Origin of the sequence: Ensifer sp. KUDG1 (assembly GCF_050434285.1) — a bacterium.
In the GTDB taxonomy this organism is placed as follows: Bacteria; Pseudomonadota; Alphaproteobacteria; order Rhizobiales; family Rhizobiaceae; genus Ensifer.
In genome coordinates, this window is sequence record NZ_JBNDIG010000005.1 from 112,700 (window position 1) to 165,837 (window position 53,138).

64 protein-coding genes (2 of these 64 running past the window's edge) are annotated in these 53,138 nt (G+C 61.4%); 20 read left to right on the top strand and 44 right to left on the bottom strand.

Going from position 1 to position 53,138, the window contains the following annotated elements; all coding sequences use genetic code 11:
- On the top strand, window positions 1-67 hold the final stretch of the coding sequence (rpsI, locus tag M2267_RS14855; RefSeq protein WP_043611468.1) for a 30S ribosomal protein S9. Its footprint begins 401 nt before the window's first position; 67 of the gene's 468 nt are visible here — the last part of the coding sequence; the start codon falls outside the window, past its left edge; its stop codon occupies window positions 65-67.
- Window positions 68-169: 102 nt separating this feature from the next.
- A complete protein-coding gene (locus M2267_RS14860) occupies window positions 170-508 on the top strand; it encodes an antibiotic biosynthesis monooxygenase family protein (RefSeq protein WP_043611467.1) in 339 nt (112 codons plus the stop codon).
- Window positions 509-544: 36 nt separating this feature from the next.
- Here M2267_RS14860 and M2267_RS14865 read toward each other — a convergent pair whose 3' ends face one another.
- A complete protein-coding gene (locus M2267_RS14865) occupies window positions 545-1,018 on the bottom strand; it encodes an Lrp/AsnC family transcriptional regulator (RefSeq protein ID WP_192448278.1) in 474 nt (157 codons plus the stop codon).
- 113 nt (window positions 1,019-1,131) lie between these two features.
- Here M2267_RS14865 and M2267_RS14870 point away from each other — a divergent pair, with 113 nt between their 5' ends.
- The 3 genes from M2267_RS14870 to argC all read left to right on the top strand — a co-directional run bounded on the left by M2267_RS14870 (window position 1,132) and on the right by argC (window position 4,095).
- Window positions 1,132-1,923 (top strand): phenylalanine 4-monooxygenase, encoded by a 792-nt coding sequence (locus M2267_RS14870; RefSeq protein ID WP_402316517.1) that lies wholly within the window; start codon window positions 1,132-1,134, stop codon window positions 1,921-1,923.
- 126 nt (window positions 1,924-2,049) lie between these two features.
- Entirely contained in the window at window positions 2,050-3,012 is a 963-nt protein-coding gene (speB, locus tag M2267_RS14875) for an agmatinase (protein ID WP_429115164.1), read from the top strand.
- Between the two features lie 150 nt (window positions 3,013-3,162).
- The gene (gene argC, locus M2267_RS14880; RefSeq protein WP_192447293.1) at window positions 3,163-4,095 is read left to right on the top strand and encodes an N-acetyl-gamma-glutamyl-phosphate reductase; all 933 of its coding nucleotides are present in this window, start codon (window positions 3,163-3,165) and stop codon (window positions 4,093-4,095) included.
- A 77-nt stretch (window positions 4,096-4,172) separates the two neighbouring features.
- On the opposite strand, the gene M2267_RS14885 is transcribed toward argC, so the two are convergent.
- The gene (locus tag M2267_RS14885; protein WP_043611463.1) at window positions 4,173-5,276 is read right to left on the bottom strand and encodes a COX15/CtaA family protein; all 1,104 of its coding nucleotides are present in this window, start codon (window positions 5,274-5,276) and stop codon (window positions 4,173-4,175) included.
- A 173-nt stretch (window positions 5,277-5,449) separates the two neighbouring features.
- On the opposite strand from M2267_RS14885, the gene M2267_RS14890 reads away from it, so the two are divergent.
- The 3 genes from M2267_RS14890 (at window position 5,450) to M2267_RS14900 (ending at window position 7,804) form a co-directional block, all read left to right on the top strand.
- Window positions 5,450-5,662, top strand: a complete 213-nt coding sequence (locus M2267_RS14890) for a DUF2842 domain-containing protein (RefSeq protein ID WP_043611500.1) — start codon at window positions 5,450-5,452, stop codon at window positions 5,660-5,662.
- 33 nt (window positions 5,663-5,695) lie between these two features.
- The gene (locus M2267_RS14895; RefSeq protein ID WP_429115165.1) at window positions 5,696-6,436 is read left to right on the top strand and encodes a metallophosphoesterase family protein; all 741 of its coding nucleotides are present in this window, start codon (window positions 5,696-5,698) and stop codon (window positions 6,434-6,436) included.
- A 123-nt stretch (window positions 6,437-6,559) separates the two neighbouring features.
- A complete protein-coding gene (locus tag M2267_RS14900; RefSeq protein WP_429115166.1) occupies window positions 6,560-7,804 on the top strand; it encodes a GNAT family N-acetyltransferase in 1,245 nt (414 codons plus the stop codon).
- Window positions 7,805-7,858: 54 nt separating this feature from the next.
- Here the strand turns inward: M2267_RS14900 and M2267_RS14905 are convergent, their stop codons facing one another.
- Window positions 7,859-10,042: a GumC family protein gene (locus M2267_RS14905; protein WP_429115167.1), complete on the bottom strand. Its 2,184-nt coding sequence runs from the start codon at window positions 10,040-10,042 to the stop codon at window positions 7,859-7,861.
- 203 nt (window positions 10,043-10,245) lie between these two features.
- Here M2267_RS14905 and M2267_RS14910 point away from each other — a divergent pair, with 203 nt between their 5' ends.
- The 5 genes from M2267_RS14910 to M2267_RS14930 all read left to right on the top strand — a co-directional run bounded on the left by M2267_RS14910 (window position 10,246) and on the right by M2267_RS14930 (window position 16,055).
- Window positions 10,246-10,821, top strand: a complete 576-nt coding sequence (locus M2267_RS14910) for a polysaccharide biosynthesis/export family protein (protein ID WP_034804249.1) — start codon at window positions 10,246-10,248, stop codon at window positions 10,819-10,821.
- Between the two features lie 5 nt (window positions 10,822-10,826).
- Entirely contained in the window at window positions 10,827-11,999 is a 1,173-nt protein-coding gene (locus M2267_RS14915) for a glycosyltransferase family 4 protein (RefSeq protein WP_043611460.1), read from the top strand.
- A 248-nt stretch (window positions 12,000-12,247) separates the two neighbouring features.
- On the top strand, window positions 12,248-13,621 hold the full coding sequence (locus M2267_RS14920; RefSeq protein ID WP_429115466.1) for an undecaprenyl-phosphate glucose phosphotransferase: 1,374 nt from the start codon (window positions 12,248-12,250) through the stop codon (window positions 13,619-13,621).
- Window positions 13,618-14,862, top strand: a complete 1,245-nt coding sequence (locus M2267_RS14925) for an O-antigen ligase family protein (protein ID WP_429115168.1) — start codon at window positions 13,618-13,620, stop codon at window positions 14,860-14,862. The genes M2267_RS14920 and M2267_RS14925 overlap by 4 nt, the downstream gene beginning before the upstream one ends.
- A 2-nt stretch (window positions 14,863-14,864) precedes the next feature.
- Complete coding sequence (locus M2267_RS14930) at window positions 14,865-16,055, top strand: glycosyltransferase (protein ID WP_429115169.1); 1,191 nt, start codon at window positions 14,865-14,867, stop codon at window positions 16,053-16,055.
- Window positions 16,056-16,150: 95 nt separating this feature from the next.
- Here M2267_RS14930 and M2267_RS14935 read toward each other — a convergent pair whose 3' ends face one another.
- The 3 genes from M2267_RS14935 to ligD form a co-directional block, all read right to left on the bottom strand.
- Window positions 16,151-16,444 carry a hypothetical protein gene (locus tag M2267_RS14935; RefSeq protein ID WP_043611457.1) on the bottom strand — a complete coding sequence of 98 codons (294 nt, stop codon included), beginning with the start codon at window positions 16,442-16,444 and terminating at the stop codon, window positions 16,151-16,153.
- Window positions 16,445-16,764: 320 nt separating this feature from the next.
- On the bottom strand, window positions 16,765-17,628 hold the full coding sequence (locus M2267_RS14940) for a glycosyltransferase family 8 protein (RefSeq protein WP_429115170.1): 864 nt from the start codon (window positions 17,626-17,628) through the stop codon (window positions 16,765-16,767).
- A gap of 273 nt (window positions 17,629-17,901) precedes the next feature.
- Window positions 17,902-18,912 (bottom strand): non-homologous end-joining DNA ligase, encoded by a 1,011-nt coding sequence (ligD, locus tag M2267_RS14945; RefSeq protein ID WP_429115171.1) that lies wholly within the window; start codon window positions 18,910-18,912, stop codon window positions 17,902-17,904.
- A gap of 756 nt (window positions 18,913-19,668) precedes the next feature.
- Between ligD and M2267_RS14950 the strand changes: the two genes are divergently transcribed.
- Together M2267_RS14950 and M2267_RS14955 are read left to right on the top strand one after the other, a co-directional pair.
- Entirely contained in the window at window positions 19,669-20,175 is a 507-nt protein-coding gene (locus tag M2267_RS14950) for a thermonuclease family protein (protein WP_429115468.1), read from the top strand.
- A gap of 284 nt (window positions 20,176-20,459) precedes the next feature.
- Complete coding sequence (locus M2267_RS14955; RefSeq protein WP_429115172.1) at window positions 20,460-20,627, top strand: hypothetical protein; 168 nt, start codon at window positions 20,460-20,462, stop codon at window positions 20,625-20,627.
- 17 nt (window positions 20,628-20,644) lie between these two features.
- Here M2267_RS14955 and M2267_RS14960 read toward each other — a convergent pair whose 3' ends face one another.
- The 4 genes from M2267_RS14960 to M2267_RS14975 are packed head-to-tail and all read right to left on the bottom strand — an operon-like array spanning window position 20,645 to window position 22,341.
- Window positions 20,645-21,016: a DUF1515 family protein gene (locus M2267_RS14960; RefSeq protein ID WP_429115173.1), complete on the bottom strand. Its 372-nt coding sequence runs from the start codon at window positions 21,014-21,016 to the stop codon at window positions 20,645-20,647.
- The gene (locus M2267_RS14965) at window positions 21,016-21,255 is read right to left on the bottom strand and encodes a hypothetical protein (protein WP_429115174.1); all 240 of its coding nucleotides are present in this window, start codon (window positions 21,253-21,255) and stop codon (window positions 21,016-21,018) included. Before M2267_RS14965 ends, M2267_RS14960 begins: the two co-directional genes overlap by 1 nt.
- A complete protein-coding gene (locus M2267_RS14970) occupies window positions 21,140-21,376 on the bottom strand; it encodes a hypothetical protein (RefSeq protein ID WP_429115175.1) in 237 nt (78 codons plus the stop codon). The genes M2267_RS14965 and M2267_RS14970 overlap by 116 nt, the downstream gene beginning before the upstream one ends.
- The gene (locus M2267_RS14975) at window positions 21,376-22,341 is read right to left on the bottom strand and encodes a peptidoglycan-binding protein (RefSeq protein ID WP_429115176.1); all 966 of its coding nucleotides are present in this window, start codon (window positions 22,339-22,341) and stop codon (window positions 21,376-21,378) included. The genes M2267_RS14970 and M2267_RS14975 overlap by 1 nt, the downstream gene beginning before the upstream one ends.
- A gap of 180 nt (window positions 22,342-22,521) precedes the next feature.
- On the opposite strand from M2267_RS14975, the gene M2267_RS14980 reads away from it, so the two are divergent.
- On the top strand, window positions 22,522-22,986 hold the full coding sequence (locus tag M2267_RS14980) for a hypothetical protein (RefSeq protein ID WP_429115177.1): 465 nt from the start codon (window positions 22,522-22,524) through the stop codon (window positions 22,984-22,986).
- A 122-nt stretch (window positions 22,987-23,108) separates the two neighbouring features.
- Here M2267_RS14980 and M2267_RS14985 read toward each other — a convergent pair whose 3' ends face one another.
- Window positions 23,109-24,083, bottom strand: a complete 975-nt coding sequence (locus M2267_RS14985) for a DUF2806 domain-containing protein (RefSeq protein WP_429115178.1) — start codon at window positions 24,081-24,083, stop codon at window positions 23,109-23,111.
- Between the two features lie 217 nt (window positions 24,084-24,300).
- Here M2267_RS14985 and M2267_RS14990 point away from each other — a divergent pair, with 217 nt between their 5' ends.
- Window positions 24,301-24,672, top strand: a complete 372-nt coding sequence (locus tag M2267_RS14990; RefSeq protein ID WP_429115179.1) for a hypothetical protein — start codon at window positions 24,301-24,303, stop codon at window positions 24,670-24,672.
- Here M2267_RS14990 and M2267_RS14995 read toward each other — a convergent pair.
- Window positions 24,659-24,814: a hypothetical protein gene (locus M2267_RS14995; RefSeq protein WP_429115180.1), complete on the bottom strand. Its 156-nt coding sequence runs from the start codon at window positions 24,812-24,814 to the stop codon at window positions 24,659-24,661. The two genes, M2267_RS14990 and M2267_RS14995, sit on opposite strands and share 14 nt — an antisense overlap.
- Before the next feature lie 237 nt (window positions 24,815-25,051).
- Between M2267_RS14995 and M2267_RS15000 the strand changes: the two genes are divergently transcribed.
- Window positions 25,052-26,167, top strand: coding sequence for a glycosyltransferase family 61 protein (locus M2267_RS15000; RefSeq protein ID WP_429115181.1), 1,116 nt, complete (start codon window positions 25,052-25,054; stop codon window positions 26,165-26,167).
- Here the strand turns inward: M2267_RS15000 and M2267_RS15005 are convergent.
- The 15 genes from M2267_RS15005 to M2267_RS15075 all read right to left on the bottom strand — a co-directional run bounded on the left by M2267_RS15005 (window position 26,164) and on the right by M2267_RS15075 (window position 39,535).
- Window positions 26,164-28,626 (bottom strand): hypothetical protein, encoded by a 2,463-nt coding sequence (locus M2267_RS15005; protein WP_429115182.1) that lies wholly within the window; start codon window positions 28,624-28,626, stop codon window positions 26,164-26,166. The two genes, M2267_RS15000 and M2267_RS15005, sit on opposite strands and share 4 nt — an antisense overlap.
- Window positions 28,627-28,692: 66 nt before the next feature.
- On the bottom strand, window positions 28,693-30,762 hold the full coding sequence (locus tag M2267_RS15010; RefSeq protein WP_429115183.1) for a hypothetical protein: 2,070 nt from the start codon (window positions 30,760-30,762) through the stop codon (window positions 28,693-28,695).
- Window positions 30,762-31,160 (bottom strand): DUF6950 family protein, encoded by a 399-nt coding sequence (locus M2267_RS15015; RefSeq protein WP_429115184.1) that lies wholly within the window; start codon window positions 31,158-31,160, stop codon window positions 30,762-30,764. The genes M2267_RS15010 and M2267_RS15015 overlap by 1 nt, the downstream gene beginning before the upstream one ends.
- A 1-nt stretch (window position 31,161) precedes the next feature.
- Entirely contained in the window at window positions 31,162-31,731 is a 570-nt protein-coding gene (locus tag M2267_RS15020; protein WP_429115185.1) for a hypothetical protein, read from the bottom strand.
- Window positions 31,728-32,435: a hypothetical protein gene (locus M2267_RS15025; RefSeq protein ID WP_429115186.1), complete on the bottom strand. Its 708-nt coding sequence runs from the start codon at window positions 32,433-32,435 to the stop codon at window positions 31,728-31,730. The genes M2267_RS15020 and M2267_RS15025 overlap by 4 nt, the downstream gene beginning before the upstream one ends.
- Window positions 32,436-32,437: 2 nt before the next feature.
- Entirely contained in the window at window positions 32,438-34,744 is a 2,307-nt protein-coding gene (locus M2267_RS15030) for a phage tail length tape measure family protein (protein ID WP_429115187.1), read from the bottom strand.
- Window positions 34,745-34,746: 2 nt separating this feature from the next.
- Complete coding sequence (locus M2267_RS15035; RefSeq protein ID WP_429115469.1) at window positions 34,747-35,115, bottom strand: phage tail assembly chaperone; 369 nt, start codon at window positions 35,113-35,115, stop codon at window positions 34,747-34,749.
- Window positions 35,115-35,531: a hypothetical protein gene (locus tag M2267_RS15040; RefSeq protein ID WP_429115188.1), complete on the bottom strand. Its 417-nt coding sequence runs from the start codon at window positions 35,529-35,531 to the stop codon at window positions 35,115-35,117. Before M2267_RS15040 ends, M2267_RS15035 begins: the two co-directional genes overlap by 1 nt.
- Before the next feature lie 9 nt (window positions 35,532-35,540).
- Window positions 35,541-36,032, bottom strand: a complete 492-nt coding sequence (locus M2267_RS15045) for a phage tail tube protein (protein WP_192370760.1) — start codon at window positions 36,030-36,032, stop codon at window positions 35,541-35,543.
- Between the two features lie 18 nt (window positions 36,033-36,050).
- Window positions 36,051-36,479, bottom strand: a complete 429-nt coding sequence (locus tag M2267_RS15050) for a phage tail terminator-like protein (RefSeq protein WP_429115189.1) — start codon at window positions 36,477-36,479, stop codon at window positions 36,051-36,053.
- A gap of 207 nt (window positions 36,480-36,686) precedes the next feature.
- Window positions 36,687-37,133 carry an HK97 gp10 family phage protein gene (locus tag M2267_RS15055; protein ID WP_429115190.1) on the bottom strand — a complete coding sequence of 149 codons (447 nt, stop codon included), beginning with the start codon at window positions 37,131-37,133 and terminating at the stop codon, window positions 36,687-36,689.
- On the bottom strand, window positions 37,133-38,170 hold the full coding sequence (locus tag M2267_RS15060; protein ID WP_429115191.1) for a phage minor head protein: 1,038 nt from the start codon (window positions 38,168-38,170) through the stop codon (window positions 37,133-37,135). Before M2267_RS15060 ends, M2267_RS15055 begins: the two co-directional genes overlap by 1 nt.
- Window positions 38,170-38,679 (bottom strand): hypothetical protein, encoded by a 510-nt coding sequence (locus M2267_RS15065; protein WP_429115192.1) that lies wholly within the window; start codon window positions 38,677-38,679, stop codon window positions 38,170-38,172. The genes M2267_RS15060 and M2267_RS15065 overlap by 1 nt, the downstream gene beginning before the upstream one ends.
- Window positions 38,676-39,041: a hypothetical protein gene (locus M2267_RS15070; protein ID WP_429115193.1), complete on the bottom strand. Its 366-nt coding sequence runs from the start codon at window positions 39,039-39,041 to the stop codon at window positions 38,676-38,678. The genes M2267_RS15065 and M2267_RS15070 overlap by 4 nt, the downstream gene beginning before the upstream one ends.
- Entirely contained in the window at window positions 39,041-39,535 is a 495-nt protein-coding gene (locus M2267_RS15075) for a DnaT-like ssDNA-binding protein (protein WP_429115471.1), read from the bottom strand. The genes M2267_RS15070 and M2267_RS15075 overlap by 1 nt, the downstream gene beginning before the upstream one ends.
- A 96-nt stretch (window positions 39,536-39,631) precedes the next feature.
- Here M2267_RS15075 and M2267_RS15080 point away from each other — a divergent pair, with 96 nt between their 5' ends.
- Window positions 39,632-40,219 carry a hypothetical protein gene (locus tag M2267_RS15080; RefSeq protein ID WP_429115194.1) on the top strand — a complete coding sequence of 196 codons (588 nt, stop codon included), beginning with the start codon at window positions 39,632-39,634 and terminating at the stop codon, window positions 40,217-40,219.
- Here the strand turns inward: M2267_RS15080 and M2267_RS15085 are convergent.
- Genes M2267_RS15085 through M2267_RS15120 form a run of 8 tightly spaced genes read right to left on the bottom strand, consistent with a single transcriptional unit; the run spans window position 40,210 to window position 47,083 of the window.
- The gene (locus M2267_RS15085) at window positions 40,210-40,539 is read right to left on the bottom strand and encodes a hypothetical protein (protein ID WP_429115195.1); all 330 of its coding nucleotides are present in this window, start codon (window positions 40,537-40,539) and stop codon (window positions 40,210-40,212) included. The genes M2267_RS15080 and M2267_RS15085 overlap by 10 nt on opposite strands.
- 51 nt (window positions 40,540-40,590) lie before the next feature.
- On the bottom strand, window positions 40,591-41,649 hold the full coding sequence (locus M2267_RS15090) for a major capsid protein (protein ID WP_429115196.1): 1,059 nt from the start codon (window positions 41,647-41,649) through the stop codon (window positions 40,591-40,593).
- Window positions 41,650-41,662: 13 nt separating this feature from the next.
- Window positions 41,663-42,124, bottom strand: coding sequence for a hypothetical protein (locus M2267_RS15095; RefSeq protein ID WP_429115197.1), 462 nt, complete (start codon window positions 42,122-42,124; stop codon window positions 41,663-41,665).
- A 3-nt stretch (window positions 42,125-42,127) separates the two neighbouring features.
- Entirely contained in the window at window positions 42,128-43,249 is a 1,122-nt protein-coding gene (locus M2267_RS15100; protein WP_429115198.1) for a hypothetical protein, read from the bottom strand.
- A 6-nt stretch (window positions 43,250-43,255) separates the two neighbouring features.
- Window positions 43,256-44,641: an anti-CBASS protein Acb1 family protein gene (locus tag M2267_RS15105; protein WP_429115199.1), complete on the bottom strand. Its 1,386-nt coding sequence runs from the start codon at window positions 44,639-44,641 to the stop codon at window positions 43,256-43,258.
- Window positions 44,638-46,041, bottom strand: a complete 1,404-nt coding sequence (terL, locus tag M2267_RS15110; protein WP_429115200.1) for a phage terminase large subunit — start codon at window positions 46,039-46,041, stop codon at window positions 44,638-44,640. Before terL ends, M2267_RS15105 begins: the two co-directional genes overlap by 4 nt.
- Window positions 46,028-46,492: a DUF2280 domain-containing protein gene (locus M2267_RS15115; RefSeq protein ID WP_429115201.1), complete on the bottom strand. Its 465-nt coding sequence runs from the start codon at window positions 46,490-46,492 to the stop codon at window positions 46,028-46,030. The genes terL and M2267_RS15115 overlap by 14 nt, the downstream gene beginning before the upstream one ends.
- 24 nt (window positions 46,493-46,516) lie before the next feature.
- Entirely contained in the window at window positions 46,517-47,083 is a 567-nt protein-coding gene (locus M2267_RS15120; RefSeq protein ID WP_429115202.1) for a putative metallopeptidase, read from the bottom strand.
- A 176-nt stretch (window positions 47,084-47,259) separates the two neighbouring features.
- On the opposite strand from M2267_RS15120, the gene M2267_RS15125 reads away from it, so the two are divergent.
- Window positions 47,260-47,928, top strand: coding sequence for a hypothetical protein (locus M2267_RS15125; RefSeq protein ID WP_429115203.1), 669 nt, complete (start codon window positions 47,260-47,262; stop codon window positions 47,926-47,928).
- Window positions 47,929-48,018: 90 nt separating this feature from the next.
- On the opposite strand, the gene M2267_RS15130 is transcribed toward M2267_RS15125, so the two are convergent.
- The 9 genes from M2267_RS15130 to M2267_RS15170 all read right to left on the bottom strand — a co-directional run.
- Window positions 48,019-48,267, bottom strand: a complete 249-nt coding sequence (locus tag M2267_RS15130; RefSeq protein ID WP_429115204.1) for a hypothetical protein — start codon at window positions 48,265-48,267, stop codon at window positions 48,019-48,021.
- The gene (locus tag M2267_RS15135; protein ID WP_429115205.1) at window positions 48,264-48,686 is read right to left on the bottom strand and encodes a hypothetical protein; all 423 of its coding nucleotides are present in this window, start codon (window positions 48,684-48,686) and stop codon (window positions 48,264-48,266) included. Before M2267_RS15135 ends, M2267_RS15130 begins: the two co-directional genes overlap by 4 nt.
- Window positions 48,683-48,871, bottom strand: coding sequence for a hypothetical protein (locus tag M2267_RS15140; RefSeq protein WP_429115206.1), 189 nt, complete (start codon window positions 48,869-48,871; stop codon window positions 48,683-48,685). Before M2267_RS15140 ends, M2267_RS15135 begins: the two co-directional genes overlap by 4 nt.
- Before the next feature lie 677 nt (window positions 48,872-49,548).
- Window positions 49,549-50,229: a transcription termination/antitermination protein NusG gene (gene nusG, locus M2267_RS15145; protein WP_429115207.1), complete on the bottom strand. Its 681-nt coding sequence runs from the start codon at window positions 50,227-50,229 to the stop codon at window positions 49,549-49,551.
- Window positions 50,226-50,540, bottom strand: coding sequence for a helix-turn-helix domain-containing protein (locus M2267_RS15150; RefSeq protein WP_429115208.1), 315 nt, complete (start codon window positions 50,538-50,540; stop codon window positions 50,226-50,228). The genes nusG and M2267_RS15150 overlap by 4 nt, the downstream gene beginning before the upstream one ends.
- Window positions 50,530-51,438, bottom strand: a complete 909-nt coding sequence (locus M2267_RS15155) for a YdaU family protein (RefSeq protein WP_429115209.1) — start codon at window positions 51,436-51,438, stop codon at window positions 50,530-50,532. Before M2267_RS15155 ends, M2267_RS15150 begins: the two co-directional genes overlap by 11 nt.
- Window positions 51,435-52,940, bottom strand: a complete 1,506-nt coding sequence (locus M2267_RS15160) for a replicative DNA helicase (protein WP_429115210.1) — start codon at window positions 52,938-52,940, stop codon at window positions 51,435-51,437. The genes M2267_RS15155 and M2267_RS15160 overlap by 4 nt, the downstream gene beginning before the upstream one ends.
- Complete coding sequence (locus M2267_RS15165; protein WP_089043990.1) at window positions 52,865-53,059, bottom strand: hypothetical protein; 195 nt, start codon at window positions 53,057-53,059, stop codon at window positions 52,865-52,867. The genes M2267_RS15160 and M2267_RS15165 overlap by 76 nt, the downstream gene beginning before the upstream one ends.
- Window positions 53,056-53,138, bottom strand: partial view of a hypothetical protein gene (locus tag M2267_RS15170; protein ID WP_429115211.1) — the 3' end only. The gene runs 217 nt beyond the window's last position; only the last 83 of its 300 coding nucleotides appear in the window; its start codon lies beyond the right edge, outside the window; the stop codon is at window positions 53,056-53,058. The genes M2267_RS15165 and M2267_RS15170 overlap by 4 nt, the downstream gene beginning before the upstream one ends.

Sequence of the window (53,138 nt, forward strand, 5' to 3'; positions counted from 1 at the left end):
CGTGGTCGAGCGTAAGAAGTACGGCCGTGCGAAGGCACGTCGTTCGTTCCAGTTCTCGAAGCGTTAATCGCTTCAACTGCGACACTTGGAAAGGCGGGGCTTTGCTCCGCCTTTTTTTGTTATCATCCGACGCACCATATCCCGCAACGTCGAGCCTTTGAGGCACCGCATGACCCGTTCTCCCGTCGCCAAGACCCCAGAGCCGCCCTATTACATCGTCACCTTCGCCTCGCGGCGCACGGCCGGTGATCACGGCTATGACAACATGGGAGACGAAATGGAGCGGCTTGCACGCGAGCAGCCGGGTTTTCTCGGCCTGGAAAGCGTTCGCGGCGCCGACGGCTTCGGCCTCACCAATTCCTACTGGGCCGATGAAGAAAGCATCGCGGCCTGGAAAAACAATGTCCGCCACCTGACGGCCCAGCGGCTCGGCCGCGAGCGCTGGTACGAGGATTACCAGGTGCGCGTCGGCAAGATCGAACGCCAATACGGATTCGAGCGCTCGTAGTTCTCCCGCGAGATAAGGGCACCACTGGCGACCGGCTTAAATCGGCAGCTCCGTCGTCGACTTGAGTTCGCGCAGGACGAAACTCGACACCACCGTGCGCACATGCGGATTGCGCATCAGGTAGCGCGTCATGAAGGCATCGTAGCTTTCGACGTCATTGGCGCGGATCTTCAGCATATAGTCGAACGTTCCGGATAAAGCGTAGCACTCCATGATCTCCGGCCGCTCGCGCACGACGGCGGAAAAGGCGGCGATCGCCTCATCGTGGTGATCTTCGAGCGTCACATGGGCGATGATGCAGAGTTTCAGATCGAGCTTTGCCGGATCGAGCAGCGCGACGCGCTTGCGGATCACGCCATCCGTCTCCAGTTCCTGCAGCCGCCGCCAGGCCGAGCTTTGCGACATGCCGGCTTTTTCGGCGAGATCGGAGAGAGACTGGCCGCTATCTGCCTGAATCAGCCGCAGCAGCTTTCGAACGGGCTGAAGATTTTCTTTCACATCGGACGGCATTTCGAATTTTCCTCCCGCCATCAGGCCTCCACCTGGCAACTGTGGAACAAATACTCGCTCCATCCGCGATACAATTGCAACAGGAGAGTTCATCTGACGAATGAGGAGACGTCATGACGAAGGAAAGCAGCTACACAGCCAAACTGCCGGAACCGGACGGCACTTATCTCTACACCCCGGAAGAAGATGCGATCTGGGGCGAGCTCTATCAGCGGCAGATGACGCTGCTCGCCGACAAGGCCTGCGACGAATATCTGGAAGGCGCAAAGACGCTCGATCTCGGCCCTGATCACGTGCCGCAGTTGAAGGACGTGAACCGGCGCCTCGCGGAAACCACCGGCTTCGGCGTCGAAGGGGTACCTGCCCTCATTCCGCCGTCCCGCTTCTACGAACTGCTGTCTCAGGGCAAGTTTCCGCTGGCGACCTTCATTCGCCGCCGCGAGCATATCGATTACATCGAAGAGCCCGACATCTTCCACGAGGTCTTCGGCCACTGCCCGCTGCTCACCAACCAGAGCTACGCCAACTTCGTGCGCCGCTTCGGCGAAAAGGCGGTTTCGCTCGGCAAGGGCTATTCCTGGCATATGTTCCGGATCTTCTGGTTCACCGTCGAGTTCGGCCTGATCAACACGCCGAAGGGTCGCCGCTGCTATGGCGCAGGCATCGTGTCTTCGCCCAACGAGACACGCAATGCGATGGGAACCCCAGGTGTCGAGTTTCGGCCCTTCGACCTGATGACCGTGCTGCGGACGCCCTATCGCATCGATATCGTCCAGCCGATCTATTACGTGATCGACAGTTTCGCCCAGCTCGAGACGATCATTGAAGAGGATATCGCCGCGCGCATCACCGAAGCCAAGGCGCTTGGCGACTTCGCCCCGACCTACGAAGCCAAGGCCTCGTAATCGCCGAAGAAACGGCCGGCAGGGCCTTGCCTTGCCGGCAACGATTGTCCAACCTTCCGCCACCACAGGTTTGAGCGGATGCGCGCAGAGGATGCGCGCTGTCCGACTCCGAGGCAGAGGCGGGATATGGCGAACAGGACAATCGATCATGCGCTGACGGCGCGCTCACTGACATCGGCGGCGTCCGATCCGACCCATGCCGGCATTCTCTCCTTCATGCGCCGCAAATATTCGAAGCAGTTGAAGGGCGTCGATGCCGTCGTCTGGGGGATTCCCTTCGACGCCGCCACGTCCAACCGTCCCGGCGCCCGCTTCGGGCCGCAGGCGATCCGCCGCGCCTCGGCCATCTTCGACAACGATCCGCAGTACCCGTTCGACCGCGATCTCTTCGCGGAGATGGCAACGGTCGACTATGGCGACTGCCTGCTCGATTACGGCAACCATTCGAAGACGCCGGCCACCATCGAACGCGAAGCGGCCAAGATCATCAGGAGCGGCGCTTATCTGCAGACGCTCGGCGGCGACCACTTCGTCACCTATCCCATCCTGAAGGCGCAGGCGGCGCTGCACGGTCCCCTCGCCCTCGTCCAGTTCGACGCCCACCAGGATACCTGGTCGGATGAGCGCGGCCGCATCGACCATGGCTCCTTTGTCGGCCGTGCGGCGCGCGAAGGGCTGATCGACACGGACGCCTCGATCCAGATCGGCATCCGCACGCACGCGCCCGAGGATTGCGGCATCCGCATTCTCTATGGCTACGACGTCGAAGAGATGAGTGCCGGCGACATCGCCGAGACGATCATAAGGCAGGTCGGCGAGCGGAAGGCCTATCTCACCTTCGATATCGACTGCCTCGACCCGGCCTATGCGCCCGGCACCGGTACCCCGGTCGCCGGCGGCCCGTCGAGCGCCAAGATCCTGTCCGTCCTGCGCAAGCTCGGCGCGCTGACGGTGATCGGCAGCGACGTGGTCGAAGTGGCGCCAGCCTACGACCATGCCGACATCACGGCGATCGCCGGCGCGACAGTCGCGATGTATATGCTGGGGCTGCATGCGGAGAAGCTTGCCGAGCGCGCGCCGCTTCGCTGAAGACGACCGTTGCCGTTGCGATGGAGGCCGGCTGCTTATATAGAAAAGGCGGGGTTGGCGGCGCTCCGCCGGCCTGTTGAGAAACTGATTCAATTCTATGCCAGAGTGATTCCGGAACGGCTTCTAACTGTCTGGCAGAACGGGAAAATCATGAAACCGAAGATCTTCATCGATGGCGAACACGGCACCACGGGCTTGCAGATCCGCACGCGCATGGCCGGCCGTAGCGATCTCGAACTGCTTTCCATTCCGGAAGCGGAACGACGCAACGCCGCGATGCGCGAAGATCTTCTGAACGACGCCGACATCGCGATCCTCTGCCTGCCGGACGACGCCTCGCGCGAGGCGGTTTCGATGGTCTCGGGCAACAACAAGGTCCGCATCATCGACACCTCGACCGCGCACCGGATTGCGCCCGACTGGGCCTATGGCTTTGCCGAAATGGACAAGGCGCAGCCGGAGAAGATCCGCAGCGCCCGTTGCGTCGCCAATCCCGGCTGCTATCCGACCGGCGCGATCGGCGTGATCCGGCCGCTGCGCCAGGCCGGCATCCTGCCCGACGGCTATCCGGTGACGGTCAATGCGGTTTCCGGTTACACCGGCGGCGGCAAGCAGATGATCGCGCAGATGGAAGACGAGACCAATGCCGACCACATCAGCGCACCGCACTTCCTCTACGGCCTGACGCTCAAGCACAAGCACGTGCCCGAGATGAAGATGCACGGCCTGCTCGACCGCGCACCGGTCTTTGCGCCCTCCGTCGGCAAGTTCGCACAGGGCATGATCGTCCAGGTGCCGCTCTATCTCGAGGACCTCGCCGCCGGTACGACGCTGGAGACGATCCACGCTGCGATCGTCGCGCATTATGCCGACCAATCGATCGTCGAGGTCGTGCCGCTCCAGGAGAGCGAAAAGCTCGCTCGCATCGACGCCACCGAGCTTGCCGGCAAGGACACGATGAAGCTCTTCGTCTTCGGCACCCCCGGCGGCAACCATGTGAACCTCGTCGCCCTGCTCGACAATCTCGGCAAGGGCGCCTCGGGCGCGGCGGTCCAGAACATGGACCTGATGCTGTCGGCCTGATCGGCAATCGGCTGAAAAACAAAAGACCCCGGCGAGCCGCTCGCCGGGGTCTTTCTTTTTCCGGATCTCGCCGGGCGTCAGTCGCGCAGTTCGATCGCCGTCGGCCGCGGGTACTCGCCGTAGAAACCGCGCCAGTGGGCGATGGCAAAGCCAAGCACCACAAGCGCGCCACCCTGGTGCGCCACGCCCCAGCCGACCGGCACCTGCAGCACCAGCGTAGTGACGCCGATCACCGCCTGCACCGAGACGAGCAGGAACAGGAGCACGGCACGGCGCGCATGGGTCGTTTCGGGTGCTGCGCGCAGCGAGGCAATCATATGCATCAGTGCGAAGGCAAAGAGCACATAGGCGCCAATGCGGTGGACGAACTGCACCGTCTTCGGGTTTTCGAACAGGTTGATCCACCAGGGCTGCTGCAGGAACAGGTCTTGCGGGATGATCGCGCCGTCCATCAGCGGCCACGTGTTGTAGCTGAAGCCGGCATCGAGACCGGCGACGAGCGCGCCGAGATAGATCTGGAACAGACTGAAGATGGCGATGATCATGGCCATCTTGCGCGAGCGGTCGGTGGGCGCCGCTTCATTCGAATGCCGACTGAGCCCGCGGAAGATCCACATGCAGGCGGCAAAGATCAGACAGGCGATGACGAGATGCGTCGCCAGCCGGTACTGGCTCACTTCCGTGCGCTCCACCAGGCCCGAGGAAACCATCCACCAGCCGATGAAACCTTGAAAACCGCCAAGCGCAAGGATCCCGAGCAGCGGCATGCGCAGTTTGCGTTCGACCTTTCCGGTGAACCAGAAATAGGCAAGCGGCAGCGCGAAGATCAGGCCGATCGTGCGCGCGAGCAGGCGGTGTGCCCATTCCCACCAGAAGATCGTCTTGAACTCGTCGACCGTCATGCCGCTGTTCATCTGCTGATACTGCGGAATGCGTTGGTAGAGCTGGAACTCCTCTTCCCACTCGGCCACCGTCAGCGGCGGGATCACGCCATGGATCGGCTTCCATTCGGTGATGGAGAGGCCCGATTCGGTAAGGCGCGTCGCGCCGCCGACGAGCACCAGGGCAAAGAGAGTGAACAGCACGACCGCCAGCCAGCCGCGGATCTGCCGGCGGTTGCGGTCGGTCCTGCCGATCTCGTTTCGAAGCATTTGTTCAGTCGCCATTTCGACGCCGGCCATCATGTTCCCTCTGGTGTCGCAGGGTTGTCGGCGGCGCAACCGGACGGATCAACGGTCGCACCTTTCGGAAAGCCGTTGATTTGCACCAGAGCGGCATGCAAAACAAGGCCGAAACCTTTGCGGCATGCGGTCGCGGCCGCTCCGCGCGCATTTGCCCCTGTGAAAGATATGAAATGCCCGTACGCCTCAGAAAGCTGATCGGCACGATCCTGATCATCATCCTCGTCGTCGTCTATGCGCTTGCCGCCGTTACCTTCGCCTCGCTGCTGCTTGGCGCTGCTCCCTGGTACGTGCACCTGGCCTATTTCTTCTTCACCGGCCTGCTCTGGATCTTGCCGGCCATGCTGATCATCAAATGGATGGAAAAGCCCGCTCGGGATCGTTGATCCTCGGTCCGGTAGCCATTCGGGAGGACGCCCATGCGACTTGCGGTCATCGCGGACATCCACGGCAACGATCTTGCGCTCGAAGCGGTGCTCGCAGACATCGATGCACAAGGGATCACCGATATCGTCAATCTTGGCGATCATCTGAGCGGTCCCCTCAACGCAGCGCGCACGGCAGACATCCTGATGGAACGGGCGATCTCCTCGATCCGCGGCAATCACGACCGTTACCTGTTGACGGTCGATCCGCGCGACATGGGGCTCTCCGATCGCGCGGCGTTCGATGAGTTGAAGCTGGAGCACCGCGAGTGGCTGGCCACCCTGCCCGTCGCACACATCCACAGGCAAACGTTCTTCCTCTGCCATGCGACCCCGACCGACGATGAGACCTACTGGCTCGAAGCCCTGACGGCGGACGGTACGGTTCATAGGGCCGCGCGTTCGGCTATCGAGGCCGAAGCTGTCGGGATCGACTATCCGGTAATCCTGTGCGGCCACACCCACATTCCTCGCGTCGTCCGCCTCTCCGACGGACGTCTGGTCGTCAACCCCGGCAGCGTCGGCTGCCCCGGCTACACCGACAGCCGGCCGGTGGCCCACAAGGTCGAGGCCGGATCCCCGCACGCGCGCTACGCCATCGTCGAGCAATCGGGGACGGAATGGGACGTGACCTTTCGCAGCGTGACCTACGACTGGACGGCGATGTCGCAACTTGCGGCCCGCCGCAACCGCCTTGAATGGGCCAGCGTGTTGGCAACCGGCTTCATCGCGTGAGGCGTCAATTTCGTTTCACGCTTTGCTAACCGCGTTCGCCGGTTATTGCCAATCGACCTTCATAAGCACTCCCGAATTAAAGCGGTTCAATCTCTCCGCAACAAGGACCGGACGGCACCTGCGATGACGAACTCGGAACTCACCATGGACGGCTCCGGCGACCGCCGCGCGCATGCGTCCTTGCGTGCAGATCCGACCGATGCCACCGGCCGCTTCGAAATCTCGCTTCACCGCGACCTGGAGACACTCGAAACCGAGTGGCGCATGCTCGACACCCTTCCCGGGAACTCGCTGCACCATGCCTATCATTGGTGCCGCGCCTGGGCTGCGACCCACGCCAGCGACCTGGCTCTCCTACGGATTACGTTCGATGGCGAGCTCCTGCTCATCCTGCCGCTGGAAGTGGCGCGCGGACGCCTGTTTCGAACGGCAAAGCTGATTGGAACCGAGCACAGCAACCTCAACACCGGGCTGTTTGCCCACAACGCCGCGGCCATCATCACCACGCCCGCGCTTGCCGAGGCGCTTGCCCGCGCCATCTGCGACGCACTGCGCGGCCTGGCCGACATCGTCATGCTCGATCGCCTGCCGAACGACTGGCGCGGCGACCCCAGCCCCTTTGCCCTGTTTTCGGGCGTTACCAATCCCAACCCGTCGTTCCAGCTTCCCCTTCTCGGTGGCATTCAGCCCACACTAGCCCAGCTCAACGCCAAGCGGCGGCGCAAGAAGATGCGCATTTCCGAACGGCGGCTGGCTGAAATGGGCGGCTACGACTATGTGGTCGCCCGCACGAGCGACGAGGCCCAAGCCCTGCTCGACACTTTCTTTCGGCAGAAGGCGACGCGCTTTGCCACCCTCGGCTTTCCCGATGTCTTCCAGGATCCGGAAACGCAGGCGTTTTTCCATACGCTCGCCGCCCGCGTGGACGACGACGTTCAGCTCATGGAACTCAATGCCATACGCCTGCGAGGCGAAAATGACGGCCGGATCGTCGCCGTCGCCGGACTGTCGCGCAAGGCAGATCACGTAATCTGCCAGTTCGGGTCGATCGACGAAGCGATGGCCGGCGACGCCAGCCCGGGTGAATTGCTGTTCTACCGCATGATCGAGCGCCTATCAGGCGAAGGCGTGCGCCTGTTCGACTTCGGCGTCGGCGACCAGCCCTACAAGCGCTCCTGGTGCACGATCGAGACGCCGTTGCGCGATATCGTACTGCCGGTGACGCTCGCTGGCCGGCTCGCGGGCCTTCGGCACTACCTCGTCGTGAGGGCAAAAAGGGCGATCAAGGCGAACAAGGCCGTCTATGGCCGCATTCAGCGCACGCGACGGCGCAGGCAAGGCAAGACCTTCGACAACAGTGCCGACTGATCATCCACCCTAGAGCACGGTCCCTGCGCTTTGCGGCAGAGGCCCGCGCCGCCATTACGCCGCGTCGCGATCCGGATATTCGGGGTCCGATTGCACCTGGCCGGTCATCAGCACGATGTCGCGGTAGCCCGCCGCGCCGAAGCCGGTCAGTACCTCGACGATCCGTTCGTCGCTCACCGACGGTGCCGACAGGATGATTTCGGCGCCATCACGACCGGCAATCTTCTCCACGGCCATTTCATCGGCTGGGCCGCATTCGAGCAGGACGAGATCATAGGCGTTGGTCAAGGCGTCGATGATCATCTTCAGCCGGTCGATGCCACGCATCGCCTGGCGCGGATCGGCATCGCCCTGGGGGATGATGTGCGCGTCGGAAAAGCGGTCGGCGTGGATCGTGTCCGTGAAGGGCACCTCCCCCGCCAGGAGATTGGTGATCCCCGGGAGCTGCTGCGAGCGCGCCATCAGCCGTGTCGGGCAGGCAGAGCCCGTCAGGTCGATCAGCACGACCTTCAGTTCTTCTTCGGCGAGCAACCGGGCGAGCATCACGGTCGCGGTGGAGCCCTCGTCTCCGCCGGGCGAAACCGAAATCGCAACGCGCACATTGGTGGCACGCAGATGCTCGGCGACGGCTTCGATCGAGAAATCCGCCTCGGCGGCCTCCTCCTCCGTGTCCGGGGCAAGCGAAAGCTCCGCCGCAGGCAGCAAGTCGACTGCGTCATCGGCTGCGGACGAAATGACGGGCGATGCCTCAGCCATCTGGGCCGGCGGCAAATCGGCAACGCTTGCGGCAAGCGCCGGACGGGGCCGGACCGGTGCCCGTTCGCCCGTAGCTGAAACCGGCCGCAAGGCTCGCCCGCTGAAAAGCTCGCCGAGCATGATGCCAATGCAGGTCAGGAGGAACGTTGCAAGCGCTGCAACGATGGTGATCGGCAGTACTTTCGGGAAGCTCGCGCCGGTCGGAACCACGGCACTCGAAATGACCCGTGCATCGGCCGGCGTCGCATTCTCGACGGTGCGCGATGTCGCCTCGCGATAGCGCGCGAGATAGGTCTCCAGCAATTGGCGCTGCGCGGTCGCTTCGCGCTCGAGCGCGCGCAGCCCCACCTCTTCTTCGCCGGCCTGCGCCGACTGTGCCTTCAGCGCATTCAACTGCTGCCCGAGCTGCTGTTCGCGCAGTTCGCCGACCTTCGCCTCGTTTTCGAGGCTCGTCAGGATCTTGCGTGTCTCGGTGCTGATCTGGCCGCGGATACCTTCGAGCTGCGACTTCAGCGCCTTCAGACGGGGGTGACCGTCAAGCAGGGTGGTCGAGAGGTCCGCCACCTGCGCCTGCAGGTTCGCTTCCGTCTCCTTCAGCCGCTGGATCATCTGCGAACCGACGACATCGGCAATGGTGTCCGGCGCGCGGCCGCTTGCCAGCGCCGAGCGTACGCCGGCGGCACGCGCTTCCGCATTGGCGCGCTCGCCGCGCACCCGCGCCAGTTCCGACGAAATATCCGTAAGCTGCCGGGTCGCGAAGTTGGTGGTTTCACCGGTCGGCAACAGATCGGACGAGGCGCGATAGGCCGCAACCTTCGCTTCGGCGTCGCGCACCTTCTCGCGCAGATTGGCGATCTCGGGTTCGAGCCAGCGTGTCGCCTCGGAATTGGTATCGAGCTTTGCGCCGCTCTGGAGCGCCAGGAAGACCTTCGCCATCTCGTTGGGCACGGCGGCCGCAAGCTGGCGGTCCTTCGAGGTGAAGGCGATCGCGATCACGCGCGACTTCTCCACCTGGTAGACCTGGAGCTTGTCGGAGAATTCCTTGAGCACCCTCTCCTCGGGCGGCATCTCAAGCGGATTCTTCTTCAGGCCGAGCATGACGAGAAGATCGGAAAGCGCTGAGGGCGCCGACGACGGATCAAACTCCTTGAGCTCGTAGAGCTTCATGTTGCGGGCGACCTGCTTGATGAGGTCGGCCGACTTGAGCACCTGTACCTGGCTGAGAATGCCGGATTCGTCGAAGACGCGGTCGGCTCCCGCCTGGGAAGCCTGGTTGGGGCCGCTGAACTCCGGCTCGCGCGATTCGATCAGCACGCGGGTTTCGCTCTGGTAATCCGGCGCGATCATCTTTGCTGCGCCGAAAGCAAGCGCCGCCACAGCGACGGTGGCGAGCAAAACCTTGACGCGCCGATCCCAGACGGCGCGAAACAGGCCGCCGAGGTCGATATCCACATCCTGCTGTGCGCTGCCGCTTCCCGACATGCTCGTCGCTCCGAACTTTCAAATCTCGCCGGACCGTAAAGGAACATGGTAACGCAAGGGTTAATGCGATCAACCTGCGGATGGTAAAGGCCGGGCGGCATCGCCAGGTCTCCGCGAAAATTCTACCGCGAGTTTACCTGCTATTAACCCTAACGGATCGATAACGTCACAAAAGCTGGTCGTTTCCGGAGCCTATGAACCGCATGTCCACTGCAGCTATCAAGACGGGTCTCGCGATCACGGCGGCAGCGCTGTCGATGTTGCTCGGCGGCTGCACGAGCTACCAGCCCGCACCCAAAGCCTTCAGCGAAGCCACGATCCAGCCCTATCGGCTCGACAGCGGCGACCGCCTGCGCATCAACGTTTTCGAACAGGCCGGCCTCAGCGGCACCTACACGGTCGATCAGGCCGGCTACGTCGCCTTCCCCCTGATCGGCACGGTCGCCTCGCGCGGCAGAACCCTGCCCGAACTCGAAGGCATGATCGCCGCCAAGCTGAAGCAAGGCTATCTGCGCGATCCAGACGTCACGATCGAGGTCGATCGCTACCGTTCCGTCTTCATCATGGGCGAAGTCGGTCAGGCCGGCCAGTATGCTTATGTTCCGGGGATGACCGTGCAGAACGCGATCGCGGTTGCCGGCGGCTTCTCGCCGCGCGCCAACCAGTCGAACGCCGACATTACGCGCAAGATCAATGGCCGCATCATCACCGGCCGGGTCCCGATCACCGACGCTGTTCTTGCCGGCGACACGATCTATGTTCGCGAACGCCTGTTCTGATCTCGATGCAACAAGAGCGGCCCTTGCGCATCATCCACTGCTTCAGGTCGCCTGTCGGCGGGATATTCCGCCACGTGCGCGACCTGGCCGAGGCGCATGCCAAGGCCGGCCATGAGGTCGGGATCCTCTGCGACAGCACGACAGGCGGCAGTCACGAGGATCGGCTGTTCGACGAAATTCGCCCCTATCTGGCGCTCGGCCTCATCCGGATGCCGATCCATCGCTCGGTCGGGCCGTCGGATTTTGCCGCGTTGTGGCGCGGCTACAAGGAAATCAGAAGTTTGCGGCCGGATGTGTTGCATGGGCACGGCGCCAAAGGCGGCGTCATTGCCCGGCTCATCGGTTCAGCCCTGCGGGTCAACAAGTATCGCGTAGCCCGCCTCTATTCGCCACATGGCGGCAGCCTGCACTACCGTCCAGGCTCTCTGACCGGGCGCTTGGTCTTCCCGGCCGAGCGGATCCAGCAGCGGATCACCGACGCCCTCGTCTTCGTCTGCGACTTCGAGCGGCAGACCTATTTCGCAAAGGTCGGTGCACCGCGCGAGCGCAACGAGCTGATCTACAATGGCATCGACGACCGGGAATTCGAGGTCGTCCCGCCCCAGCCGGATGCGGTCGATTTTCTCTATATCGGCATGATGCGGGACCTGAAGGGTCCCGATCTGTTTGTGGAGGCTTTCGCCCAGACCGAACGGCTTGTCGGCCGGCCGCTGTCAGCGCTGATGATCGGCGACGGCCCGCAGCAGCAGGAATACAGCGACCTGGTGCTGCAGCAGGGTCTCGGCCGCCGTATCCGCATGCAGCCGGCGATGAAGACGCGCGAGGCCTTTGCGCTGACGCGCAACATCGTCGTTCCCTCGCGCGCCGAATCCATGCCCTATATCGTGCTTGAGGCGCTGGCCGCGCGAAAGCCTGTTATCGCCAGCCGTGTCGGCGGCATCCCGGAAATTCTCGGACGCGACAGCACCGCGCTTGCCGAACCTGCCAATGCCCGGTCGCTTGCCGACATCATGGCCCGCGCAATCACAGAGAAAGACTGGGCGGCACGTGTGATGCCCGACCCGAGCACGTTCAAGTCGCAATTTGCAGCTTCGGTAATGTCGGCGGATATGTTAAGCCTCTATCGGGAATTGTGCCGTTACCAGCCGCCCGCCGATAGCGTGTTGCCCACAACGTAAGCGTTTCTTAGTGGCTTTCTGCTATCCCGGCTGAGGGACTTCAGCGCCGGAAGACAGCCATGAACAAGTTTGACCGCCCGGGTTCGTTCGATCCCGAAGCGCTTCGCAAGAAGATTTCGGAAATCCGCGCCCGCGCGCCTGGCGAAATGCCGGACGAAACGACGACCACGGATCTCAATCCGCTGGCGCGGCAGATCGCCGAGCAGTTCAGCGCCGATACCTATTCGCCAGCGATGATCATGGGGCTGATGCGCCTGTTCGAGTTCAGCGCGCTCTTTGCGATCGGCTATGCCATTAACGCGCTTTATGTCCAGCCGGGCTTCGAGCAGCTGCCGCTCTATCTGGCAATCCTCTTTGGCGGCTCCGCCCTGGCGGTCGCTGCCATGCAGATCGCCGACACCTACCAGATCCCGGCGCTGCGCGCCTGGCTGCGGGTGATGCCGCGCATCCTTGCCTCCTGGGCCATCGCATTCGGCGGCATCGCCATCGCGCTGTTCTTCCTCAAATCCGGCCATCAGTATTCACGTGTCTGGTTCGGTGGCTGGTTCATCGGCGGCGCAATCTTTCTGATCGCCGAGCGCGCCTTCATCGCCTATTCGATCCGCCATTGGGCCCGAAACGGCACGATGGAACGCCGCGCCGTCGTCGTCGGTGGTGGCCAGCCGGCCAAGGACCTGATCCGCACGCTCGAGGACCAACCCGACAACGACATCCGAATCTGCGGTATTTTCGACGACCGCGACGAGCGCCGCTCGCCCAACGTGATCGCCGGCTACCCGAAGCTCGGAACAGTCGACGAACTGGTGGAATTCGCCCGCCTGGCCCGCATCGACATGCTGATCATCTCGCTGCCGCTCACGGCAGAGAAGCGCATTCTCCAGCTTCTGAAGAAGCTCTGGATCCTGCCGGTCGACATCCGGCTCGCCGCCCACGCCAACAATCTGCGCTTCCGCCCGCGCAGCTATTCCCATGTCGGCGACGTCCCGATGCTCGACATCTTCGACAAGCCGATCGCCGATTGGGACTCCGTCGCCAAGCGCGGCTTCGACATCTTCTTCAGCCTGGTCGCCCTCGTGCTTCTGTGGCCGATCATGCTCGGCGCGGCGATTGCGGTCAAAGCAACCTCCCCCGGCCCGATCATCTTCAAGCAGAAGCGGCACGGCTTCAACAACGAGACCATCGAGGTGTACAAGTTCCGTTCGATGTATACGCATATGAGCGACCCGACGGCCCGCAACGCCGTGACCAAGGGCGATCCGCGCGTCACCCCAGTCGGCCGCTTCATCCGCAAGTCCTCGATCGACGAGCTGCCGCAGATCTTCAACGTGCTGAAGGGTGAGCTGTCGCTCGTCGGGCCGCGGCCGCACGCTGTGCTCGCCCAGACCCAGAACCGCACCTATTCCGACGTCGTCGAAGGTTACTTCGCCCGCCACCGCGTCAAGCCCGGCGTCACCGGCTGGGCGCAGATCAACGGCTGGCGTGGCGAGATCGACAACGACGACAAGATCCGCCTGCGCACCGCCTTCGACTTGCACTACATCGAAAACTGGTCGCTGCTCTTCGACCTCAAGATCCTGTTCCTGACGCCGTTCAGGCTGCTCAACACCGAGAATGCCTATTGAGCACCGTCGATACAGGCCGGCTCCCGATCGCTCGTCCCCAGCTTGCGGCGCTCTCGCTGCTCGGCTCCGGGCTCGTCGCCTTTGCGGTGTTTCTCTCCGGCTTCGTCATTTTCGAGCCGGCGCCCTATGAGCTGTTCCTGGTGGCACTCATCGGCCTTTGGGCGCTTGTGGGCCTCAAGATCTCGCGCAGCGTCGCCCCGCTGCTGACGCTTCTGACCCTTTTCATGGTCGGCGGCATGCTGTCCCTAACGGTCATGACCGACCTGACAAAGGGGCCGATGTACATGGCGGTCTCCGGCTTCCTCGCGCTCTCGTCGGTCTTCTTCGCAGCCATCATCGAGGACCGCCACGAACGGCTGCGGCTGATCTTCAACGCCTGGACGGCGGCGGCCATCATCACGGCACTGCTCGGCATCCTCGGCTATTTCGGCGCCGTGCCGGGTGCGGAAAACTTCACGCTCTATGGCCGCGCCAAGGGCGCATTCCAGGATCCGAACGTCTTCGGCCCGTTCCTCTCGGTGCCGGCCATGTACCTGATCCACGGCATCCTCACGCAGCCCATCCAGAAGGCGCCACCCAAGATCGCCGCGCTGCTGGTGCTGGCACTCGGCGTCTTCCTTTCATTTTCCCGCGCAGCCTGGGCCCTCAACCTCTTCTGCGTCGTCGCCTTCGTCTTCGTGATGCTGCTGAAAGAGCGAAACGGCCTCTTTCGCCTGCGTATCCTGGTGCTGGCCCTGGTCGGCGGAATCATGATCGTCGGCGCCCTCCTCGTTGCGCTGCAGTCCGAGCAGGTCGCAACGCTCTTTTCCAGCCGCTCGCAGCTGGTGCAGGACTACGACGGCGGCCACCTCGGGCGCTTCGACCGCCACAGGCTCGGTTTCCTGATGTCGATGGAAAAGCCGCTCGGCATCGGTCCCATGGTCTTCAGCACGATCTTCCCCGAAGACGAGCACAACGTCTGGCTGAAGTCGCTGACCTCCTACGGCTGGCTCGGTTTCATCAGCTACGTGACGCTGATCATCTGGACGCTCTCGCTCGGCTTCCGCTTTCTGCTGCTGAACCGCCCCTGGCAGACCTATCTGATGATCGCCTGGGTCGCCGTTCTCGGCCATGTCGGCGTCGGCAATGTTATCGACACGGACCATTGGCGCCACTTCTACCTGCTCATCGGAATTATCTGGGGTTGCGCCGCCCTTGAATATCGCCATCGCCGGCAGGCGCGCGCCGGCCGGAGCTCCTGACCATGGAACATGTGGTTCCGCGCCGGTCGCCGGCCCCTTCCCTCAAGCTCCTAGAAGTACTGGAGCCGAGCGGTGGCGGCTCGGGCCGGCACTTCCTCGATCTCTGCCGCGGCATGCACAAGCGCGGGCATCACGTCGAGGCCGTCTATTCGCCGGTGCGCGCCGAGGAAGGTTTCGTTCGTGAACTGAAAGCAATCGGCCTGCCGGCGGTACACGCCGTCGCGATGAGACGCGCGCCCGGGCCGTCTGACGTCGGCTGCTTTCTCGAACTCCGGCGCATCATCCAGAACAACGGTTTCGACATCGTCCATGGCCACAGTTCCAAGGCCGGTGCGCTGACGCGCCTGCGGCTGCCCGGTTCTCATGTGCCGCGCATCTACACGCCACACGCCTTTCGCACGCTCGACCCGACGCTCGGCCGCGGCGGACGGCTGATCTATGGCACGATCGAATGGGCTCTGGCCCGCTTCTTTACCGATCACCTGATCTGCGTCTCCGACGACGAGTTTCATCACGCGCTGTCCTTGCACATGCCGGAGAAGCGCATGTCGGTGATCGTCAATGGCGTGGCACCACCCTCGGGCGAAATGGCGCAGACGCTGCGCGCCAGCTTCGGGATCGCGCCGGACGCTTTCGTTTTCGGCTTCGTTGGACGATTGTCCGCCCAGAAGGCGCCGGAACGGCTGATCGCCGCTTTCAAGAGTGTGGCCGCCTCGGTCAGAAACAGCCACCTGGTCATGGTCGGCAGCGGCGAGCTCGAGGGCAGCCTTCGCAAAGCGATTGCCGAAAGCGGGCTGCAGAACCGGATGCATCTGACCTCCGCCTTCACCGGCCCGCAGGCCGTGCCGGCCTTCGACCTCCTGGTGATGCCGAGCCGCTACGAGGCGATGTCCTATGTGATGCTTGAAGGGGCTGCGGCCGGCAAGGTGATCATCGCCACCGATATCGGTGGCGCGCGCACGGTGATCGAGGACGGGCGGAACGGTTATATCCTTCCCAATAGCGACGACACATCAGCACTCGCCAAGAGCATGATCAGTGCCGCGGAGCCCGAAACCTTCAAGGCCCTGTCGGCCAGCGCGGTAAGCCTGAAGGACCGCTTTACGCTTGCCGTCATGCTCGACCGTACGGAGGCCCTTTACCGGAACGCGGCTTCAAAGCTGCAGACGGCCGCCCCTCAGCCAGTCACCTAGGACGGACAGCGGCGGCGTGATTGCCGCAGCGCGCCTACAGAAAGCAAAAAAGAGGCCCTGTCGAAGGACCTCTTTTGCTGCATTTGCAGGATCGCTTAAGGCGTTGATCCTTCCGCGCCCGAACCACCGCCGGTATCGGGGTTCGAACTCGGCGCCCCCGTATCGCCGTTGGAATTGGCGGTACCGGTATCCGGGTTGGAGCTCGCAGCACCGGTATCCGGGTTGGAACTCGCCGTGCCGGTATCACCCGATGAGCCGGTAGGCTGGCCCGGAACGAGGATGACGGCGTCGTCGGCACGGGCGGTGCCGGACGTCGAAATGACCGGCATTGCCGTCAGGGCCGAAAGCCCGAGCAACGACACGGCAAAAATCTTCGAAAGCGTCTTCATTCCATTCCTCCTTTGGCAGGCAGGCGCCCGCCATAAGGCCATTCCATCACTTTCGCGAGGACGGCGATCGGCCCCAGCCGCGTGGACCATCGCACCGGAACGAGGCATTTTAGCGATTTCGGATGAGCGATAAATTTTATCCAACGCAACCAACGGGGGTCCGTGCGGTTTCGTGTGCCGATCACAGCCAAGTGCGACCGGGGCCGGGGCGATGCTGAGATAGCCCGTTACAAGGCCAAACCGAAGCTTGGAGCACCGGAGCCGGCAAGGCAGGCATCACGATTGCGGACGCAGCCGACCGAACTCCGGCTGGCCGAGTTTCAGCGCTCGAAAAGTCTTCGGACGGAGTGCGTCAGCCGACTGATCCGCTTGTGCCAGCGCGACTTGAGACGCTTGCTCGCCCAAGGCGTCGCTTGCCGGTACTGCAAATACAGGGGCTGCGCCGGGTGCTGGCAACGAACGGAGTTGGGCTTGTCGTGCGTGAAATGGAAGATCGCCGGTTCGTCGGCATGCGAATGCAGGATCACATTCCAACGACGGTCGAGGGAAGCGAATTGCCCAACGAGAGCGATGTTCAAGGCGTCCTGATCGAAGAATTTCAGCCTTGCGGCCTGTGAACGGACAATCTCGAGGCAGCGACTGGACAGATCCCTCTTCAACCATTCCACAATGTCGATCAGCAAAACGCCGGAATTCATCGTTCTCGTTCCGTCCGGAAGCTTCAGACGCGCATTGTCCTGGTTGGAAACGCCGCCGACAGCGGCCACCGGCATGCCGGACATATCCAGGTTCAGCAACGGACGCAGACTGTCGACCACGATCGTATCGGCGTCGAGATAGACGAGCCGCCCCTCCTTGCAGCCAAGGAGGTCTGGCAAGACAAGCCGGGTATAGATCGACCGGCTCCAGTTGCTGTTGGTCTTCAACCCATCGAATTGCCGAAGCGTTCTTTCGGACAATTCGAACAGCGTTAAGCGCAGGCGTCCGCCGCACTGTCTCAGATGCGATTTATCCTTGGGGGTCAGTCCGTCGCAGAAGACGATGACGTTGACCTCGTCGACGTCGCCATTCAGAGCCAGCGTATGCAACATCACTCCGGCGAACTCGACAAACCTGCGGTCCACGGAAGTGACGACAAAACACGCGCTTAAAGCCAAAGCCGATTCATCAGTTTCCGCACGCATTAAGCCCCCCAAATCGTGCCAGGCCATCAAGACAATGACCCGCTATTCGCCCATCCCTCACGGCAAGGCCGCCGAAGTGATCGGTCGCTTATCGAAAAGATGAAGGGAAAACAAAATTCCTCAGGGGATTTCGGCCATCAAAGCCGAAGAGGAAAATGGTCGGAGCGGCGGGATTCGAACCCACGACCCCTTGACCCCCAGGAGTGTAGGCTATCCGTTCGAACACCCTGTAGCGTAGGCGGTTGTGCCGTGTCAACACGTCTACTTCGGGATTTATTTCGGGACTCCGTGTCGCGACCCTGCATCCGCGTCCATGCTAAAAAGCGAAAGTTCGCTGTCGTCTCGCTGCTTCACGCCTTTGAACGAAGGGTGGCGCAGCTTACCATCTTGCGTCCATGCGCGATACTCGACCTGAGCGACGAGCAGCGGTTCGGAGAAGATCGCGCCCTTGCGCTTCAATGCGACCGGCGGACGGCTCGCCGGGATCGCATCCAGCACCTTGCGAAGCTCCACCGATTCCTTATTGCTCCATCCTGTACCGCACCCGCCGACGTAGACGAGAGAGTTTCCCTTCCTCGCCGCCAGCAGCAGCCGGCCGATGCCGCCGGGAACCGTCGAGGGCTCATAGCCAACGATCACGAACCAGTCGCGCCGGGCGCATTTGATCTTGAGCCATTCCGGCCGGCGGCCCGAGTGATAGGGCTTGTCCCGCCGTTTTGCGATGATGCCTTCGAGCCCCATCTCGCAAGCGACCTGGAAGAACTCGGCGCCGTCGGCGTGCACTTCCTCCGAGAAGCGTATGGCGCCGGTGCGGCCGGCGACGATCGGCTCGAGAAATTGCCGGCGCTCAGACAACGGCAGCGCGCGCAGATCGCGGCCATCGAGATACAAAAGGTCGAAGGCATAGAAGATGATTTCGTTCGGTTCGTGCAGGCTGGGCTTCCTGCCGACCGCGCGCTGTAGCAGCCCGAAATCTGACCGGCCTTGGTCGTCGAGCACGACGGCTTCGCCATCGATGATCATGGAGGAGTGCCCGAGCTCTCGCGCCTCTGCAACGATCGCCCCGAACTTCTTCGTCCAGTCATAGCCGCCGCGCGTGGTCGCCCTCACCTCACCTGCCTCAACATGGACGGCCAGCCGATAGCCGTCCCACTTAACCTCAAACGCCCAATCAGACCCTTTCGGAGGCTTGTCGACAAGGGTTGCGACGCATGGCTCGACGCGCCGCGGCATCGAGTCCGCAGGCGGTGCTGGTGGCGGTTTCTGCTTCGCTGTTCTGGCCATGCAGTCATTAACGCACAGTTCGGCGAAATCGTCTCATTGACTCTCGCGACCATGAGAACATAGTAAGAACATTCCAATGAGAGTGCCGATCATGAGCGACGAACAAGGCGCGACGAAAAAAGCGACGACAGGTCCATGGGTTCATCTCTGCGAGCATCCAGGATGTTCAGACTGGGGCGGCTGGGGATTTGCCGCCGGCAAGGGACGTTCGCGATGGTACTGCTACGCACACCGCGAAGATGGGGAAACGGGACGTGCCTAAGAACGACGCTTGGTGGCTGTCTGAACTCGTATTCAAGGTGCAGGTCGAGTGTGAATGCGGGCTCAGAAAGCAATACGACGCAAAGTCGCTCCTCGATCGCATTGGTGATCAGTCGATGCCAGGGCTCCTTCCCCGGCTCGCACGCGCAAACGGATGCACAAAGACCGAGAACCAGTTCCGCGATCGCTGCAAGCTTCACTACACCCACGACTTGCCGCCGGAACAACCGCCCTCCCGACGTCTCCGGCCGGCAATAGCGCGGCGCCGGCCGGGAGACCTGAGGAAATCACCTTCGCCAACCTTCCGGAGTGGTACGATCTGTTCTGCCACTGCAAGCGCTGCGGGCGCGTGCGCCGGATAGACCGGCACGAACTCGCTCGGCGCTTCGGCAAAACTCAGTCGATCATGGCACTGGAACGGCGCATGCGTTGCAGGACATGCCGGAACAGCGACGGCAACAAGATCAAAGTCGGGAAATTGAAGCGGTGAGAAGAATGCAAAGTAAATGGATCGCAGCGGCAGCCTACGGGCTGTTAATCGCGTCCATGGCCAACGCCGAAAGCTCGATCGTCGGCCGCGCATCGGTCATCGATGGCGACACGCTCGAAATCAACGGCGAGCGGATTCGACTTCACGGCGTGGATGCGCCGGAGAGCTGGCAGCGCTGTGAGGACGGCGACGGTGCCACATACCGGTGCGGGCGCGAGGCAGCCGCGGCCCTCGACCGGTTTCTCTCTGCCTCAAGACCAGCCCGTTGCGAGTTCGTGGAGCGGGATCGGTATAGCCGCGTCGTGGGCGTCTGCTTTCGCGCCGACGGCGCCAACGTCAATAACTGGCTCGTTGCCAATGGCCACGCGGTCGATTGGCCGCGCTACAGCGATGGTGCCTACGCTGATGCCCAGGCGAGCGCACGCGAACGGAAATTCGGCATATGGCGAGGCGAGTTTCTGGAACCCTGTCAAGCTCGGGCGATTCGGAGTAAGCAACTTCCATCATGCTGATGATGCACCCGGTTGGCAAAGAGGCCGCGTTTTTCGGCCGGCCAGGAACCATTTCAGGTTGCGAGCGTTTACGCTTCGTCCTGATCGTCTCTCTCTTCCGATCGGGATTAAGAGCAGGCTTCGCAACTGTCCCTATGTGATGCCTCGTATAAAGTGCCCCCGGCCTCGTCGCGCCCACGACGAGGCCAATTCTTTTATCCCCTAAGATTTCGCGGGAGCATTTTTGCTCGTTTCGGACCGCCCTGGCTTTTCCTACGCTCCGGAACGAAACAGGAGTACCTGACATGGACGACGATTTAGATCTCTCCGAACTCGAAGATGACGACTTTCATATGCTCTATCTAGCCGCTGCGGCGCTCTCGGCCGAAGGCCGGCGAACGGAAGACGCAATTTGGCTCAGGATCGACGAGGAGGCGCGCCGACGCGGGTGGACCGACGCGACCATGCATTGAGGGGTACTATCGTTCGGTCACCCCTTTCCGACAATTACGAACACAATTCTCCTGATGGCTTCGGCGAAGCTGACGCCGAGCGCCATCGCCGCAATGCCGGTTACGCCGAGCGCGCCGATACCCATCAGTTTCCACCGCTTTACATCGTCGGTGACTGGTTTCATCTCCGAGACGTCCTCGCCGATCGTGGCAACTGATGCCTCGACGTGTCCGACACGGTCAACCAGTTGATCCATGCGCTGATGCACGGCGGCGCGGCTCGTCGCCGCCTTGTCTTCCGCCCGCATCGATCCTTCTTCCAACCGCCGAATAGATTCCTGCAGGCTCCGCATGCCTGCCACCAGCTCGCCAAGCTGACGATGTACCGCCGCATCTTCTGATGGTGCCATTAGCCCCGTTCCCCGTGTTGCGCACATTCCGCCTTCGTCCAGACCGCCGCGGCGCAGATGCCGACGATGGTCCGGTCAATTTTTCGCTGATCTTCCGGCGTCGCCCCTCGCGCGCCGATGAGATCAGTGCCGACCACGCGCCGCAGCCCGTCGACACTTGCCGGCGCCGAAGTCCCACATCCCTGGAGGGCAAAGATCATAGCGAAAGCGGACATCGTCCGCAGTGCGGCCAGCTTCATTGTTCTGCCTTTCGATTGAGGTCCTGACATCGTCACCGCCCTGCCGGTAAAGCCAGGCGAGCGCGGCGGCGATGATCGCGAGAGCGGCCACGGCCGCGATGATCCGAGGCGTGGTGAACATCAAGCCATCCTCTCGACCTGTTTCGCCACGGCCTTCCGATCGGCGTTCTTCCGCCAGTAGAGGAAGCCGGCGATGATGCCGAGCGTGACAATGATGATCATCAGATTCTGCCAGGGAATGCCCGCGAGTGCGGTCAGGATCGAAGCCCCGCCGCCGCTGACGGCCGGAACGAGAACCTCTTTCGACTTCCACCAGGGCGCATCGAGGCTCGGCGGCGTCACCGGAACCGGTACCGGCTTCTCTTCGGTCACCGGTGCGACCTTGACCTCTGGCCTGGCCGCCTCGCCCGGCGTGAGCGCGACCAGCGCCTTGTGCATGGCCGCTCGCGTCTTCGGTCCGACATCACCATCGACATCGAGACGCTGATCAGCCTGGAACTGCCGGACGTTGTCGGCGCGATAGCCGAGGAGAACGAGCGAGATCCGCGCCAAACGGTCGAAGCGATCGGCGAGACCGTTTTTTCCGCCGTTGATCTTCTTCGTGATGGTCTCGGCGTCGCCCTCGTCGGCCCAGCGGTTAATGGCGCGTGTGTCCCAGTAGAACAGGGGCACAAGACCTTCCCAAGGATCGGTGTTGACCGCATCCGGGTCCTTGACAAAGTCCGGGCAGTCGAGGCCGGCGGCTCGGCACCAATCGCGGAACTGGAGATAGTTGTCCTTGCCGGTCAACTGCACGCCGGTGCGGCCGCGGTACAGGTAGCCGTCGCCATCCTTCTCCGGCGTGTTGCCGAGATCGGTGCGGGTGTCGTAGCGCTGCTGTGCCGGCGTCGGGCCCCAGATCTCGCAATCGTACCGAAAGTCGCCGCTCTCGTGCATCAGCTGCGCGAAGTACTGGGCGAGCCGGTGCGGTCGATCCATACCGAACTTGCTGCCGTATTTGTCCAGCGCCACAAGCACGGACGCGAGGTTGCTCTCGTTCGCTTTGCCCTTCGAGGCATCGCGAACCTGCTGAGCGGTAATGCTCATCGGTTACTCCTGATATTGATTTGGGAGGGACACCGCGACGCAATCAGCGCGACACGATGGGGATACGATTCGCCAAGTGCACCTTCGCGGCGCATACTGCGTCCATCGCTGGACACTAAAACGGGCTCCGGCGGCTGGGAGATCATAAGCGCTTTTGCCCTATGTGGAGGAGATTGCGCTATGTTTGGTCGAACGCAGTCCGGATGCATTCTTCCTGAAGGTTTGACAGTCATCGCCACGGCCTTTGAAAAGGTCGTAAGCGCGCGCAACATCGGCCGCGATAGCGACGAGGCCGATTGCCTCGCTCGCCAGGCTGTCAGCCTCTACATGAACGGCACTCGAAACGAATGGGAGCTCGAACTCCGCCTGAGAAATTCCTGCCTGCAGTTTTCCGAGTACGCGCCGCGGCATGACGCCAGCAGCACCGAGGTTCTGGATCTGCTACCCGAACTGTCGACCTGGGCGAGAAGCCTCACGGCATCGCCAGAAGAGGCAACGGTGCTCACCGAACGAACGCTTCAACATGCAATCGACCATATGGCCGAGTTTGTTGAAACGTCGGATGTCCGGGGATGGCTGGTTCGGATTATGGTCGAACTTAAACTAGGTCGCAGCCGACGTCGGGGCACTCACAATAGACTATGACTGGAACGGCAGCTGTGGCCGCCGCAAGGAGGCCGCGCGACTTAGAACCGCCAACGCGCAGCGGCTCTGTTGAAATGATGGCAGCGCGCGGAACAAACGTCAGCGCGCGAGCATACACATCGCTATGGTGAGGGTACGCTGATCCAGCCCCCCACTCTCACCTGCTCACCCTCTGTTGCAAGGATAGGCGCTCGGTAAAGTTCAAGGGGCCTCGGATTGGAATCCCACAGTCCTAAAGCGATTCCGTTGATGTCGGGCTGAATATTTAAAGTCGTCGCAATCTCACGACCCGCTCTGGTGAGCACATAGCATGGAAACTGTGGACTAGTGTTGGGTGGAAATTTCGCCCTGAAAGCCGCGGTTTTCAAGAAAAGATAACCGAAGCCGTCTGGGTCAACTCTCCATAAGTGTGATGATCCAAACTGGCCGTGCATTGCATATATGCCGAAGTCCTGAAGGCTGAAAGACTCTTCGAAGTTCAGCGCCTTTTGAACTGCTGCAACCGGCAACGCTCCGCCAATTGCATATTGCAGGCACTTTTCAACCAGTCGAGCTGTGGTCTTGTCGAAAGTTGAAACGATCTGCAATGTCTTGAGCCCGTAAGATCCTTGCTTTCTGATCTCGCCTGCCAAAATTCTTGCCCATAGGTCACGGAAATCTTCTGAGCTGGCATCCTCCGCATGTCTCTCGAACACGTTCATCCAGTCATCTGTTGGCCCCGGCGCATCCAGTGGTGGGGGATCAATCTTCAAATATCCGACTGTGAGACGAGCCACCCCCTCTCTATTGTCCTGCTTCCTAGACAAATCACCGGCAAAGCGCTCGACCGCGCGATCCACCAATTCGGGTTGTGAAGACGCTGATTTCGCGGCCGCCTCGCCGATAGCTTTCATGGTGGCGCTTCTAGCGTCCTTCTCGTCACGTATAGACTGGGCGTGCTTTTCTAGCCAAGCCGCAGGGATGTCTGCGGCACCGGCGACCAGACGACTTATGGCTTTTCCCGCTGGCCCAGCAATGACCTGCGGCACCCCACCCTCAAATATTTTTGCCAGCGCCCCGATCCATGACGACGGCGACGCGCCAGATTCTTCTGACATTCTTTGCTCCCTAAATTCAGCCAATGGCGATGATCATATTCGGCCATGCCGGAACTGCAATCACAGATACCCCTTTTCGAACTGCTGCACCTCGACACGGATCGCGCTGAGCAGCTGGCTGCGCTGCAGCAAATCCGGAATATTTCTACTTGTAAATGCAAGTCCTGTTATTCAGATTTACCTAAAGTTTTTAGGGATTCGCACAAGGATTAACGGCATGACTAGTTTCGCGACGGAATACATCGCAGCCCCTGACTTCGTTAAGCACGACCACAAAACTTACATGAAACCAAAACGCTATGCTTTGTTCGCATGGCCTCATGGCCGCCCGAAGGGTGGGTGGGAAGATCTGCGCGGCTCCGCCGGTACAAGTGTCGAGGCACTCGCAGGCCTTGAGGAAGGCCAGAGAGAAGACCCAGCTCAATACGCATGCTGGCAGATCATCGACCTGCGGCTCGGCAGGGCGATGGGTTTCGTCAATGAAAGAAGCAGCGGCGGATTGATGCCGCTACATGACGCCGAGGGCGGCCCATACAGGGACGCCGCAGCTAAAGATGTGACACCGCAGGCGGTTCTTAATCGACCTTAACCACCACGCCCAGTTCAGCTTCGTCCTTGTTGAGGGGGTTAATTTCAACCCGATCAACTACGAAGCCGTGCTGTTTGAGCGTCGCGTCACCGTGGGCTTTCTGTGCCTCTTGCAGTTTTTTGACAATATCGCTGATTTTCATGTTCTTTCTCCAATTGGTATGGGTCGCCCAGGCCGAATGAGCCAGGCGCGAAACACTTCATCGGTCAAATGCTGCTGCCACTGGTGTTCACTGATCTGCCCGGAGCGGTAGCATTCGAGGAGTAGTGTGTAATTCATGTTGTGATTTGTCTCTCTGCGTTGCATGGTGCCGGCCATGCAACAGTTACGATATATCCATTCGCCGAACTCTGTGACGCCTGCCGGCGACATGATCAAAATGCCTGAAATTGAAAGGCGCTCTCTTCTCGAAAAGCCGTCAAGCCCGCGGATACACGTGCTTGCGGACAGGCAAACAATCAGGTGGAAGAACCGGCTTATTGAGGAGCTTTCGTTCGGGCCGCATCCCGCCAGAAACGACGTAGGCGAGTACAGCACGGGCCAGTACTACATTGCATCGTTCTCGGATGCGCTCGTTGATATCAAGATGGGATGCGTGGTCGTAAACGGTCGTGACGTTTGGTCAGATTCGGCCACCTTCACGATCATGCACGGCCCTGTAGATCGGTCACCGGCAATTGTTGCGGATGGCGATCAGAGGTTCCTGAACCTGGACGCGCCTCCTCCCCGTTTAGCGATCGACGGCCCAGCCATGATGATAAGCCATTGGGGCTGTCTGCTCGGCAACTATGGTCACTGGATGATGAACTCGCTTCTCCCAGTCGTCATGATGATCGATGAGATCAAGGCCAAGAAGATCGCCCTTATCGTCCCCACGCTCCCGCCGAGGTGGCGCGACGAACTATTGTTGCTCGGCGTTCCAGAAAGCCAGATTGTCGAGACGGCAGATCAATACGTCGTTGTCTCTCACCTGCTTTACCCGTCGACGGTTTCGACGGCCTCCAATAACTACCCGGCGCCGTTCGGGCTCCAGGTCTTTGACGCCGCTCGCCGTGCTGTGGCGCCGTCGCCAGACCTGCCCAGCCCAGAGCTCCTGTATGTGTCCAGAGTGGGGGCGAAGCACTGGCGCACCATGACCAACGAGGCCGAGCTATCCGCCGCCCTGGAGGCGCTGGGCTTCACCGCAATCTATCCACATGACATGACGTGGGCCGAGCAGATCGCGGCGTTCACAAAGGCAAAGGTCATAGTGGGGCAGTTCGGGGCCGCCTTGTGGAGCATCCCCTTCTCGCCGAAAGGGGGTGCACTCATCGAAATCACGACGTCCAACTACGGGAATCATGAGTACGCCGCTGTGGCGAACCTTATGGAGAAGGACGTCATCCTGATAGGCTCAGAGCCCACCTCAATGGTTGCCTCCTATCACTTCGATTTCGAGGCCCCATTGGACAAGGTAATGGATGCGGCCAAAGCCATGGCCGTGCGCTACAGCTAGAGAGCTACCACAGAAAGCTGCGAGGCGTTTGCTGCGACCGTAGCCACGCTGCCGGTAACAGTTGCGACAAGCTGAATAACCACCGTGCCAGACGCGGTAATGTTCAAGATGCCAGCAGCGCTCTGGCCGATGGAAGCAGATGCAGCATAGTCATTCCGCACAGTGGTCGTCCCACCGGTAGCCCCCCAACTCGCAGCGGCGCCACCGCCAAGAATCCTCGACAACTGCGTCAAGAACTGTCCACCAGTGCCGCCCTTGGTTGCCGCGATGTTACCAGTGACCAGATACCGCTCACCCTTGTTGACGGTCAGGGTCACCGTCTGTGCGACAGCGGCCGGCGTTGTATCCGCGAGATTGACCAGTGCGGGGTTTGTTACGTTGGCGATCTGTTTATTGCCGCGCGTGTAGCGGTTGTTCGTGCCAGACGAACTGTCATCGTATTCCTGCACAGTAGCGCCGGGGAACACGCCAAAAGTCAGGAGATCGTCAACGACCGTGTCGTCCGTAGTTCCCGAGAGAATAACCGTCTTCGACGGGTTCACGTGTTTGATGTCCCTAACCACGCAGCGCTTGCTATTCTGGATCACGATACCGTTGAATTGACCACCAGCGCCTGCACTGGCCGACTGATTCTGAAGCTCCATGTGGACGATGCGGCTGTCGTCGCAGTTGTTTAGGAAAATGGAATTGGTGTCCGCGTTCGCGTCGGTCGGTTTGTAGACCAGAATACCGTCAACGACCGATTGTGGGGCGTTCTGAAAACTGATCGCGTTGGTGAAGGCGTAGATATGTCCACCTCTCACGCTCACAAACGGGCGGGTCGTGCTATACGAAGCATAGACGCCGATACCTGCCGCGATAATCTCAGGGTCTCGGATTTTGAGGCCTTCGACTTCGCCGTTTGACGAGATGGCATTGATGCTGTGATCGATTTTCGGAGCGTCAATTAGTTGTTCCGAAGGAACGGAACTCATCGTCGGCGTGGGGTCCCCGAAAATCTTAATCCCGTCCACCATGTTGGAATATATAGAGGGCCCAGTTGCCAAAAGGTTTTTCCGTCCGGTAATTTTCGGACGAATGACCTCAGGTCGGTGGACGTTATTCAACTCAATGCCACGCAACCATCCGGACGCATTTACGTCGTGGCCTCTGCACTCAATGTCCTTGAGTAGGCACCGTGCCATGTTTCTGTTGGTAATGCTGTCGCTCTTGGAGTAGGAGATATTCAACGCAGTACCGGGTTCTTGCCGTATGGTAACCAGCGAAAAACCTTCAAGCGAGGTGGGGTGCTTGTAATCGTCCTGAGTAATCACCAGCCCGTCACCGACGTTGTTAAAGACGACAGATGACGTGCCGAAGCCATCGCCTGTCATCGTAAATGACATGTTGGTCGCGGTGAGGCCGCTCGCGCTGTAGTAGCCCTTTCCGGCCCGCAGCTTCATCGGAACAACAAGCAATTTCGCAGTGGCGATCATCGCATTTAGGGCGGTGGCTGCATTCGTCCCGGTGGTGCCGTTGAAGTCCTGTACAGCCCCGAACATCTCCGGGTTGTAGATGACCTCATCAATTACCCAGTAGCCGCCGTTGGTGTTATCCGTGGCGCCGTCGGGCATGAACCTGTCAAGCGATCGGAAGAACGCCGCAGCCGGGAAACCCGTCAAGCTCGCAAAGCTAATACGGCGATAATTTGCACCACCAACTAGCGTTGCCGGAACAGCGTAGTTTGGATTGTAGAACTGCGTACGAACACGTTTCACGATTGAAGAAATCGTATCTGCTGCCGCCAGCGATACGGACGAATAAATCCGCTGATTAATGCTGTTCGCTGCTGCTACTGCCGCTGCCGCTGCCGCTTCCGCCTGCGCAACAATTGCGGCGCTCACCTGGTCGCTTAGCAGCCGGAACGTGCTGCCCGAAACGATGCCGAGCACGATCATGCCCGCCACGAGACCGCCAGTAGCGACGTTGTTGCCGGTGTTCGTCTTGATCGTAAGCGCAGCGCCACCATTGAAGCTGATCGTCACGGGGCTCGCCGTGTTCGCCTCGAAGATGTTCGTCCAGACGAGCGCAGAGCCACTAACCGGGATGCTCGTGGTCGCCTGGATCGCGTTCGGAGTGCCTGCACCGACGTCGCTCGCGATAATGAACGAGAATGGAAGATCCGCAACGCGGGTCCACGATCCGGCTCCGGAGGCTCCATTCTTGCGGTACACCCCGTTGTTGCCAACCGTCGCGTCGCCGATCACCCACGCCATACTGTTGGCGCCGTGTGCGAGATCCGCATCGAGCGCGGCCTTGCTCGAATAGATCAAACCACCGTTGGAGACGAAGGCGTTGATGATCGCCTCATAGCCAGTGAGCAGGCGACGGATGTCAGCCTTTTTCGGCCGGTTCTTGCCCGATGAAGGCACGCCATCGGTCACGAAGTCGCGGTAAACGGTATTTGCGTTATCGGCCATGCCTATCCCCATGCGAGGCGCTCCGGCGCGGCGCCAGAGCAGAGATTTCAGGAAATGAGAGGTGTCTCAGGTGACGATTGCGGAACCGGTCGCCACTGCAGCAGCCGGGACGCCTGATGCGTTGATCGAGACGATGAAGCCGAAATATGTACCGGCAGCTAGGCCGGAAATCGTTCTTGCGTCGATAGCAGCTGGTGATCCGTATTCCGTCGCGACCAGCGTCGCGCCAGTCATGCTGTTTGTGGTGTTCAGGTAGAGCCTTGCGGCGAAGTAGTTAGCGCTGTTTGGTGCCGTCCACCCGAAACTCACCTGCGCGACACCGCCTGTCAGAGACGGGCTAGTAACGACGCCAGGCGCGACTGGATCGGCCGTCGCCGTGCGGTTCTCGTAGGAAGTGAACTCCGAGCTGTTGCCATTCGACCAAGCACGAAGCCGGAAGCGATACTGCACACCGTCGGATAGATAGCCGGAGCGTACCTGCGTTTCGCCGGGTTTTGATGTCACCGATCGCGGCGGCTCGCTTCCTGAGGTCGGCTGCCACTCCAGTTCGTAGATCAGCGAATCCGAGACGAGATCCCAGGTCGCCGAACCATAGGCCGCGGTCGCGCCTCCGCTGACAACTTCCGTCGCGATCGTCACGTCGAAATTCGTCGGCAGCGGTACGCCTTGCGGCGGGAGCGGCGTTACGCTCGCGCCTGGGGCGCCCTCTTCCGTTGCGGCATTGAAGGCGTATAGGTTGGCCGGCACGACGATGCCGGAAAACTCGATCGTCAGGTTCTTCAGCGAGAGCTTCGGTGTAGCCGTGATCTCGATCACAACTTCCGTGAGCCGTGGCGGGAGATGAACCCGCACGAACCGGCGGTAGGCGACGTTCTTGGCTGCCTCGTAGTGCGCAACGATCGTCACCCGTGGCGCGTTTCGCCGGGTGTACTTCAGCTTCTGCAGTCGGGCCACGTGGTTGTGGCTCTGGATCGCTTGGTTATCGACGGTCACCGTGCGCTCGGTATCTTCGCCGGCATAGGGGTCGCCATAGATCGCCGCATCGACCGTGTTGTACCGGCTCGCTGGATCGGTGAACCGCCCGCGGACGGCGAGGACTGTCGAGGCGCGGCGCTGGTTGACGTCGTGGGTGCATCGGATGATGTCGGCGGCGGTCAAGCGGATATCCGGTTCGACATATTGACCGGCATGCACGCCAATCAGACCGTCAGGACGCTCGAAAACGACGAGCTCGGCCGCCTCGTCCATCAGACGGCCGACCTGCACCGGGTCGTTGTTCGCCCGGAACCAGAAACCGCCGTTGTAGCGCTTCTCGGTCCCGCCGCTGCGGTTCGTCACGTTCTGGTCGGCCACATTGGCAGCGTTGATCCAGTCCGGCAGGTACATGTCGGTATAGCTCAGCTTTCCGCCGACCGGATGGCAGAGGTGCCAGAGACGCATTAGCGGCAGGTTCTGGCTGAAGCCCCACGTGTTGTCATCGCCCGAGTTGTGGCTCGGGTTGCGAGGGTCGAACAGCAATGCGCCATCGATCACCGCCGAGTGTTGCGGCATCTGGTTCGGGAACACCTTGAGGTAGTTCTGGCTGTTAGCCGTAACGCAGCGCATCAGCACCGTGGCAAGCCCGTCGCCGCGGTGGTTGTTGCTCCAAATGGTCGGGAAAGCCGTGACCATGGCTGCATACGCGGTTTCGGCATCGAGACCGAGCCGAGTGTCGATCTTGACGTAATCGTTGCCATTGTAGTGGTAGTTCGACGGGGAGGTGACGACGTCGCCGGTGAGCGTCACCGCATCGTCATGCAGGTAGTGTTGCACGTATCCGTGGATGCGATGGGCAGCCATAATGAGCACGTGATAGGCAACGCCGGCTGCCTCCTCGAGCGTTGCATAATCACTGCCTTTTTTCACCCGCCCGAGAGCGAAGGTGAGCGGCGGAACCGGCTGCTTCAGATTATAGCTGCCATCTTCCGGCTTCGGAACGGAGGGCTTCTGCACGAACAGACCTTGCAGAGCCTGTGCACCGAACGCGAGGCCGGCATAGGCGAGCGCATATGTGCCCAGGTAGAGCAAGTTCGCGCCGACGACGGAAGTAGCCACCGACGAAATGATAAGCGCGGTCAGTTCGATCACACCAGGCATCAGATCATCCAGATTGCGAGCGGCATCGCCACCATTGGGCCGATGCTATTCTTGAAACGCACCAGCCAGCGCTCTCCATCGTGGATCGCGCCGAACTGGCGGTGAATATTGGTAGGCGAGCCGATGACGCCGATCGCGCCGCAAGAAGGCCTCTGGATACGCTTTCCGCCGATCCGGCCAGCGCAGTCCGCCACCAGCGGCACGACCCCGCGGGCGCGGTCAACGATCAGGCGAAACCCGTCGTCGCTGTCATAGGTCCCGCGCAGATGGGCCGCTGGGTCCGTATGGCCCAGCCAGAGCGCCCAGGACGCAAGGAAGAGGCAGCAATCAACATCGACGCCGGGGCGCCACGGCTTCTCGCCGTAAGCGCGGAGGAATTCGCGAAGCGCCTGCTCCATGTCACCAGTTCGGCCACCGGATCGTGTTGTCGATCTGAAGCGGGATGCGCTCGCAAAACCGATCCGGAGAAGCGCTTGGATTGAGGACCTTCGACCGGGCCTTCTGGTCGACGTCGGAAAGTACCGCTCCATTCGTCAGCGTACGCAGCGTGAAGCGGTTCGTGATCTCGACGGTGATCGTCGAGAGGATCTGATCAGCGGCCGCGGCGTCGTCGAAGATGATGTCGTCGATGGTGCCAGTGAACTTGATATCCGGCGAGCCAACCGGCTGGTCAAACTCGTCGCAGTCCTGGATGAGGATTCGGACCCTCGTTCCGATCACCTCCCCGGCTTGATAATCCGACCAGATGACGTTCGAAAGCTCCTGGTCGATGCCTGAGAGCGCCAGCGCCAGCGTGAAGGCTTCCGCATTGATGGCGAGTTCGATCTGGTCCAGCGCTGATTCTGTCAGCACGCACGGTCGCCAGATGTTCCCATCGAGGTCGATGAATAGCCCGCCCGACCCATCCCAGAGCCGGATGACTTTCGACGGGAAGTCGAGTTGAGCAAGTACACGCAGAGACTTGATCATGAGGCCACCTGCGAAGCCCAATAGTCGGTGGCCTCGACGAAGCTCAACGAGCGCTGCTCGAACTCGATCGAGTTGACGCCGGCATCCATGCCGCGATCGTCGGCAAGACGGCAGAGGCAAGTCGGCTCGTCGAATTCCAGATCGCTACCAGCGGGGATCAGCGCCCGCACAGCGGGCGAAATCGGAAGTGTCCAGATATCGCCATCGACCGATATTACCGGCCCCGTCTTGTACAGGGCATGCTCATAAGAGAAGCGGACGCCGACCAGATCGGAGGCCGCGTTGATGATGCGCATGCGGATTGTGGTGGCACCGATCGGCGTAACGCCGTCGCTGACGACCGAAATCGCCCCCTGCTGATACTCAGTGTCATCGTCGAATGGCGCGTCGTCATCGTGCGGGACCAGCCCGACCGGCTCGAACTCGCTGGAAACGTAGGGCGCCGTGTCACGCGACCACGCCGGGACTGCGATCAGCCCGGCGCGGCCGCCGAGCTTCTGGCCGATGGCCTCCCAGGTTCGGCGCTGTGCCATGCTAAAGGTCGCGACGTCGACGAGATCGATCGCCCAATAGCCGAGATCGGTCCTGGTCGCCGGTTCAACGCCGCCTAGAGACCGCCCACCGGAGCGTGTGAACGGGACAATGTTCGGCCGGCACTCCTCAGGGGTGAGGAGTTCAGCCGGCCACACGAGAATGTCAGCCATGCTCAACTGGTCCTGTAGTCGCCGCCCGCGGTATCACGCTGATACTTGGCCATTGCTGCGGGGGCTGTTTCATTTGCCCTGGTCACGGATGCCGCCACGATCTGCGGCGACGCTTCCTTGATCTTCTGGCCGGATACCTCGCCTGCCACCTCGGTCATGACCGGCACAAGATTGCCGTTCCTGACCTCGTTGATAGTCCGAACGACGATGACGCCGCCGTTCTGAGGCGCCGGCTGCATCGGAGTGACATAGCCACCTGACTGATAGCCGTTGCCATTGGCAGCGCTGTGCATGCGCTCAAGGTTGCCGATGCCTATCTTCTTCGTGGCCCTGGCATTGAAGACATATTCCTGGCCGTGAACGATGCCGGCCGCCCTGCCCGTCGCGCCGCTACCGGTATAACCGCCCGATCGGAAGCCGAAGATCTTGCCGATACCGCCGAGCAGACCGCCAAGGAGGCCTCCTCCGCCGCCGCCCGAAGAAGCATTGCCGGCGGAGAACAGCGCGTTAACGAGCTCGTCCTCCACCTTGCTGATGATCTTGTCGAGAACGTTCAGCGCCGCCTTGCCGAAGGACTGCCAGAGCCCCTCACCATTCGCGAGACCGGAGCGGAGATCGGAAAGGAAGCCCTTCGTCGCGTCTTTCGCGAAATCGAGGGCTTCCTTTGCCTGCTTCGTCGCGATCTCGGTCGCGGCCATCTGCTGAGCGAGTCCGGACAGTTCCGCCTTCTGCGACGCCGTAAGCTCTATGCCCTTCTGCTGCGCCTGGTTGAGGAGATCGGTCTCGTATTTCAGGGCGGCAGCCGATTGCTCGGTCATGCCGAGCGCTTCCTGCTCCGCCTTCAGGGATGCGATGCGGCGGTTAGCGCCGTCGACGATGTCCGAATACTTCTCGGCCTCTGTCTTGCCGCCGCCCCCGCCCTTTTTCTTGGACTTATCGTCGACCGTGGTCAGGTCCTTGGCGAGTTCCTTCAGTTTGGTCGAGGCAGCCGAAGCGCCCTTGGTGACGGCGGTCCCTATGGTACCGAGGTAATCGGCAGTTAGGTCTTCCTGCAGCGTTTTGTTGCGCGCGCGGACAGCGCCGGCCAATCGGCCCGCTGCCTCATTCGCGATCTCATCCAGTTGCGGCGCTTCGATGAAGTTGCTGAGGCCGCTCGTGTTGCCAAGGATCTTCTCGACGTCCATGCCGGTGCCAACTGCCGCGCCGGTCTTGAAGACGGTCTGCACACTGCGGATCAGCCCGTTGATCGCGTTCACGCTCGCCGAGACGATCGCGTTGACTGCTTTAATCGCCATGTTCGCTGCGCCGATGGCAGCTGCGCCGATCACATCGGGGAACTGGGCCCAGAGGAATTCGAGGTCGTGGAACGCCGCGACGAAAGCACCGATGACGAGGTTCGCCCCATCCTTCGCCGAGCCGACGATGTCGACGCCGAAGATCTGGGTGAGTTCATCCCGGAAGACGTTCGCTGCGGCAACTGCCGCTACCATACCCAGCACGAGCGCGCCGGCAGGGTTCGCGGCTGCCATGGATGCAGCAGCACCGATCGCAGCGACGGACAGACGCCCGAGAAGAGCGATCAGGCCTATGACACCACCTATGATGGCCGGAGCATAGAGCAGCGCGAGGCCCGCCGCTGCTGCGGCCGCATATGGGGCAATCACGACGAGCCCATTGGCGAGCATGGTCAGCGCCGAAGCTGCCAGCTTGCTCCAGTTCACCATCTGAAGACCGGCAGCCGCCAAGGCTACGACAGCGATCGTCACCAAGCTGACGGGAGAGATTACGGACAGGAAAGCCTCGCCCAGCGCCCTTACCGCGCCAGAGGCACCCATTGGGCCCAGAACGGCGCTGATCTGCGTACCCTGCTGCAGAGCGATCTGTAGCGGGTTCATCGACATCGCGGCAGATACCCCGATGTCCTGGAACTGGGCCGCGAGGTTGCCGACGTTCATCGACGCCGCGCTCATATGCTTCTTGTTGTCGTTGGCCGCGCCATTGAGCTTGTTCACAGCACCAGCCGCCTTCAGAGCAGCGGCCGATTCAGCATCCAATGCCCCTGCCGCCGCAAGCGCTGCGGCAGCCGCCTTCTCCTGGGCGGAAGCGAACTGCCCCATTGCATTGCGCAGACGACCGGCCTTGTCAGTCCAAAGACCCATAGAGGCCGCGGCCTTTTCAGTTGCGCCGGTCAGCGAACCGGCTGCAACCTCAGCGCGCTTTGCCGCGCCGGTGAGCTTGTCGAGCTTGCTGGTGGCCTGGTCAACGCCGGTCGTTTTGGCCTCAATACCGAGGGAAGCCAGTTCGGTCATGATCAATCCCCCGAGCGCTTAACGACGCGGCGATTTCTCGCCGCCCCGCGTATCCGTAGCTTCGCCTCTGCGACATCAGCCTCCGTTGTCTGACGGTGCTGAACGTCTGGCTTGCCGGTCTTGTTGATGATGGAGAGGGCCACCTGATCCATTCGGCGGATCACGGACAGCTCCCAAGGATTGATGGCCGCTCCGGTGAGGCGGCAGAAGGATTCTATCTCACCGAAGCTGATGGGGTTGGCCGCAAAGCCGGACTGCCGGCTGTTATGTAGTTCGACGAACCAATCCCAGATATGGAGGCCGAAGACCGGTTCTTCGGGAGGGGGATCATTCTTGCGCCGAGGCGCGAAGTGCGCAGCCGCAAAGGCGATTAAGTCCTCTGCGACCGCTTCGTAAAATTCGCGTCCTCGTCGGCGGCCTTGTCGACTTGCTCGGCGATGAAGAAATACCGAGGATCCGAGATGATCTGCATAATGTTCTCGGGCGTGCATTCGACCGGCGTCTTATCCCGGGTCATATTCCAGGATACGATCGAAGCCGCGACGATCTCATTCGTGCGCTCTTCGACTTCCTCGACGGTCCCTACCTTCTTCGGGTTCTTCTTGTTCTCCCGGATGGCAGAGTTCCCGAGGCGCCGCTGCACCCGTTTTACCCGCTCCGAACGATACGAGACGATATCAATTACAAGGCCGGTCTTTTCGCCGTTGATCGGGTGGAGAATTTCGAGCGGGAATGCCTGCTCGAAATCGAACGCGATTTCCTTGTCGAACTTGGCAAGATCGAACATGAGTACTCCTTAGATAACAGCCGGGTCGACGGTGAGGATCTCGGTGTTGATACCGACGTTGAAGGTGCGGCGAAGCACGTTGTCGCCGGCGCCTACCTGCTTGCGGGCCGACATGACGAGACCGCGGAAGTAGTCGACGCTGTTCGAATAGGTGGCGTCCGGCGCGTCCTCGTACTCGACCTTGAAGTTGTAGAGGAACTTCGTTTGCTCAGCCGCACGCAGCGCCTGCTGGCCGGCGTCGAGGGGATCGTCGCCGACGACGAGCGCCAGTGTGCCGGCATCGCGCGCACCCTTCAGGTGGCGGACACGGCTATCGGACAGAGACTGGAAGGTCACGTCGGCGGATTCATCGCCGATCTCGCCGCCGTCCTCGACTTCTTTGATCTCGACCCATGGCAGGGCTTCGAAGGCAGCGATGGCGGCTGCATCGCCGCTGGCATACGGAATTGCGGTGGTGCCGCCGATGAAATAGCGAGCCCCAGTGGCCGTGGTGATCGTCATGGGAATGTTTCCTTGCTGTTAGGCTGCGAAGGTTTCGTAGGAAATGGTCACAGGGACCATCAGGGAGCCGTTGGCTGGCGGGAGCGGGATTGCATAGGGTTTGCGATTGACCTTCACCTTCACGCCGCTCTCGTAGAGGATCAGGTCTTTCGGGAAATGTGCGACGATCTGGTCGGCGCGCTGCAGCGGTATGATGATGCCGGTACCGCTGCTGAAATGAACGTTGACTTGCATAATGCCGCGATGTTGCTGGCGCCCTGGGCCGACGGTACGGGGCCGGGTCGGGCTCGGCAGAAACACCACCTCGAGATAATCCTTTGGCTTCGTCTGCCCCGCTGGCGGGAACGGGACGAACGGCCCGGCGATCGCTTGCGCCGGGGTGAAGGTCAGCGTCTGCAAACGAGTGATGAGCGCGAGCCAGATGTTGGCTTCCACACCTGTTGGCATTCGTGTAATCCTTCCCGGCGATGGCCGATAAGCTTTCCGACGATCAGGTCTACGAACGTCTGCATGCTGCCTACCTCGCCTTGGGCCGGGAGGACGGCGAGACCGTGAGAGGCGATACCGCTCTGAAAGCGGCACGACGGGCCTTGCTGCTGCTGCAGATGGGCCATGTGGCTGCCCAAGACAGCGGCTCCGATGAGAACCGGGCGATTAGAGCCCGAGACGACGCTTCAACTCCGACGCCTTCTGATTGACGATGCCCTGCCACTGCTGGGCCGCGCTACGGACGAACGCGTCGGGCGCCTGGCCATTCGCGCCGAACTCGCGGTGAACTGCGTATCCGGCGGTGAAGCCGACATAGATCGTGTCGTTGACGTCGGCGCCGAGAATGACGGCCTCGATCTGACCGAAGTCGAACGCGTAGTTTTGACCGGCGACGGGGCCAGACTGGCTTTTGATCGTCGGCATCGCCGTAGTTGACGCCAACGCCGAGGCGCGAAGGAAGCCGGTATCCACCCGCATCCGCCCGCCGGCTCCCGTCGGCTTCAGCATCTCCTCTGTGACGTCGTGCACCGATTCCTTGAAGACAGCTTCTACGGCGCCCGGGACCTTCTCTGCGAAGGCCGCAACGGTGGCACTGAACGATAGCTTCGCCATCAGACAGCCTCGGCACGAAAACGGCGCACGACGCCTCCGATATGGTCGATCTTGTATTCCAACCTGCACCGGCAGCCGGAAATCTCGCTGACCGGCGCGCGCGGGTCGCCCGGGTATCGGAGGAGCGCTCCGGACGGGCTTTGAAACACTTCGTCGATGCCGACCGAATTGCCGTTCAAGACGCGGTGTGTGTGACGAACGCGGCTGTCGCCAGCATCCCGCCAAATCTTTTCGACGTCCTGCGCCTGTACCTTGCCTGCCTCGATCTGCTGGCGGATCGCTTCGTCGCGTGCAGAGCCGAGCGCCATCATGGTTTCGGTGCGCGCCAACATCTCGCCGCGGAGAAGCAGGTTCTTGTCGCGCAGTCGCCCGATGACCTTCGCGAGCGCGTCGCCGGTGATCGGCTTGCCCTCCCGCATGGCCGCCGCAATCGAGCGATCGAACCGCTTGTCGCGGGTCTTGAGCTCGAAATACTGCTTCATCAACTCCGGATCGCCGGAGGCAAGATTTAAGCGGGCGCGCTCTATGAACGCGATCTGATGGCGCGTCAGCCCGATGACGCCGCCCTCACGCTGCTTGCTCACCCTATTGACGCGGCCGACAACGTCGAGCGCCGTCGAGCGAGGGTTGGCGCCTCTGGCAAGACCTGCTTCCAACGCCTGCCGGATGCCCTGCCGCTGATCGTCGGTGATGTGCGTGACCATCGTCGACGACAGTTCCCGCAAGATCGCCTCGGCGGCCGGGTTGCGGACCCCAAAGCGCCAGATGACGCGGTTGCCTTGCGGGTCCGCTACCTTCGGGAGTTCAGCAACAGCATTCGTGCCGCCGGCGTTGAAGGCCTCCTGCAGGGCGATTTCCAGAGCCGAGAATGCCTCTGGCTCGATCTGCATAGCCTCGATCGCCCCGCTGATGTCGCCACGCTCAAGCCGCTCGATGACGCGTGCAAGGACGATGGACGAGCGGATCTCGTCGAAGGCCTCACGGAACGCGGCAGCAAGCCTTGGCTCGAAAGTGGCAAGGAGCGTGTCGAAGTTCATCAGGCGGAGCGGCCCAGGATCGCGATCGTGTACTTGTTCGAGGCGCCGGCCGCATTCGTGATGCGAAGGATGTCGCCGGTGGACGGCGTGACAGCAGCCAGCCCATCAGCATCCGGCGAGCCAATCGCATACCAGCCGCCCGGGCAGATGGTGGCAACGGCAGCCGTGTAGCCGGGAACGCCGCTGGTGCTGCCGCCGATGGTGAGGTCCGTCGTGTTCGGCGCGCCGTCCTTGCCTTCATTCTTGATCAGGATCGCGACGACCTCGGCCATGACAATCGAGGCGCCGAGCGCGTCAACCAGCGAGCCGGCGACGTCGATATCGTCGTTCGCGCCCGAGGCGACGGTGCGCTCGGCGACGTAGGCCAGATTGACCTTATTGGCCGTGGTACCGTTGGCAAGCGCCTTGGAGAAGGCAGTGGCCGCCGACCAGAACGGGCCAGACGAAAAGGCATTGCTCCCAGCCTGAGACACGGACAGGGACATGTCGAACTTGGCGCTGACGGTCATTGCGGAATCCTTCCTTGGACGATGAAGACGACAGCGGTGATGCCGTCGTATTTGTTTGGGTCGCCATTCACGATGGCGTAGTCGATACCGTTGGCGGTGACGACGTCGCCGACGGTTGGCTCAATCGCCAACCCGACCGACGAGATGCAGATCTGCATGTCGCCGGCCTTGATCGTGGTGCCGTCGATGTAGCGAGCCTCATAGGCCATCGGGACGAGCGTGGCCGGGTACGGCATGGGCACAGGTTCGCCGCCCAGGATCGGATCGGGTGGCGTAAGGCGGGTGACGACTCCAGACTGACCGAACTCCTCAATGAGCTCGTGGGCCGTCGCCTGCATCTCTGCATAGTCGAAGGTAGCCATCAGCAGCCAACCGACATGATGCCGACGCAAACGAGGCTGTCGTCGCGCAGGAACGGCGCCAACATGCCATCGACGATCGAAATGATGGGAGTGAGGTCCGAGCCCGTCTCGCTGTCGTCTGACGCTGCCTGGTATTCGACCTCAAGCTGGCCGACCTTCTTCCGCTTCACGCGGGTAGCGCCTGAACCAACGACCGACAGGCTGCCGGGCTTCGTCGCTTCCTGGTAGGCCGCATAGTATGATGCGTTGATAACCGCAGCGGGCACGACATCGGACGGGATCAGCTTCCCGCTCACGATGGCGCCTTCGCGCGGCCACTGGCGTTCCTGCGCTGCGTCGGCAATCACGCCGACAAACCGACTGCCGTAAACGGCATCGATATACTGGCTGCCGCGCTGCCGAAGAACGGCGGCTGTCGGTGAGCCGGAAGGCAGCTGATAGCCATTGTCATCCAACCACTGCTGAAAGACAGAATCGGTGCCATATCCAGCCATTTCAATCTCGCTTTCTATGGGGTACAAATAGCGAACCCGCCAAGCGCGCCAACGCTCGACGGGTCCTAACCAAGCCAACCTTTCCAGGAGGTCGAAATGGCTAACCCTCGTCTATGCTCAATCCCAAACTGCGGCAAGCCCAAGCACAAAGGTGGGCTATGCAGCGCTCATTCGAAACGGTTAATGCGGCACAACTCCCTGGAGCCGCTTGTCAGCCGAAAAGGCGCCAAACACGAATGGCTGTGCGAGCATGTCGACTATGACGGCGACGGCTGCTTAATCTTTCCGTTCAAACTCAGCCCCAAAGGGCGAGGTGTCTTCACCTTAGACGGCAATAAAATCTTCGCGTCCGTCTTCATGTGCGAGCTAGTTCATGGTCCCCGCCCGTCACCACGTCACGAGGCTGCGCACTCTTGCGGGAAAGGTCACGAAGGCTGTGTTCATCCTAAGCACCTGCGATGGGCGACGTTCGAAGAGAACAAGGCCGACATGGTGACCCATGGCACCGCGATGCGGGGTGAAAACCATCGGCTTCACAAGCTGACTGAAGACCAAGCCCGAGAGATCCGAGCCGCTAAGGGCAAACTCTCCCGGGCATATTTGGCCAGCCACTACGGCGTTTCGACATCAACGGTAGACGCCATCCACGCCGGACGTAACTGGGGGTGGGTTCCTCAGGACTGAGGGGCCGTTGCCAGGTCTTCGAGAGCGGCGATGATCTCGTCCTTCTTCGCCGGCGTCTTGTCGCCGAGAAGCTTGGTAGCCGCTGCCTTGAAGGTCATGAACTGGACGTTCTGGTCCTTCGCCATTTCCAGAACTTCGGCTGCCGTCTTGGTGTCACCGTCACCGGTGCCCGTCACGAAGTCCTTGTTCTTGCCGCCGCCGGAAATGACCTCGTACCGGCCAACCCAGCCCTTCGGCTCTTCCTTGACGTCAAGTTCGGTACCGACGGCAATCTCGCCGTCCTTGCCGAAGATGCCGCCGCGCGTGATGCGGATTTTCATCGGATGTTCTCCAATTGGGGGAAGCCCCGCGCGTCGGCGGGGCTATGAGGATCAGTCGATATCGGTCGAGTAGAACACGCCGGACTTGCCGTTGATGTCCGCCCGGATCTCGATGCCCATCGCCCCCATGATGAGGAACTGATAGTTGTCCGTGGGGTTCAGACGGGTCTGAGCCGTCGTGTTGACCGCCATGCCGACGAGCGGACGGATGAATTCCGACGACGGAACGAAGCCGAAGAACTGGTTGCCGGAAAGTTCGAACGAAACCTCGATCTTGTTGATGCGGCGGTTCTTCGCGACGAACTCCAAGATGGTGCCGGGCTTGAAGCCGGCAGCAGCGGAGTAAGCCTTGTCCCACGCGCGGGCGATCTCAGGCGAAATGTAGAGGTTCACCTTGCCCGTGATGAGGTTGGCGTCCAGCATTGCGCCGAACGGGCCTGCGAAGAACGCATCGATCTGGTCCGCCGTGGCGGTGGTCAGGTCGATGTTGGCGCCGCCGACCGCCGAACCAAGGTTGATGACCTTGGAATACGGGGAAGTGCGGATGCCGTAGGCGGTGTAGCCTTCGAAGACGATCGAGGAATCGCCGTCGAGCGCATAGAGCGCCATATCGCGACGGATCTTCGCGGTATGGGCTTCCTGGTCGTCCGACAGAGCGTCGAAGTTCTCCGACTGGAGCGTGTTCCATTCCCGCCACTCGCGACCGTAGGCGGTCGAGAAGATCGGGACCGGAGTGCCGCGGTAGTCGTAGGTGACCTTGTCCATGGTCACCGGGACCTGGCCGGACATCGACCGGACCACGCGGCCGGCGTCCGAAGACACGCGGTTCAGGTGGACGAGCTTGCCGATGTTCACCGCCTTCGCGAGCGGCATCAGGTCGGCCATCCAGACCTGACCTTCGTCCGTGCGCATGACGCGGCGGGTGATGCCGTCGAGTTCGAGCCAGGCGTCGCGCGGCAGAATGGCGGCAGCATTGCCCATGAACTGGGCGGTCAGGTTAGCAAGCACCTCTTCCGTCTGGTGGAAGTGCTCGCGGGTCATCGACACCTCATTCCACCACGCGGCATGCGGCCGGGAATTCGCGACGAGCTGTTCGTCAAAATAGCGCATCTGGATTCCCTCCTTACGATGCGGCCGACAGGTAGCTCTGGCTTCCGGCGGGCCGGATGCGGATGAGCTGTTCGCTGCCAGTGTTGTTGTTGTAGACCTCGTCAGAGTAGGCGACGATCAGGTCCGACGTGGAGGCGATGGCAAGCGTGCCATTCGCGCCGGGCGTCAGCGGGGTGCCGACGGCCGTGATGTTGACGCCGTTGGCGATGCGGGCGGCGTAGAGATGATCGTCTTCCATCTCGATACCGATCGCGGTGCTGTCCTGGGCCCAGTCCGTATCGACGCCCTTCATGGCGAGGTAGTTGTCCTGGATGAGCCAGACCTTGCCGACGGTAGTTGCGGCGGCGAGCGCGAACTTGCCCGAGGTGATGACCGCGATGCGGCCGGGCTTGAGGGCTGCGGCGGCGAGCAGTTCCTTGACCTGCGGCTTGGTCTTTTCGACGGGGCCGAGGAAGATCTTGTTGTAGCGGGCCATGGGTTAGTCTCCCTTCGGAAGCTTGAAGGCCGGCTTTTCGCTGGAGTTGCCCTTGAAGGCACCATTCAGCGCAGCCGCCTTGCCCGGCTCAGCCGTCTTGGCGAGAGCGCGCAGCGTGTTGAGAGGGGTTGCCTTGGCCGTCTCCTCGTCGAGGACGTTGGCCTTGACGATCTTGGTGACCAGGTCGGCGTGTTCTGCGTCGTCCTTGGCCTTCTGGTTGGCGACCAACACGTTTTGGGCATCGACAAGCGGCTTGACCGCGTTGCCGACGGCGGTGGCGATCGTGTCACCGATCTTTCCCATGCTCTCCGAGAGGGTCTTGACCTCATCGGAAAGCGACTTGAACTGCTCGTCAGAGACAGGAGGCATGTCGTCTTCCTTTCGATTGGTTGAGGGTGACCGCTCCGAAATGCCAAGGCCTTCCAGGATGACGGCTTTCAGTTTGTCCAGGATCCCCGCCCGCTGGCGCTTCTCCAGGGCACGAGCGAGGGAATCCATCGCCCAATCGATGTCACGCTCGGCCTCTTGGACGGCCGAGTTGATGACCTCGATTTCTTCTTGCTCGCCTTTGGCGTTGACCAGCATGCCAACGCCCTGCTCAGGGGTGGCCGCGCCAGCTTCCCCAAGGAGAATGGCGTCGTGGTCGAACACGATGTTGCGAGCGATGTGTTTGTGGTCGGCGGCATTGGTGACCGCCTCAAGAATGGCGAGCAGGCCTGTAGAGGTGTGGACTGGCTCGCCTTTCTCGATCGCTGCGAGCACGTCTTTGCCGCCCTGCGAGCGGTTGGCGACCTCGACGTCGATCACCTTGTCGAGGAAGACGCGACCGTTCTCGCGGCGAACGTTCTCATTCCATGCGCCGATGTGCCCGAGGTTGATGCCCTCCGGGTCGGAAGCAGAGACGAACTTGCCGTTGATCATCGGATGACCGAGCGGCGCCGGCGTCCGGTTGAGGCTGGCGAAGCTCTTGCCGATCTCGTCGGCCGGGTACTTGATCCCGTTCATGATGATGTCGTCGGGGAGCGTGGCGCTCGGCACGATGACGACGTCACGACCGTTGCGCTTTTCCTTGCGGACAGCCTTCGTATTCGCCAGTGACCTGACGTTGACACGCACCTGAGTCATGGTGGGTTATTCCTTCTCGGTCGGGGGCTTCGCGCCCACGGCAGCATCGGTTTCGTCGTCGTCTGCGTCGTCGCGGTACTTGTCGGAAACCTTCAGCGGCTCATATCCAGCCGCGCCGCGGATCTCCTCAGGGGTAAAGCCCCATTCGCCGCTGTCCTGCAGTTTGGTGTTGACGTCGGCCATCTTGTTTGCGCGATCGATCTTCTCGGACATCGAGCTCTCGGTGAGGTCAGTCCAATCGAGGTGCCAATCCTTATCGGGCAGGATGCCGAACCGCTCGAGGCGATTGACCAGAGACATGACGTTCGGAATCGTCTGGTTGGCGCGGCGCGACATGTTTGTCTGCGCCCATTCGCTGGCGTCTTCCTGGCTGGCGCGCTCGCCTGTCTGCATGCCGACGAGGATCTTCACCGGCATGTTCATCGACGCCGCGAAGTCCTGCAGGGCGATGGCATAGAAATGCTCTGGCGATGGCAGGGTGACGGTGAGCGTCTTCGCCTGCATGCCCATGATCATCAGCAGCTTGTCGAAGCCTGCGCTCCAATCAGCGACCTGATCGTTCATCTTGTCGGCGAGATCTTCGATCGGCACGCCCATGGCCTTGGCCATCATGTCGATCTTGGCGTCTTTATCGACCTCAAGGACCGGGGCCGACTTGGCGTTCTTCCAGAACCCCTCCCCGCCGGCGCCGCGTACCTTCTCCATGTCGATCAAGGAGTTGTAGCCGGGTTCTAACGTCGACGAGCCGTGAACCGTGCCATCCTTCGACCAGATGATGACCCGATCGGGGTGGATGACGAGGTTACGTGGCTGCTTGACGTTGGTGTCGACGGCGGATTCGTTGAACTGGAACATCTTCGGCTGGCCGTAGGTCTCGGACGTCTCGTCCGTGTCCCACTGCGAAACCTGCAACTGCCCTTCCCATGCCGGGATGACTTCGACGAGAGCAGCAAGGCCGCCATTGACGCGATCGACCGGCTGATCGAAACGCTTGCTGTCGGCGATGCGGAGGATGACGCCGGCATAGGCGCCAACCATCGACATGCGGTCGGCTTCAGCAAGCCGGGCCCAGAGGCGCAGATCGTCGAAGCGCTGGCGGATCTCCTTTTCCAGCGCGGTTTCGTCGTCCTCGCCGCCCTGCGATCCGTCCCGCTCCTTTTCGAGGAGGAAGGGGTTGTCCTGCCAGGTCTTCCGGATCGTCTTATCGACGCCGGCGGCTGCAACGCCGTTCCGGCAGTACATCTTGTAGACCTGCGTGAACGACAAGGTCTCCGGATAGCCGAAGTCCTTGTAATGATCGTGCTTCGTGTTCCCGTTGGCGAAGAAGCCCGGAAACATGCTGCCGAGGCGCCGTTGAACGTGGTTCACGAGGCTGACTACGTTGCTGCTCATCGGTGCCTCTTGGTCAGGAACATGGCGACCGTCGGCGGGTCGTTGATGAGGGCGTTGAATGCCCGGCTCGTACTGTCGGCGTCGTCGTCGTGAGCCGCCTCGGGGAAGCCTTCGAGCGCAGTGAACCAATCGTTGTTCCACGGCCCTCTGAGCACCAAAACATTCCCCGCCTCTGCCTGCGCTGAAAACGGGCTGAAGCGGGTGACCTTGTCGCCCGATTCCGGTGTTGCTCTTGCCGTGAAGCCGGCAAGCATCTTGATTAGACTTGCCACCTGAGACTTGCCGGCCTGGCCGGGGTCTTGTGGCAGCGAGATTTCTGTCTCGTCGCCGTCTTGCACGGCGGTATTCTTGATCAGCGTCTCGACGCCGTTGGGCGACATGTACGCCTTGACGTGGTGACCGACGATGTAGCGACCATCAGGCAAGAGGCCGATTTTCGTCCCCGCGGTCCCGTCTGGGTCGTTGCTCTCGGTCTTGATGGTCGCCGCCAAGTCCCACCCTCGCGCCCATCGGACACCAGCAGGAACTGCATCGACGACCTCGCACCAACCGCGCTGGAAGAGCAGACCGGCAGCCGGACGGATCTTCCAGTTGCCGCCGAGGAGACGCTCGCGCTCAACCGTCGGCAGGGCCATCAGGTTGGCGAGGTAGCCGGGGTCGGCCGCCATGAGCGCGGCATTGTCCGTCAGCTTCGCCGGGATGAAGGTAACCGACTTCGGCGGGATCGGCTTGCCGTCCACCGGGTTCTTGTAGTCTGCGAGCTCGTCCGGATCATCTGCCCAGATGATGGCATCGCCGATGCGAACGAACCAACGAAGGACGCCGGCCCGCTCTGGTATCGGCAGACCGGTATCCTGGTTGATCCACCACGAAATGAACTCGGCAACCCAGCTATCTGCATCCGGGTTGCAGGTCGCCCTGACATACGGCCTGACGCCGCACATCGATCGGTTACGCGAGAGCAGATACCAGAACTGCTTGGCACTGAAGTGCGTGAGCTCGTCGAAGCAGATCAGCGGGATCTGCGAGCCCTGCCAGTTGGATACCGTCTTGTCGTGCTCGAGGTGGGCGAAGCTGACCGAAGATCCGGCCGGGAACGTCCATGACAGGTCCGGCGCGACCTTCGGCTTTGCGTTCAGGCTGGGATAGAGCTTCTCGCTCTCGTCCCATAGACCGCCCTCGTTTCGGACCTGCACCAGCGTGCGCCGGAAGAACACGGCGCCGAACTGAGGGTTCGCGACATGGCGCAGCGGCTCCATGAGGAGCGCCCACGTCTTGCCGCCGCCCGCCGAGCCGCCATAGATGGCGATATCCGCCGGCGAGGCGAGGAATGCTGTCTGCGGGCCCGGCTGTGGCCGGATGACCGTCTGGGCGCCCTGCCCTTGCTCAACCCCTGCCATTATCGGGCAACTGGAAGATCGTCACCGGGGAGACCGGCGTCGGCAGGTCCTTGCCGTCCTTGCCGGTGATCTCGCGCCGGTTCGTGTATGCGCCGCCGACCTCTTCCGCCGCCTGCTTCAGGAGTGAGGATGCCAGCACCATGTTGCCCTGGGTCTCTGCCTTGTCTGCCATGCGCTGAAGGGCGCGGAGACGAACGGCGCGATGGCTGATCGCGATGTTGGCCGTGTCCTCAAGGAAAGTCTTGCGGGTCTCTTCGAACAGCAGCTTCCACTTTTGCGCCAGCCGAGCGCCGGCCTTTTTGTTCGGGTCGTAGCACTCGATCGCCTGAGGCGTCAGGGTGACCGCGTAATCCTTCTTGAGCGCGGCGGCGACAACCGACGGGCTATCGAAGCAAGCGAGCGACTGGACGACAAAGGTCTGCTGCTCATGTGTGAGTTTTCGTTCGGCCATAGCTCTATCAGGACACCATCAAGATCAGGCGGCGCGAGCCTGGCAGGTCCCGCAAGCACAGCCGATTAGGTCTGCGGTCATCAACGGCGGCTTTGACAGCGCCTCGACCAATTCCCTCACTCCTGCCTCTACGGCACCATACCGAGCGGCTACACCGATGAAGGCTTCGACGTCATGTGAGCGCAGCGTGTAGACTGGCAGCCCTGTGCTTTTGCGGAACTTCGGGGCGCCGAAGTCGTCGAGCTCATGCGCGCAGTGTGAAAGCTCATGCTCGATCAGAGCGCAGGCCTGCGCATCGCTTGCCGATACCCAGAAGTTGGCATCGATCGTGATGATGAAGTCTGGGACCGAGCCGAACCAACCGAGGACCTGCGCCTCTGCTCTTGCCCGGGCCCATTTACCCATCATGCCGGCAGGCTGCCCCATCTCGGCTTGACCGATGACGGTGCGGCCCTTCTTCGCGTTGCTCACCGTCGTCCACAGCATGCCGATCGACGCCGGCAGGAGGTGAGCGTGATCCGGGTTGAACATGTCGCTGTCCGGATCAATGAAGGTCTCGCGCGCCCAGGCTTCGAGTTCGGGAGCGGCCACGAAGGCGCATCCGCTGAAATCCTCGAAGATCTCGGTTGGGGGTTGTGGTCGCATCGTCCCCGTTATCCCCAGCCTGCGCAAATTCAAGGGTGCAAATATAGGTACTGGCCACGTTCCAGTTGCGTCTGATCCCTTTTCTTCGTTTCCTGCTAATAGACGGAAACCGGAGATTCGGAATGGCGCGAGAAAATTTGCCTTTTGTCTACATCGTGGAGTCGCCAAACCCCCGCGATCTGTCCGATGGGCGTACCGAGGGTCGCTCTCTCTGCGAAACCTTCAGGCTATCGGACACCCGCCACGAGTACTTCCTGGCGGTGAACGAAGAAGAATTCGTTAGAGCCTTCGACCTATCCGACGAACACTCGCCCTTGCGGCGGGCCATCGCGCGGCTCGGCATCCCGATCGTACACCTCAGCATGCATGGCAATGATCAAGGCATCTGCCTTACCGACGGCACGATGATTGATTGGGAATCCCTTTTGGCAATCCTGACGCCGCTGAATGAGGGGCTCGAACGGGGACTATTCGTGACGTTATCGACCTGTGGAGGGGCCGCTGCTGCGCGGATGTCGATGTATACAGAGGACCATCGGAAACCCCTATACGCCACGCTGGGCAGCACCCAGAACATACCGTGGGATGACGCCCTCGTTGCTTACACGGTCTTCTACCACAACCTGTTCAAGCTGAAATCACCAGCCACTTGCGTGGATTTGATGCGGCTCGCGTCGGACCACAGCAGTTTTCAGTTTTACGCGGGCGCCGAACAGAAAAAGGCTTTTATCGAGTTCGTCAACAAACAAAGGCTGATAGCGGCGCTAACTAACGACGGTGATGGGCGCTGATGCGCCAACCTCTACCCTCTCCTGAGGGCACAAGTTGAGACATCGGGGGAACCGGGCCAGTGGTCCGGCTCCCTATTCAGGCATGCGGGATTAGGGTCGCATTCGACCGGCATCGAGACTGAGGCCGTGGGTATCGTAGCTCTCGCGGTAGACCGGCTTGAGAGAGCCGACGACGCGATAGGCGGCGAGGCAGAGGCTCTGCAGGGAATGCCAGGTGATGCCGGCGCCATAGCGAACGACGGCGAGCGCGAGGGAAGCGACGACGATCGCGACCGCGGCGACCATGTCGGCGATCACGAACAGGCGGCTGTACGAGTATGCGAAGAAATGGCGGCTCATGCGGTTTCCTTTCGGTAGACTTGAGGTTTAGGCATTTCTGTCAGGCGGATGCTTGCCGGGTCGAGTGGGGTCAAAACCCATGTTCTTGCGACATTCAGGATGCCAGCCCGCGACGGGTGCGGGTCATGCGCTAGCTCGCCGTCGTGGTAGACCACCATGTGGCTGACGCCGCGTGGAGAAGGACCGGAGGCGAGATAGTAACCGTCGAAGATCCACTCCCCTTCACGCCGGATGTATCCGACGCCGCGCTCTTCCAGCCAATCCATAAAGGCCAGTTCCCAATGGCTTGGCTGATCCGCTATTTCGAGGAAGTGCGGGACGGCATCGAGGGGAAGATCAAGGATCGACGCCAACGAAGCCTGGACGCAGTTACCGCCAGCACCCTCGCCGGCGAACTTGGTCTGATCTACCGGCTTCATTTGCCGACCGGACCCAGATCGCGGCGCTCGATGTAGCGTCCATTCTCGATCTCGACGCCGCGCATGCGGCAAGGACAGACCGGCTGACCGTTCTGCGGACCAATGCAGTTGCAGGCATGGACGTCGTGACCGTCTTCGAGGGCCGCTCGCTTCAGGATCCACCCTTTGGAGATGTCGAGCTTCATGGTCACCTCCAACGAAAACCCCGCAACCGGGTGACAAACCGGTGCGGGGCTCTCTGGCGCTGTAACTGTGTCAGGAAGGGAGAAAGCGAGGCTCCCGGCGATTTTTGCTGTTACGGACCGCTGGCTTAAGCCTCGCCGTAGCCGCTTCTTCCTGATCTTTGCCCTAGTCGGACCCTTGCGGGCGAGGCTCTCACGAGGACTTTACAGCCACCCTTAACCGACTGTCAGGAGACCACTCGCTTCCCACTCCGGCTTGGAACGCCCGCCAGTGGTTAGGCGATCGACGCGTATGAACGCATCATCTCCCACCAGCAGGCCCTCCTCACGGGCCTAAGCCTTGTCCGTCTTCCTGATCTGCTCGGGGAGCAACCATGAGCCCCGCTTACGCTAAAGGCCCTTCCCTCCGTTACGAGGGAGGTAGCAGCCTAGTTGCTCGCCCGATCTCTAATTGAAGGCGACCACCCTGCGCATAGACAGCGGTCATTGGGTGGTCGCTCTTGCCCAGCCGGGGTCTATCTGCATTTTCCAGCAGCGCTTCCGGGCAATGGGAATCGAAAAGCCGCCCGGAGGCGGCCTGAATTTTGGATGCATTTTTCCTTTGGGCAGGAGGCGGAAGGCTCCCGGCTGGGCCGTCGAGTATTCCCGTTGCAGATGCAAGGTCCGACAGTACACCCAAATCACGCCGCCGAATATAAATGGCTTGAGCTTGCTCGGCAAGCGTCCATTTCTTCATCCATGGCCCTCAATTCGTTGAGGATCGACAAAACATGTTGACGGCTGGCGGGGGCGAGTTCGTCGATCGCCGCTTCGGCCAGCATTCGCAGTGGGACCTTCTTGCGACGGCCCTTCGGGAAGATCAGACCGAGGCGCTTGTTGAGCGTGTTCCGGCGGTGTGCGTGAGACAGGGTGAGCCGTTCTTCGCGCTGTCGCTCCCACTGCTGCCGCTGCTGGAAATCAGCGAACATGAGGCTCCCGATGTCGGTGTCGCGGAAGACGATCGGGCCCCGATCGAATGACGGCCGGACGAACGACAAAACGCCATCGATGTTGCGGACACGCTCGAAGTCGCTCTGCTCGATGTTGACGAAGGCGTAGCCCACGAGGAGCGGGAACCGGCGCTCGATCATCTTGTTGGTCCGCTGGTGCTGGGTGATGTCCCAGAACGACGGCATGTAGACGTCGATGCCCTCATTGCGGAGATTGCGCTCTAGGATGCTTTCGCCCTTGCGACGGTCGCGGGCCTTCTTGTCGGCCTCGGTCTCGTCGTTCGCCGGCTCAAGCACGGTTGCCATGCGCTGAGAGCCAGGGACCGCGCGCACCGCGTACCAGGACGTTTGCTTGTTGATGGTGTCGTTCATCGGGCGTTCTCCATGTCGATCTTGTTCAAGGCGTAAGCGACGGTCGTGTGGTCCCGCGAGAAGACGCGGGCGATGGCGTGCAGCGACATGCGCCTCTGCTGACGCAACTCCCACATGATGCGGTGGCGATGTCTGGTGATGGTCCGGCGCTGCGTCGGCCCGAGCATGACCTTTGACGGGATCCGGAGTTCGAGGCTCCGAAGCCGCACGTAATCGGTCGGCGTCAGGTGGCCTAGTGCGCGCAGCTGGTGGACGCGGAAGGCGATGACGTGGTCGTTGGCGTCGGGGCGTGGGCGCAGCTTACGCAGCATGTGCAGCCCTCCCGCCTTCGGACATGTCGGTCCAGCCCTGCCCGTCTGTCGGTTCGAGCAAATGGGCTGGAACACGGCAGCCTGGCTGTCCCGGCGCTGGTCCGAGTTCGGCGACGCTCCACATGCGCTTGGTTCTGGCGAAGCGCAGGCGGCGAGCCCAGTCCTCGTCGGCAGTCGCCAACTGTGGGGCTTGCACCAACCCCTTGCCGGCGGCGATACGACGCTCGTAGGCCTCCCGGATCGCTGGGACGAAGTACGACCATGAACCGACCGGCCGCGTTCGACGGGCGACAGCCGACCTGATCACCGGCAGAATGTCCGTTTCGAGATCAACGCCAGAGGCAATCAACTCGACGATCGGGCCCACGATGAATGCGCCATGAGGATGGATGCCGCTGTGTCCAGCTGCATCGATGAGTCTGCTCTGGATCACGTCAAAATCCGGCTGCGCAGGGGCTACGCTGCTAAGCGTAGCTTCTGGCTTCTGGCTTCTGGCTTCTGGCTTGGTTGAACGCCCGTTGAACGGTCGTTGAACGTCTGTTGAAATCGGCTGTTGATTTTGCTTCCTTTTTTCCGCTGACATTTTTCCAGCGCGTCGGGCTACCTCTGACTTTTCTGAGAGGTAGACTTGCTCTTTTTCGACGCGATCGTTCCAAAGCCCGCCCTCGACGCGAGTGATTTTTCCCTCGTCGACGAGCGTATCGAGAGCCCGCTTGAAGGCGGAGTTGGAAGCCCCACAAAGGCGAGCCAAGCGGGCGTGATCTTCAGGAATTGGCTCCCGGCGCTCGTACATGGTGGCAACGAGCGTAATATAGATGCCGGTCTCGACAGCGCTCATGCCGCGCGTGCCGCCGAGCCAGTCCGAAGGAAAGAACCTGACCCAAGGTAGTTCGCTCATGTGCGGGCTCCATTCCTGACTGCTGAGTAAGCCATGTCGGCGAACAGGTTCACCGTGCCGAGAGACCCGTTGCGCTGCTTGGCCACGTTGAATTCGAGTTTGTTTCGGCAGGCGTCCAGGCGATCTTCACGCGCGACCTGCTCCTCATAGGAGCCGCCCTGCTCGCGTTCGAGGTAATAGGCCTCACGGAACAGGAACGCGATCATGTCGGCATCCTGCTCGATCGCGCCGGAATCGCGAAGGTCGGAGAGCAACGGACGCTTGTCCTCTCTGCTCTCGACCGCTCGATTAAGCTGCGACAGCAGCACCACGGCGATATCGAGCTCTCTGGCGAGCGACTTTAAGCCTGAGGTGATCTCGGCAATCTCATTCACCCGATTGCCGCTGTAGCGCGACGACGGGCGGATAAGGCCCAAATGATCCACGAAGAGGACGGACATCGGGTTGCCGGTCTTCCGGCTGTCCTCAAGCATGCGTTCGGCGCGGGTGCGGATGTCGGTGACGGTCTGCCCTGACTGGTCGTCGATGATCAACGGCAACTGGTTGAACCGCTCCTGAGCGCCAACGATTAGGTCAAGCTGCTCGTCGGTGACGTCGCCACGGATGATGTCGCTGTACGGGACCGATTTGCCCCAGTCATAAAGCACGTCCGAAATCGCGCGGGCGGCGACCTTCTCGGCATCCATTTCGAGCGAGACAAGGCCGCAACAAGCGCCAGCCTTGGCTGCAGCGATGGCAACGGATAAGGCAATCGTTGTCTTGCCCATCGACGGCCTAGCGCCGATCAACGTCAGGTCTCGGCGCTGAATACCGCCGGTCATGCGATTGAGGTCGACGAGGCCCCATGTGATGCCGGTGATGCCCGTACCGTTCTGCTTTGCCTCGGCGGCAGAGGATACGGCGCGCATCGCAGCGTTGGCGATCGTGACACGCGTCTTCCGCGACGGTCCCGAGCGGACCTCAGCCATGATGTCGTCGATCGCCCTCGCCGCCTCATGAGCGATGATGCGCACATCGGCCATCGGATCGTTGGCCGCGGCATAGACGCGCCCTGCCTCGTTGGCGAGCGCGAGCCGCGCCCATTGCTCAATGATCTTGCGGGCGTTCTCTGGCGAGGCCGCTGCGCCGGCGGTGGCCGTGGCTGTCAGGCGAGCGAGGTAGGCACCGACCTTCTTGTCGTTGGCCTTCTCAAAAACCGTGACCTGGTCCTCTGGCAGAAGCTTTCGGACGAGTGCGGGATTGCACAAGTTATAGCGCTCGTATGCCGCCCGGATCGCGCGGTAGATCTCCTGGTGGAACTTCTCGACGAAATGGTAGTCCTGAAGCGTGGCAAGGGTCTCTTGGCTCTCGCCGCCGTACATCAGCGAGCCAAGAACGTTTTGCTCGATGTCAGCAACGTATCCCTTGGCATCGAAGACAGGCGCGTTCATGCAGACGCCCTTTCGAAACCTACGAACTCTTTCTGCTCCTCGTTCATGAAGAGCGACAGCCAACGGCGCCAAGCACGGCCGGCGGCAATGCCGTCCTCGATATTGCCAGTGGTCGCGGCCAGTTGCTGGGCTGCCGTATAGGCCTCCCACGCCTTGTTGATGTGGTCGTTTAGAACGATGACGTTGCTCAACGGTGGTCACCTCTTGCTATGGCTTGGGAGAAGGAAACGGCGTCCTCGACGCTGTGCAGCGTGAAAACCGGAGACCCGC

What these genes read in the sequence shown, in the direction of transcription:
- M2267_RS14965 (WP_429115174.1), bottom strand. Translation starts at nt 21,255, where the DNA reads ATGAAGCTGGCCGCACTGCGGACGATGTCCGCTTTCGCTATGATCTTT.
- M2267_RS15030 (WP_429115187.1), bottom strand. Translation starts at nt 34,744, where the DNA reads ATGACCGAACTGGCTTCCCTCGGTATTGAGGCCAAAACGACCGGCGTT.
- M2267_RS14895 (WP_429115165.1), top strand. Translation starts at nt 5,696, where the DNA reads ATGCGACTTGCGGTCATCGCGGACATCCACGGCAACGATCTTGCGCTC.
- M2267_RS15005 (WP_429115182.1), bottom strand. Translation starts at nt 28,626, where the DNA reads ATGGCCGATAACGCAAATACCGTTTACCGCGACTTCGTGACCGATGGC.
- M2267_RS15075 (WP_429115471.1), bottom strand. Translation starts at nt 39,535, where the DNA reads ATGGCTGGATATGGCACCGATTCTGTCTTTCAGCAGTGGTTGGATGAC.
- M2267_RS15135 (WP_429115205.1), bottom strand. Translation starts at nt 48,686, where the DNA reads ATGAAGCCGGTAGATCAGACCAAGTTCGCCGGCGAGGGTGCTGGCGGT.
- M2267_RS15150 (WP_429115208.1), bottom strand. Translation starts at nt 50,540, where the DNA reads ATGCTGCGTAAGCTGCGCCCACGCCCCGACGCCAACGACCACGTCATC.
- M2267_RS15060 (WP_429115191.1), bottom strand. Translation starts at nt 38,170, where the DNA reads ATGAACTTCGACACGCTCCTTGCCACTTTCGAGCCAAGGCTTGCTGCC.
- M2267_RS14900 (WP_429115166.1), top strand. Translation starts at nt 6,560, where the DNA reads ATGACGAACTCGGAACTCACCATGGACGGCTCCGGCGACCGCCGCGCG.
- M2267_RS14975 (WP_429115176.1), bottom strand. Translation starts at nt 22,341, where the DNA reads ATGAGCATTACCGCTCAGCAGGTTCGCGATGCCTCGAAGGGCAAAGCG.
- M2267_RS14905 (WP_429115167.1), bottom strand. Translation starts at nt 10,042, where the DNA reads ATGTCGGGAAGCGGCAGCGCACAGCAGGATGTGGATATCGACCTCGGC.
- M2267_RS14960 (WP_429115173.1), bottom strand. Translation starts at nt 21,016, where the DNA reads ATGGCACCATCAGAAGATGCGGCGGTACATCGTCAGCTTGGCGAGCTG.
- M2267_RS15105 (WP_429115199.1), bottom strand. Translation starts at nt 44,641, where the DNA reads ATGAGCAGCAACGTAGTCAGCCTCGTGAACCACGTTCAACGGCGCCTC.
- M2267_RS15130 (WP_429115204.1), bottom strand. Translation starts at nt 48,267, where the DNA reads ATGAGCCGCCATTTCTTCGCATACTCGTACAGCCGCCTGTTCGTGATC.
- argC (WP_192447293.1), top strand. Translation starts at nt 3,163, where the DNA reads ATGAAACCGAAGATCTTCATCGATGGCGAACACGGCACCACGGGCTTG.
- M2267_RS15115 (WP_429115201.1), bottom strand. Translation starts at nt 46,492, where the DNA reads ATGGCCGAACGAAAACTCACACATGAGCAGCAGACCTTTGTCGTCCAG.
- M2267_RS15155 (WP_429115209.1), bottom strand. Translation starts at nt 51,438, where the DNA reads ATGAGCGAACTACCTTGGGTCAGGTTCTTTCCTTCGGACTGGCTCGGC.
- M2267_RS14915 (WP_043611460.1), top strand. Translation starts at nt 10,827, where the DNA reads ATGCAACAAGAGCGGCCCTTGCGCATCATCCACTGCTTCAGGTCGCCT.
- M2267_RS14985 (WP_429115178.1), bottom strand. Translation starts at nt 24,083, where the DNA reads ATGTCAGAAGAATCTGGCGCGTCGCCGTCGTCATGGATCGGGGCGCTG.
- speB (WP_429115164.1), top strand. Translation starts at nt 2,050, where the DNA reads ATGGCGAACAGGACAATCGATCATGCGCTGACGGCGCGCTCACTGACA.
- M2267_RS15085 (WP_429115195.1), bottom strand. Translation starts at nt 40,539, where the DNA reads ATGAAAATCCGCATCACGCGCGGCGGCATCTTCGGCAAGGACGGCGAG.
- M2267_RS14980 (WP_429115177.1), top strand. Translation starts at nt 22,522, where the DNA reads ATGTTTGGTCGAACGCAGTCCGGATGCATTCTTCCTGAAGGTTTGACA.
- M2267_RS15095 (WP_429115197.1), bottom strand. Translation starts at nt 42,124, where the DNA reads ATGGCCCGCTACAACAAGATCTTCCTCGGCCCCGTCGAAAAGACCAAG.
- M2267_RS15125 (WP_429115203.1), top strand. Translation starts at nt 47,260, where the DNA reads ATGGCGCGAGAAAATTTGCCTTTTGTCTACATCGTGGAGTCGCCAAAC.
- M2267_RS15070 (WP_429115193.1), bottom strand. Translation starts at nt 39,041, where the DNA reads ATGGCTACCTTCGACTATGCAGAGATGCAGGCGACGGCCCACGAGCTC.
- ligD (WP_429115171.1), bottom strand. Translation starts at nt 18,912, where the DNA reads ATGGCCAGAACAGCGAAGCAGAAACCGCCACCAGCACCGCCTGCGGAC.
- M2267_RS14955 (WP_429115172.1), top strand. Translation starts at nt 20,460, where the DNA reads ATGGACGACGATTTAGATCTCTCCGAACTCGAAGATGACGACTTTCAT.
- M2267_RS14940 (WP_429115170.1), bottom strand. Translation starts at nt 17,628, where the DNA reads ATGCGTGCGGAAACTGATGAATCGGCTTTGGCTTTAAGCGCGTGTTTT.
- M2267_RS15010 (WP_429115183.1), bottom strand. Translation starts at nt 30,762, where the DNA reads ATGCCTGGTGTGATCGAACTGACCGCGCTTATCATTTCGTCGGTGGCT.
- terL (WP_429115200.1), bottom strand. Translation starts at nt 46,041, where the DNA reads ATGGCAGGGGTTGAGCAAGGGCAGGGCGCCCAGACGGTCATCCGGCCA.
- M2267_RS14910 (WP_034804249.1), top strand. Translation starts at nt 10,246, where the DNA reads ATGTCCACTGCAGCTATCAAGACGGGTCTCGCGATCACGGCGGCAGCG.
- M2267_RS15040 (WP_429115188.1), bottom strand. Translation starts at nt 35,531, where the DNA reads ATGTTCGATCTTGCCAAGTTCGACAAGGAAATCGCGTTCGATTTCGAG.
- M2267_RS15025 (WP_429115186.1), bottom strand. Translation starts at nt 32,435, where the DNA reads ATGGCTGACATTCTCGTGTGGCCGGCTGAACTCCTCACCCCTGAGGAG.
- M2267_RS15045 (WP_192370760.1), bottom strand. Translation starts at nt 36,032, where the DNA reads ATGACGATCACCACGGCCACTGGGGCTCGCTATTTCATCGGCGGCACC.
- M2267_RS15050 (WP_429115189.1), bottom strand. Translation starts at nt 36,479, where the DNA reads ATGCCAACAGGTGTGGAAGCCAACATCTGGCTCGCGCTCATCACTCGT.
- M2267_RS14865 (WP_192448278.1), bottom strand. Translation starts at nt 1,018, where the DNA reads ATGCCGTCCGATGTGAAAGAAAATCTTCAGCCCGTTCGAAAGCTGCTG.
- M2267_RS15080 (WP_429115194.1), top strand. Translation starts at nt 39,632, where the DNA reads ATGGCTAACCCTCGTCTATGCTCAATCCCAAACTGCGGCAAGCCCAAG.
- M2267_RS15065 (WP_429115192.1), bottom strand. Translation starts at nt 38,679, where the DNA reads ATGACCGTCAGCGCCAAGTTCGACATGTCCCTGTCCGTGTCTCAGGCT.
- M2267_RS15140 (WP_429115206.1), bottom strand. Translation starts at nt 48,871, where the DNA reads ATGAAGCTCGACATCTCCAAAGGGTGGATCCTGAAGCGAGCGGCCCTC.
- M2267_RS15000 (WP_429115181.1), top strand. Translation starts at nt 25,052, where the DNA reads ATGCCTGAAATTGAAAGGCGCTCTCTTCTCGAAAAGCCGTCAAGCCCG.
- M2267_RS14920 (WP_429115466.1), top strand. Translation starts at nt 12,248, where the DNA reads ATGCGCCTGTTCGAGTTCAGCGCGCTCTTTGCGATCGGCTATGCCATT.
- M2267_RS15090 (WP_429115196.1), bottom strand. Translation starts at nt 41,649, where the DNA reads ATGCGCTATTTTGACGAACAGCTCGTCGCGAATTCCCGGCCGCATGCC.
- M2267_RS14870 (WP_402316517.1), top strand. Translation starts at nt 1,132, where the DNA reads ATGACGAAGGAAAGCAGCTACACAGCCAAACTGCCGGAACCGGACGGC.
- M2267_RS14935 (WP_043611457.1), bottom strand. Translation starts at nt 16,444, where the DNA reads ATGAAGACGCTTTCGAAGATTTTTGCCGTGTCGTTGCTCGGGCTTTCG.
- M2267_RS14970 (WP_429115175.1), bottom strand. Translation starts at nt 21,376, where the DNA reads ATGTTCACCACGCCTCGGATCATCGCGGCCGTGGCCGCTCTCGCGATC.
- M2267_RS14890 (WP_043611500.1), top strand. Translation starts at nt 5,450, where the DNA reads ATGCCCGTACGCCTCAGAAAGCTGATCGGCACGATCCTGATCATCATC.
- M2267_RS14990 (WP_429115179.1), top strand. Translation starts at nt 24,301, where the DNA reads ATGACTAGTTTCGCGACGGAATACATCGCAGCCCCTGACTTCGTTAAG.
- M2267_RS15020 (WP_429115185.1), bottom strand. Translation starts at nt 31,731, where the DNA reads ATGATCAAGTCTCTGCGTGTACTTGCTCAACTCGACTTCCCGTCGAAA.
- M2267_RS14995 (WP_429115180.1), bottom strand. Translation starts at nt 24,814, where the DNA reads ATGAAAATCAGCGATATTGTCAAAAAACTGCAAGAGGCACAGAAAGCC.
- M2267_RS14860 (WP_043611467.1), top strand. Translation starts at nt 170, where the DNA reads ATGACCCGTTCTCCCGTCGCCAAGACCCCAGAGCCGCCCTATTACATC.
- nusG (WP_429115207.1), bottom strand. Translation starts at nt 50,229, where the DNA reads ATGAACGACACCATCAACAAGCAAACGTCCTGGTACGCGGTGCGCGCG.
- M2267_RS15100 (WP_429115198.1), bottom strand. Translation starts at nt 43,249, where the DNA reads ATGACTCAGGTGCGTGTCAACGTCAGGTCACTGGCGAATACGAAGGCT.
- M2267_RS14950 (WP_429115468.1), top strand. Translation starts at nt 19,669, where the DNA reads ATGCAAAGTAAATGGATCGCAGCGGCAGCCTACGGGCTGTTAATCGCG.
- M2267_RS14930 (WP_429115169.1), top strand. Translation starts at nt 14,865, where the DNA reads ATGGAACATGTGGTTCCGCGCCGGTCGCCGGCCCCTTCCCTCAAGCTC.
- M2267_RS15015 (WP_429115184.1), bottom strand. Translation starts at nt 31,160, where the DNA reads ATGGAGCAGGCGCTTCGCGAATTCCTCCGCGCTTACGGCGAGAAGCCG.
- M2267_RS15055 (WP_429115190.1), bottom strand. Translation starts at nt 37,133, where the DNA reads ATGGCGAAGCTATCGTTCAGTGCCACCGTTGCGGCCTTCGCAGAGAAG.
- M2267_RS14885 (WP_043611463.1), bottom strand. Translation starts at nt 5,276, where the DNA reads ATGGCCGGCGTCGAAATGGCGACTGAACAAATGCTTCGAAACGAGATC.